A 57671-nucleotide genomic window follows, 5' to 3' on the forward strand; every position below is an offset into this window, starting at 1 on the left:
CAGGAATTAATCCCTAAACTTTGGAAGGATGCTTGTGTTGTTATGGATAATGCCAAAATCCATCAAGGAGAGATGGTAAGAGAATTTATAGAAAAAGCCGGAGCAAAACTCCTATACTTATCTCCTTACTCTCCTGAGTTTTCCCCAATTGAGAATTTTTGGTCAAAAGTCAAATCTATCTTGAGAAAGACAGCAGCAAGAACATATAAAGATTTAATTGATGCCATTGCCAACGCCATGCTTGAGGTGACTCAGGAAAATATCCGTAACTGGTTTACTCATTGTTGTTACTGTACCTCATGAGTGCGAGAATTGCTATAATACGAGATAAGCTTTAAAAACCGATTTTAATTAAGGATTATGCTAATTGTAAAAATAAGCACTTGTCCAGACAAATAAATAACCACCGCGAAGCGTTAAAATGATTTTTTTTAGTTGATATATTTACCCTTCCACTACATATTTACTACTACCTTAAAAATAATCCTCGTTCTTAGTCAGAAACTGGGAACGAAGTTATTAGAGGCGCTACCCCCTTCAATGGCTTAAAAAGTTAAAAATAATTGTAGGTTGGGCGAGGTTCCCAACCTACGCTAACCAGAAATGAAAAATTCTCGTTCCCAGCCAGAGAGGGGGAACAAGAATTTTTCATTTAGCGGATTTCTTGCCACAGAGAAAGGTACTTAAGGGCTGTAGATTGAGAGAGGGGATAGAGAAATTCGCTTTTCTCAAGAACCTGAGTATCTGGCAGTAACACTGAATTTGTCTGTAAAGATTTTGGTAACTCAGATCGATTCATGCCTGTGATAATTGGTGAGGCGGCGCGAGTGAATAAAGAAATTTCCAGGGCTTGTTTTTGCTGCCAACAAAAATCAATCCATTGGTTTTGGAGAGAGGCGATATTTGCCGTATCTTCAGGCTTGGCAGCAGCAGGTCGCACCCACACATCTGCCCAGAGAGCGGTTCCTGACTGAGGAACTACGGCGGCGATGTTGCGATCGCTTTTTAAAACTGACAGCACATCAGTTGACCAACCCACCGCTAGCCAAGTGTCTCCTATAAGTAGGGGTTCCAGATAGGTATCGGAACTGTAAAGCTTAATCTGCCCTTTTAACTTAGCAAGAGCGTCTTTTAAGTCGGGAACTTTATCCAGGTTTTCCGTATTATAAGAATGGCCTAGCCGTTTTAAAGTTAGACCAATAACTTCTCGCGCCTGATCCAAAACAGAAATGCGATCGCGCAGTTCTTCTCGCCACAAATCCTGCCAATCTCTAGGCTCCCATCCCAAGGCCTTGAATTTATCGCGGCGATACACAATAACAGTGCTTCCCCAACGGTAAGGAGCGCCCCAAATCTTTCCCGAAGCGTCCAACTGTCCTTGTGCATTGCGTTTTACTAATTCTTGCCAAGGACGCGGTAACTGCTTCCATCCTGCTGTCTGTGTTGGCTCAATTGGTTGAATTAGCTTTTGTTCTATTGCTTGTGCTAACCAGTAATCTCCTAACGTCACTAAGTCAGCAATCACTGGTGTCTTTGTAATAAAGGGTATCCGCATCCAACCCTTTCCCGTCTCGTTTGGTTTGTGCCAAGTTTCCAGACGGGTAAATAACTCTTTTAATTGTGTTTCTGGCGTAAAATCCAGAGTAGCTGATTGCTTTAGGCTCTGGCGAAATTCATTTAATAGCTGAGCGGGAATGGAATTTTTCAGCAGTTTGACTCTTAAAGCTGGGTTTTGGGAACTCCCACAACTTGCAAGCAGCTGACTCATTGCCAGGGTTCCAGCACCCAGCAGAAAAGACCGTCGATTTATCATAAACTGTCGTGAAAACAGGGGCTAGAAAGGCAAAATGCCTTTTTAATTTTTTCTTTTTAATTTTTTTGTCGGCGCTCTACCCCAAAGCCTACCAATTCAATAACCGTTGGTGGTTCGCCGTTTTGAGGGCGTTCGTAGGTAATAATCGTGCGTAAGCGGATATCATCCTCTACAATCCGCATTTGATCCACTGCTACGGAACGGCGATAGTAAGTTATCATTTCCAGGGTTTGGCGAGTAGGCTGATAGGTAAAGCGCCCCACAATCGCTCCTGGTTCTGAGTATCCCTCATCCCGCAGATAAAAACCCTCAATGACTTCTTCCCCGACGGGAACATCAGCGGCGATGGGTAGAGAAGGCTTTTTGGCTGGCGATTCTTCTGACACCACGTAAGCATCTGGCACAAATAGCGCCTTCAAACTCATCGCTACTTGTTCGCCCTTTTCCGAGATGGTATCAAACGCGATCGCAAACCCTGGACAGACATGATCATCTTCTTTCACCTGATCGGTGTCTACCTTAATTCCATTTAACGAGTAAAACTCGAAAGTTGGCTGCTTTTGTTCCAGCGTCAGGGGTTCTACCCGAAATTCTGTATAAGAGCGTTCCACCTGACCGCTTAAGACAGAATGATACGTTCTTTCGGTTGTCCATACTCCCGTGCAAGCGGTAAAAAACTCTCTTATGCTGAGCATTTTTTCTTCTAAATGGCTAAATTTACGTCAATAAAAAGGATTTTGCTTATTTGATTAAATTAACATAACTTTGTGTTCTTGTGTACAGACGATATTTATAACCTTCAATATTTTTGTGCCGCCGCCGGAACATCATACATAGCCCGCATTTTCATATTTACTGAGTATATTTTCTTACCATGCTTTTAGCTGAGAAATTTTTTAATGTTGAAGACAAAAATCAACCAAGATAGCCGTAAAAGAGCGGAATTTACCATAAAGCTTCCAAATCGCGAGTTTCCCAGTCATAATTTATTAATCGGGCAATCAAGAAATCGCTCAGCCATGTCTATCTAGATGCTGGATACAGCGTCTTACAGACGCTTAAGTCTTGGTAAAAAAATTCATCTTACCCAATAGTTAAATAATTGATAAGTAAAACCCTATTTGAACTGTTATTTCATAACATGAAGATCGGAGAAGTTACACACCTGGAAATTGCATGGATTCACTTCAAAAGCAAATTGTCGTTTTAAGTCATAAAGTTGATGTCGTGTACGAAATGCTCGAACAGATGAATCAGAAAGTCTCTGACTCTCTGTCGCAAACCAAGCAAGCGCCTGTCCAAGTTGGTACACCCCCGCCGATAGGAGCCAATAATAGCCGCTACTCGTATCAAAGCTACAGCAGTATGACTTCAGTGATGGAGCATAAAGATGTATTGGTTGATACCAATGGTTTAGACGGCAACTTCCAGAGTAGTGAAAAGGAATTGTCGCCGGAAATTCAAATACAACGCCTAACCGCACAACTTACAGCCGCTTATAATCGCATCGCCGCCTTGGAAGAACAGTTACTTTCTAAAAGAATCCACTCTTAACAGCAACAGTCAGAAGGATAAAGGTTAAATTTATACTTCATACTGAATACTCAATACTTCAACAACGTTCTATCAACGTTTCAATAGCATAGAGTAATTGCTTTTGGTGCCAGCCTTGGGTTAGTGTAGCTGCGATCGCGCATCCCCCTGCACCCATACCTTCTTTGACATATCCTTGCTCATAAGCCCTCAGTTGAGGGTAACGAGAAGCCGCAAAACTTAGCCCAGTAGCCATTAGGGAAACTGGGTTGATAGTTTTTGCTAATCCAACAGTGTCGCCCGTAGAGTCTTCTGCCACCCAGCGGGTTGTTCCTACCACTACTTGTTCTGGTTGCCAGGACAGGTTACATTGACGTGATATTGCCTGCATCAAGGCATACACAGCCAGCATCTGCGTCCCACCAGCAAGCAAAACACCGCAGCTACGACTAGCAGCGATCGCCATCCCCGCCGCCACAACTTGCATCGGATCTCCAATTGCCGCCACCAGCTGCAAAGGGTCAATTGCTTCGCCGGGACTGGGGACTGGGGAAGAGAAGACAGCAACTTTTTTGTCTTCCCATTCCCCAATCCTCGCCGCTTGTAGCCCAGCTTGTACCACAGCCCACTTTTGGGAATGATTGCAACTGGGGTGGCTGCTGTTGACTTTACCAACAGCAGCGAAACCCAAGCCAGTTAAAACAGCCAAAGCCGTTGTGGTTCCCCCCACCACGCACTCGCCCAGAATTAAATACCCATTGGGAATATTTGCCGCCAGCTTTTCTCCCCACCTCAGCCCCTGCTGGAGCAGATGTTTTACTATTGTTAGTTCCAGGGCATTTCCTTGAGTGAGACACCGGGCTGGAAAGCCCCCTAAATCAATTGTTGGGACACTCGGTGGCTGGGGCAAACCTGCATTAAATAAATAAACTGGAATATTCAGACCCTCGATTGCAGCGCGAGAGATTAGCACTGGTGAAGCTCCCGCTTGCAGGGGAGGTAGAGGATATTGAGGCTGTTGGCGAGGGCCGTGATACAAAAATTCGGCATCTGCGATCGCAGTGTATCGCCGATCTTCTGGCGTTGCACCAGCCGCAGAAATGCCGGGGATCAAGGCGGTGTCAGTAAATCCTAAAATACAAGCAAACACCGCTGGCTGTCCTCGATATCGCTGGAGCCAGCGGTGTCCCTGTTCGTGTTGAGTGTAGACGTTAATGGGGATTGGGGATTGGGGATTGAGGATTGGGGATTGGGGATTGAGGATTGGGGATTGAGGATTGGGAAATCTCCCTTGTCTCTCTTCCCCAGTACCTTGTCCCCAGTCCCCAGTCCCTTGTCTTTCTTCTCCCATCATCCTTTATTCCTCGTAATCTAATAAAACTTGTACCCAGTTTGGCGGACGGGGGATTGGGTTGCCTAAGCGATCCAGTAGCACCAAAGCCACCAGATGCACCACGAATAGATAAATGATATTGCTCAGGATGACCATGCCGAATGCGATCGCTTGAACCACATAAAGACTCGGTTGGGCGAGCAACCCTAGCTTGACAAATATCCACTCTGCCAATTCCGTCACCTGGCTTGTTGTGTAAACCCAGAGGTCTTCGCCCAGTAAAATTGACAGCAGCCAAAACCGAAAAAAGAATCCAAACGTGCCAATAATCCCACCTATACCAATCGAGAACAGCCAGTTACTCCCGCGCCTCCACATAGCCCCCAGCTGGACACCCATCAAAGCATAGGGGATAACAAACAGAATGCTGCGGGTAGGCCCCATCAGCACCGACAACAGCAACCCAGTAACCAACGCCGCCATCCAAGCAGCGCGGTATCCCCAGCGCAAGTATGCCAAAGCAATTGGCACCGGGAAAAACATCCGCAACAGCGGCCCTAGGGGAAAGTAATAATTAATCAGCCAAATCAAGCTAGAGGTACTAGCTAAAAAGGCAGTTTCCACCAATATCAACGGAGACTTCGCACTCACCTTAACTTCAGAAAAATTGTCTGGTGGGGCGCTGGTTGTCCCTGTTGTTTCGCTTCTATCCGCATCCCCAGACATTTGTGGATTAAAGCTTTCAGGGCCAGTTGTACTTTGTCTTGCTGCGTTCGCCAGTCCGGTCGGCTGATTTTCCGTTTCCAGATCGCTGGGGCGATCGCCTTCACCGTCTTTAAAAGGATCGCTCATGCAAATTTTAAAACAGGCAGATTTTAATTTAACCTTTATCTAACTTTGAGGCGGATCGTTCCCTGGCACCATTGATGATTTTGCCGAAAAGCCAGATTTCTTATTGATAAATAGGGGATTGGGAACAAAGTTATGAGTTATAAGTTATTTATTTCCAACTTTTCGCCTCCTCACTCCCCATGCCTAAGTTTGCCTTACACGATTAATCGTTCCAAGGCTCCCATATCGGGAATACACAGGATATCGTGATCGCGCATAATCAGCCCTTTTTTCTCCAACTTTGTCAGTACCCGCGTCACTGTTTCCCGGGCCAGTCCGCTGAGACTACTCAACTCGCGATGAGGCAAATTCGGGATATTAATTCCTTTTTGGGCAGTTTTCCCCTGCCCTTCCGCGAGAAATAACAACGTATCGGCTACACGCGACATACTGTCCGATTCTCGCAACCGGAGACGACGGTTAACTTGACGCAGGCGTTTTGCCATCAGCTGAGCCAACCGCACGCCTGCTAGGGGTTCATTATTAATTAACTGAACGAAATCAGCAGCGGGCATACTGCCAATCGTCGTGGGAGTTAATGTGATCACATCCGTAGAACGAGGCACCTCATCGAGTGCTGCCATTTCGCCAAAGAGTTCTCCTTTCCCAAGAATGTTGAGAGTAACTTCTTTGCCATCAAGGTTGTAGGTACGAATTTTCGCCCAACCCTCCAAAATAAAATATACTGAGCCGCCCCAGTCGTTTTCCAGTAAAATCACCTGATTTGCTGGATGAGTACGAGTAACGACATGAGAAGTCGCCTTCTGCACAACAGTTTCTGGTAAGCCAGTAAACAAAGGAGCGGAGACAATCAACGAATTGAGATTAGAATTTGGGTCGCGGGAGTTGTATCTGTCTTCCATCGGGCCATCGCAAAAGTAAACGCTTTTAAACGGATAATTAGTGGCCCACTTTCATCGGGGCTAGCTGGTAGCGTTTTAACGCAGAGCAATAAGTAAGAGCTGGACTTTTCAGCAATACTGCCAGAATAGTACAGCAGGTGGCGTTGCCCCACTCGAAGACAATTTTGCTGGACAAGAGGCACGAAGGTGCCAATTCATTCCCAAGCAAGAGGCACCTATTTAGAAATGACTCTACCGTTATTATCCTCTCTACGGTAAACTCACTACCAGTTGCCGATCGTTCAAAAGCAAAACTCACATTCTACTCCAAACGCTTTATTTTATGGCGATCGCGTACTTGTTACGCGGTTGGCGGCACTTGAGGGCGATCGCTCCTGAATATATCTACATTTATAATTACCCGTTTTGAAATACTTCACCCGGTAGATGTAGAACTCTGTGAAATTTAGTTGTTGTCGCTCACGCAGTCTAACATTATAGCCAGTAGCAGTATAGTAGCTTTTGATAACTGGGCAATCGTTCTAGGCGGGGGTTCCCTTGTGACTCACGAAACAGATTCAATTTCAACAATCATCGCTGACATTGACAGCATCCTCCAAAAGGCCAGCTCCCGTCGTCCTTGGCTCAGATCGGTCGATGTCCAAGAGCAGCGGCGGCTTTTGGAGCAAGTTCGTAATTATTTAGCCGCACAACAGCAATCCAATGCTGTCGTTGAAGAGCAGCACCTCCAGCGATCGCAGGAAACGGGGCGGCAAATTGTGCAAGCGGTTGAGAAAGAGATGCACTCGTTGCGCTCTGGCTTAATTGGGCCTTTACAGGCGGAAATGGAGCGGCTGCGCCAGCAACGGGAGTCGCTAATTTCAGAAATTCGGCAGATGGAGAGTTCCCGGCTGCACTATCGAACTCTTACGCAGCAACAGGCATCCCAGCAGCAAATGATTTCCGAATTTTTGCAGGCGCTTTCTGGTCGCTTGCAGGAAACTCTGACGCAACAGATGGCTCAAAGCCTGACGAATCTAGAAGCCCAATTTATGAATTTGGCGTATACATCCCAACAAACGCCACCATCCGCCTCTGGCCCCGCTTACGACCGCAGCCAGATAAACAATCCAGCACCGCTACACCCACGCGAGCGCCTGGAACAGCTGCAAATGCTACAGGCACGATCCGATCAACTGTTGATCACGCTGGATTCTACTATTTGTTCCGTCTTCGAGACGCTACAGCGCAATATTCACAGCTATCAAGAGTCTTTGTTCCAAGGACTGGAGAAGATTCACAATTTGGGGCAGCAGAGTGAGGTCAGGTTTACCGAGTTGGTAAATCAGCTTAGCGAGCAGTTACAGCAAGAAGCCTCTACCATAATGCAATCCTCCTCTAGGCGGATTTCTGAATTGCAGTCACCGCCAGACGCGACGACAAGGCCGCAAAACCCAGGCAATCTGGAACCCAGGCAATCTGGAACCCAGCCACCTTGGAGAGAGGCAAATATTGCTCCGTTCTCGCCTTCGCAAAATTACAGAAGCTTCTCGCCTAATGCTGACAACCCTCCCACGCAACTACCGTATCCGGGTATTGAATTGCCAGCTAGATCGGTGGAACTGGTAGAGGAGCCAAGTCCGGAGGCGAATCCGACTATTAGCACTTGGGTTGTACAGGGACAGGAGCGATCGCCATCCGCAGCAGCCAACAGTGATGAAGGACTGATGGGGATGGATATATCCGCTCTAAATCTAGATAGTCTGGATGACGATGATATGACGACCCTCCTACAGCTGAGTGCTGTAAGTCCCGTGCCTCCTGAAACAAGGGAAGACGAAATAGACGATTTTTTTAATAGTTTGTTTGGTGCGGAACCGCTGAGTGAGACTGGGGTGGAAAAGTCACAACATACGGCCCAGGAAGAAGGAGAGAGGGGGAGACTGAGAGCAACAGAAAAATCTCCCGAATCTATTACAGAACCAACAATACAGTCTTTAGAAGATGCTTTGTTTGCCGGACTGATAGATGCGTCTAATGAGCCGACATTTGTACAGCCAGATCAGACAAGACCTTGGGACAATGCTTTGTTTCCGGAAGATTGGGAAGCAACCGTTTTTCAGATAGACACAGAAGCGATCGCACCCATCGCGGCAGATGAGCAAGAGCAACCCTCGAAAATTGCCAGCCGTTTGGGTGAAGAAATCTTTGCCGCCGAAACAAATTTAGCCGCCGATAGCGATGTTGAACCAGGGGATCTGGTCATCTCGTCGCTGGCTGATTTATTTCCGGAGGCGCTGACAGATGAATCCCTGACTTCTGCTATAGAAACTACCCTTCAAGAAACAACTCAAATTCAGGAAATAGAGCCAACCATACCTCAGCAAGCAATAGAGACAGAGACACCTAGCCTGTCTCCACTAGAAGATACCTACATTCCAGCTTCGCCAGACGAGGATCTGCTGGCAATAGATGCTTCTGCTAGCCAAACAGAAGAATTTTGGCTGGATCAAGAAACTTTGCAACTCCTGAGTGAAGACCTTTTTAGCTTCGAGACACCTACTAGCCGCCGAGAGCAACAAACAGAAATTCTGGAGACAGCTCAGCAGATCGGTGAGAATCTGTATAGATTAGAGGCACCTGATAGCGATTTCCTCCAACAAGAGGAGATTTTTGGAACCGAGTTAACCGGGGAATTGATGGCGCAGGAGCCTTTTACTCAAGAGGAACTGGCACTAAACGAAATCCAAAGGAGTGAAAATCAAGAAATTCAGTTATTTGAAGAAACTGTGGCAGACACAGCACTGGATGAAGTGTTGATGGAGGATTGGGACGATCTGAACTTGGATAGTTTTCCAGAAGATGTGTCTGCTGGTGTGCCAAATGAGCAGGCGCAGTCTCAAAGTGAAGCGTTACACCAAGAAGATTCCCCCAAACAGCCGGAGAAAACAGAACCATCTGTGTCTGAATGGGATGCGTCATTATACACTTGGGAACCGCTCTATCCACCTCCAGACACGGTGATTGGTTTGCTTCCTCCAGCTAAGGAATTAACAGTGGAGGAAGAACAGACAGCAGTACCAGAAAATGCGATCGCTGCTTGGGAGTTGTCAGAAACACCTGAATCAAATTCCAGCCAGCAAACATTCAATGAGTGGGATGAAGCGGTGGAATTATCTTTAGAAGAATTGAGTCGGGATCTGGAAACAGAAAACGCGATCGCTTCTGATGATGAATACTTAGCTTCTTGGGAGTTGTCAGAAACACCTGAATCAAATTCCAGCCAGCAAACATTCAATGGGTGGGATGAAGCTGTGGAATTATCTTTAGAAGAATTAAGTCGGGTGGAAACAGAAAACGTAATTCCTTCTGATTCTGATGATGAATACTTAGCCTCCTGGGATTGGGAAGAAACGCCAGAAAGCGATGGGGGAGAAACAACACAATCAGATGATATGGATTGGGAGTTGGAATTGTTACGCTTGGAGGAACTGATCGCACCCGATCAAGCGATCGCATCCCAAGAAGAATCCTTTGACGAAGCCTTTAACGAAGCTTTTGATAATGAGGCAACTCTAACGTCCGACGATTTGAATCTAGATATACCCCCATCGTCAGATTCTGAAAAAAAAAAACAAATAGTGACTCCGAATGAGGAAGCCGTAAGTAGGGAGGATGAAACAGATTTTTCGGTGGAAGCGATATTTGAATCTCAGATTTTTACCGATTTCATTCATCCTTCGTCCTTCAACCCGGTTCCTTTGATATCACCGCTTGCTGAACCAGCATTTCTGAAGAACCTCACTTTGCCAGATAGTGTGCCTCCGCCTCCCGTGGGGACAGACGCAGAGGGGTTCGGGGTAAAGGGTTTTAATGATGGAGAATTAACCGGATTTGATCTTAAAAGTCCTTCATCCTTAATCCTTCATCCTTTAAAAAAAGCCGCCTCGGAGGATGTCAGCAACTATACCTGGTATTTAGGAATTGACTTTGGGACAACTGGTGTTTCCGCAGTTTTGTTAAATTGCTCCACCGGCGAAAGATATCCTATTTATTGGATGAAATCCCAACAGCCAGAGTCAAACGAAACCAGCTTTCGTTTACCATCTGTAACCTACATAGGGCCAGAGGGGAATATTCCGGGATCATCAGTAGCAGCGATCGCTGTTGCTCCAACATCGGTTGCCAATAGTAAAGAAGGGATATTCATCCAAAACTTTAAGCCATACTTGAAAGTTGGAATTCCTTACTATTCTGTCTCCGGCAAAAACTGGGAGCCAATGTTGCAGTGGTCGCTTGACCAGCCAATTTCTTTGTGCTGGATTGGGCGCTCGTTGAAAGCTTTATTAGCTACTCTGACACCCCTACAAGGCGAGGAAAGCCCTCTATCTTCCTCAGAACAAGCTCCTTCATATTTAGTAGGTGCTGCTGGTCTAAAGCCATCTACGCTGAATGCAGCGATGAGCCGCTTAAGCGGTGCGATTGTGGGTTGCCCTGCCCAGTGGGGGGATACCTACCGCTTTAATATTCGGGAAGCCTTGCTGGAGGCGAAGCTGGTGGGGCATCCAGAGCAAATTTTCTTTCTTGAGGATGCGATCGCTACTGTGTTGGCAGGAATTGAAGGTGCGACACTCCCAGAAGTACCCTGGCGAGGCCCCACTTTAGCAATCAATGCTGGTGCCACCACAACAGAACTCGCTTTGGTAAATTTACCGGAAAATCTGGAAGATTTAGCTCATTCCGACTTTGCTTGTCAAAGTTTTGCCTATGCGGGTAATGCGATTGACCAAGACATTATCTGTCAATTGCTTTTGCAGGATGAAGGCAGCAAAATAAAAGATAAATTAGAATCTTCATTTATTCTTCATTCTTCATCCCTCATCTTTCCTAAGGCGGGTGAACCAGATTTGGCGACACGCGATCGCTTATCATCGCTGTTGCAAAGTTCCCCTCTAGGACAAAAACTCCTAGAAGCCGCTAGTTATCTAAAACGGATTCTTCAACACCAAGATAGCTATACCCTGGAACTGGGCGAACATTCCTGCGTGGTGACGCGCCAAGACATAGAAAACCGGGTGTTCAAACCGTTTATTGAACAACTCAATCAGAAGCTAAATTCCCTGCTAATTCAGACAGGAATACGCGAATCAGGGATTAAGCAAATCATCTGTACTGGCGGAACTGCTGCCATCGGTGAAATCGCCCAATGGCTGCGTCAAAAATTACCAAAAGCAATCTTGATTCGGGACACAGATACAACATTTCGCGTCTGGTCAGGGGAACAAGCAACCCGAAGCTGTAGTCCGGTTGCCTACGGTTTGGCTACTTTACCGTTATATCCCCAACTGTTGGAACAACAAACGCAGCAGTACAGCGACTATTTTCTGCTTTTGGAACTTTTACGCGCACTGCCCTCCCAACCGCTTCCGGTTGAGGAAATTTTGCAGATACTAGAGTATCGCGGTATTAATACACGGGTTTGCTTTTCTCGCGTGATGGCACTTTTGGACGGTCAGATGCCTGCTGGTCTGGTGCCGTCACAAACCGCTTCGGGTTTACTGACTCCCGCCTCGGCACAAAATCCTGATTATCAGGCGATCGCTTCCGCACCTCTTTTCGAGAAAGAGGCGACGCAGCTTTATCGCATGAATGGGCAGCAAAGCGAGGCTTGGCGGCGTTACTTAAGTAGCGTTCTGGCTGGTACTCAGCAAAAACTGGACGACCCACTAGCCGTCAATTTGTTAGAACTGGCAATAATTTAGGGATTGGGGGCTGGGGACTAGGGACTAGGGACTGGGCAAGATTCTTACCAAATTCCAATTCCCAATTCCCAATCCCCAATTCCCAATCCCTACTTGCAACCCTAATATCATATCAATGCAGTTTTGTCAACCGCGTAAACACTAAATATATAAAAGCCGAATATCCTTAAAGATTCGGTGAAATAAGTGCTTTGGAGATTCCAAGTGGGAGGGGTGTTGCTTATATTGACATATAGAAAGCCCAAATTATAGAAACCAACTACAGAACTGTGATTACTACTTATCGCTTCCGAGAATCCAAAAAAGTTGCTTCGCCAGAAATGGATGAACTCTACTTAGTTGATTGTGAAAAACAAGCCGAACATCATCCATCGGTTACTAGCAAAGCGAAGCGCCTAATTGATATTTTAGGAGGCATGGTAGGTTTAGGGATTACGGCAGCGATCGCAATTCCAGTAGCGATCGCTATGCAACTCGATAACCCCGGCCCAGTATTTTACAGCCAGATTCGTTGCGGTCTGCACGGTCGCCAATTCCGCATCTGGAAATTTCGTTCTATGGTTGTTGGCGCAGAAAAGCTTCAGCATCTGGTGAAGAACCAGGCAAAAGGGCATATCTTTAAAAATGAAAATGACCCTCGCATTACCCGCGTGGGAAGATTTATGCGCCGAACTAGCTTAGACGAATTTCCTCAGTTTTGGAATGTTCTGATGGGGGATATGAGTCTGGTGGGAACCCGTCCACCTACAGTCAATGAAGTTAAGAACTACGACGGTCATCACTGGGAACGGTTAAATGTTAAGCCGGGAATTACTGGCGAATGGCAAGCTAACGGTCGTTCTACTGTAGAAGACTTTGAAGAAATTGTTCGTATGGACATCGACTACCAACGCAAGTGGTCTGTTATCTACGACATCAGCCTAATTTTCAAGACTGTAATGGCAGTTTTGGATAAGAAAGGCGCTTGCTAAAATTTTTTAGTTATGAATTGTAGAGACGCGATTAATCGCGTCTCTTGTTTTATGATGACGGTAGTAATTAATGGCTACCTCATAACTCATAACTATTGATGAATCTGCCTAACTGGATCACTTTATCTCGTTTGTTATCTCTACCATTTCTGCTCTATTTGCTGCAAAACCCAACAACTGAAACTCGCTGGATCAGTCTGGCAATTTTTCTGGTTGCGGCGGCTACAGATTGGCTGGATGGCTACTTAGCTCGTAAACTAAATCAAATTACAGATTTGGGTAAGTTTCTTGACCCTTTAGTTGATAAATTATTGGTGTTGGCTCCTTTACTGGCGCTGATTGGGTTAAATCAAGTTCCAGCATGGGGTGTATTTTTGATTTTGGGACGAGAGATCGCGATCGCAGGTTGGCGCGTTAACCAAACTACCATCACTGGTGCCAATATTTGGGGGAAGCTGAAAACAGTGAGTCAGATACTAGCGATCGCACTCCTCATCGCACCCCTACCTGACTCATGGCAAATTTACTCTTTGGTTGCCTTCTGGGTTTCTGTTGTCCTTACCTTGATTTCTGGCGCAATTTATGTGTTACCTCAAAAAAGCGCTCAACCGATAGGGTAGGGTTCTCGTTCCCAGGCCACAGCCCAGGAACGAGAATTAAATCAGGCTGCTTTTAAAATCTCATCATCAACTGAGAAATCTACCTCAGCCTTGTCGCGACCAGAGGCGAGATAATCATTTAAGAACGAGTCTTTCAGCCCAGAAATCAAGTCATATTCTGGATGCCAGCCTAGTTCAGTTTTGGCTTTATCAACTGAAGCGAAGAAATGCTGAGTTCTCATAGGAAAAGCCTTGCGCTTCCCAAAATCAAACTTTTTCGCGTCGTAATGGACAATTTGCAAATCTTGGTCTGACTTCCCAGCAGCAATAGCACAAGCACGCGCTAACCCATCAAAGGTGACATAGCGATCGCCTGACACATTATAAATCTGCCCGACTGCCTGAGATTTCCCTAAAATTGCTGCCATCGCCGCCGCTAAGTCTTTCACATGACCAAACTGGGTGATATGCAAGCCATTTCCGGGAATTGGAATCGGGCGATTCCGCACAATCCGATCGAAAAACCAAGCTTCCAAATCGTTGTAGTTCTGAGGCCCGTAAATATAAGTAGGACGAATAGATGTAACAGGTAATCCCTGTTGGGTGAGGTAAGCTTCTGTTTCAAACTTGCCCTTGTGACGACTTTTTGGATCGACAGCATCGCCTTCTACATGAGGCATTTGGTCTGACTTCAGATAAACACCAGCAGAACTCATGTAGACAAAATGCTGCACCCGGTCTTTAAATATTTCTGCTAAAGGTTGGGTGTCGCTTAATTCCCGCCCGTTGTTATCAAAGATAGCGTCAAAATTTTCTGAAGATAACTTTTCTTTTAGTTGCGAGGCATCAGTGCGATCGCCATGAATTTGTTTTAGACCTTCAACTGGTGCAGACTTGTTGCCGCGATTAAAAAGTACGACTTCATGCCCTTGCTCCACCAGCATTTTTGTTAGATAAACCCCAATGAACCGGGTTCCACCCATCATTAAAATTCGCATTCTGCACCATCCTCATTTTTTGCCAATTTGTCTGAAATTTTCCACGAACGTCCTTCACAGTGAACTTCATCGCCAATGATTTGAACGCCACGTCGTGCAATCGCAAATATTTCTTTTCTCTCTGAATCTGTTAAGTAGTCATCACCTTTACGGCCCATTGGACGCTTTCGAGGATCTCCCCCAGCATCTAGATAGCGTTGCCGAGATCGGGCAAAAAGTTCTTTTAATCTTTCGGACTCTTGTTTCTGGACTTCAGTCAGTTCTTTCATAGTTCCGATCTCCATCTCATAGGAACAATATCGCCATTTTGCAGGAGTCGGGCATAAGGTAATACAGAGCTTGGTGTTTCAATTACCCAAATTCCTGTTTCTTCATCATACACCGCATTGCTAAGTAGTTCTAAGGTGTCCAGAGCGTTAAGAATTAGATACTGTAATTCTGATGGTTCCACAAGTTGTTATTCTAAATTTTTGCCAAAACTCATCTTACAGTCTGAGTTGAGTGACAGCAATTTTGCCGGAAAAACAAACATCAACATCACTTCCGGGAGTGCGATCGCGTTTTTGATATTCTCCTACATAGTAAAAATCATCACCTTCAATTCGGTAATTTACTGGCAACGGTCGCTTACAGGGTTCGCAAAACACCACTTCTGGATCGGGATCTCCTGGTTCCAAATGTGGTAAATTGACGTTCCAAAAGCTTCCCGGTTCAATGGTACGAGTCAGTAAGTCTGCTAAAACTCCAGCTGTCCAACGCGCCGCCACATCCCAATCAACATTCCGCTTCCCTTTGCGATAATGAGAAACGGCAATTCCCGGAACTCGGTGCATCGCCGCTTCGCGCACAGCTGCCACGGTGCCTGAGATGTAAGAGTCAACTCCCAAGTTGCCTCCAGCATTGATGCCTGAAAGTACGAATTTGACATTTGGACATAAATGTGACAAGGCAATGCGAACGCAATCAGCGGGAGTGCCTGCGATCGCATATTCAACATTAGAGCGTCGCTTGAGATGAATCGCTCTAGTCGTCGTCACCTGATGACCGCAACCCGATAGATGGTCACAGGGAGCAACAATTACGCCATTGCCATTCATCGCCTTGTACAGCGCTCGGATACCAGGAGCGTCTATTCCGTCGTCGTTGGTGATAATGAACGTCATAGATTTTTGGAGAGTAGTGTTGTAGTGTTCTGCTAAGCCATACTAAAATCAGAACTATAAAAATAATTCAAGCGCTATCAAAGTAATTTATAGTTAAATTTTGTAAGATTATTCTATAGTGATAACACTCACCAGATACTTTTAGTATGCTTAATTCTTTACCCTTTGCTTACTTCCAAAACAAATTTGTGCCTTTTGCTGAGGCAAATATTTCCATCGCTACCCATGCTTTGCATTATGGAACTGGAGCCTTTGGAGGATTGCGCGGCATCCCCGATCCCCAAAATCCTCAACAAATTTTGCTGTTTAGATTAGACCGTCATTGTCAAAGATTGAGTCAGAGTGCTAAGTTTCTTCGCTACGATTTGCCAGCGGATAAAATCGAAAATACTATAGTCGATTTTGTCCGAGTTAATAAGCCAACTACGTCTTTTTATATTCGACCTTTTATCTACACCTCAGATATAGGTATTGCTCCCAGACTTCATAACATTGAAAAACAGTTTTTCGTTTATGGATTAGAGTTAGGAGATTATATGTCTCCTGAAGGAGTAAGCTGTCGCATTAGTTCTTGGTATCGACAAGAAGATCGCAGCTTTCCCCTGAAAGGTAAAATTACAGGAGCTTATATTACTTCTTCTCTGGCCAAAACTGAAGCTGTAGAATCCGGTTTTGACGAAGGGATTTTAATGAACTCTCAAGGCAAAGTCTGTGAAGCTTCGGGGATGAATATTTTTATTGTGAGAAATGGGCAACTAATTACCCCTGGAGTTGAACAAGATATTTTAGAAGGCATCACTAGAGATAGCATTCTCACAATCGCTCAAGATATGGGAATTAAAACTATAGAAAGACCCGTTGATAAATCTGAGCTTTTGATTGCTGACGAAGTGTTTTTAAGTGGAACGGCTGCTAAGATAACCCCAGTAAAAAGAATTGAAAACTACGAGTTATCAACAACTAGACCAATAACTGAAAAGCTTAGGGAGAAACTAACAGCAATTACAGAAAACCGAGACGATAATTACCGAGAATGGGTATACACAATTCCCCTTGAATAAACAATAACTATTCAAATTGGGGAGGGTGTGAATAATCGATATTAAAGATTGGTGGAAATTGCCTGAACGGGACAAGTAGGAATACACTGTTCGCAGACAATGCAGCGCGATCGCATAAACGTTAGCCGGAACGTCTGCGGATCTAAAGTAAGGGCTTCCGTAGGGCAAACACCAGTACAAAGTCCGCAGTCAACGCAGACATCTTCATCAATAACAATCTCCCGACTGGCAAAGGAAACGCTGATATCTTGCGATCGCATCCAATCAATCGCCGCATCCAGCGCATCAATATCGCCCAAAAGTTCCACTACCAGCTTACCAATTTGATTCGGTGCCACCTGAGCGCGAATAATATTCGCCGCCACATTAAAATCTTTAGCCAGTCGATAAGTCACTGGCATTTGTATTGCGCGTTTCGGAAAAGTCAGCGTTACTCGTTTTTTCACAGCAAAGGTAGCTTTGGAGAGAGTTGGTAAACTAAAGGAAGCTTATATACAAATCGTAAACAAAATCTTCAATGGCTGTGAATTCACCTGAAACAACTGTAACTCCCCAAACCCAGTCGCCAGCAGACGGCGGGAAACGCATCAGAAATTTCTTGATTGCAATGGTAGCAATTATCCTCACCGTTGCCCTATTTTTCGGACTGCGAACCGAGACAAGTTCAGTTTCCCTCGACGCACAGGCGCAAACATCCACACCGTTAGAAGTGGCTTTGAGTAATGGTAAGCCGACGCTAATGGAATTTTATGCCAACTGGTGTACTAGCTGTCAGGCGATGGCCAAGGATTTGGGTGAACTCAAACAAGAGTACGCGGACTGTGTGAACTTTGTGATGCTGAACGTGGATAATAACAAGTGGTTGCCAGAGATGCTGCGCTACCGAGTCGATGGCATTCCACATTTCGTGTATTTTGGGAAAAATGGGGAAGCGATCGCTCAAACCCTCGGTGAAATGCCTCGTCCCATCATGCAGGCAAATATTGAAGCCCTAGTTGCTGCCTTACCCCTACCTTATACCCAATCCGGGCAAGTATCCGCCTTTGAAGCGCCCGTCACGCCAGCAAAAGCCACCCCTGACGATCCTCGCAGCCACGGTAGTCAAGTCAAAAATTAAAAATGCAAAATGTTTAATTTTCCTCTAGGAGGATGACTAGGCTTACCGGTTTGGGTTATAAGCTATTTGCTGCATGAAGGATGGCAAATGACGAATCCACCGCCCCCCGATCCAAGATCCTCTCAACTAGGCTTTGATGAGTTGATAGGCATTGTTGTAGCCTTTGCCGCCATTGGCGCGATTTTATTTTGGGTGATAGGTAGAAAAGATGAAGGGTTGAATCTGACAGGCTTGCCGATTCCTAGCGCCACCGCGAGTCCCACGCCAGCAGCTCCACTAGCGCCCGTATTGCCACAGGAGTCGCCCCTTCCCCAAGCCATAGATCCCGCAACGCCAGAAGCCTCGGAAAGCCTCACCCCAGCCGTACCGATACCAGTAGACCCAACCGCGGCTTCGAGAACCATACCCTTAGCTCCCGCCCCAGTGGTTGTAGCTCCCGCCCCAGCGGTCGTAGCTCCTTCTCCAACTGCATCTGCGACTCCCTCCCCAACACCCACAGCTTCACCCCCAGCGAGGGCGCTCAACTTCACCGATATTCCTGCTAATTACTGGGCGCGTCCTTACATACAGGCAATGGCTCAGCGTAACATCGTCGCCGGTTTTACCGATCGCACTTTTCGCCCGGATAGACCGATAACTAGAGCCGAATTTGCTGCCATTTTGCAGAAGGCTTTTAACAAACAATCAGCTCAAAACGCACCTAATTTTAAAGATGTTCCAGCTGGGCTCTGGGCAAACGCAGCGATTAAGCAAGCTGCTACAACGGGTTTTTTAAAAGGGTATCCAAATAATATCTTTCTCCCCAATCAAGAAATTCCCAAAGCGCAAGTCTTCGTTGCCCTTGCCAGTGGCTTAGGGCTGGCACCACCGGCTAATGTTGCCCAAGTTTTACAGACTTATCAGGATGCTCCGCAGATTCCTAATTACGCCAAGCCAGGGGTCGCAGCAGCTACGGCATCGGGTCTTGTGGTAAATTACCCAAAAACCAACTTGCTAAAACCAACTCAGGCGGCTACGAGAGCTGAGGTTGCGGCTGCGATTTATCAAGCCTTAGCGCAAGCTGGAAGAGTGGAAAAGATTCCTTCTCAGTATCAAGTTCAAGTTCAGCCAAAATAATAATGGCTAATTGTTAAAGGAAACATTTCTCGTTTCCAGCCGGAGACTGGGAACGAGGAAAAATGCTGGGAGTTATAGGGTTTAGTTTTTGAAGTTGCGATCGCCTTCATACCCGGATATATCCGCAAGTTTCTGCAAAGCCAGCACACCTGTGTATTGCTTTCCCTGAATTTCCCAGGTGGGATAGCCTTCGATTTGAGCTTTTTTGCAGAGGTCTGGGCGTGGATTTTTACCGCCAGCATCGCACTCAATATAGTTTATTTGCTTCACTGCTTCTTCACCAAACATTTGCTTTTGATCCGTGCAGTGAGGACACCAGTAAGCACCGTAAAATTTCGCTCCAATTTTTTTGAGATGTTTGGCTAAACCCACCTCTGCTGAAATGGGAGGCGCGGCGGGTTGGCTTGGCGTAGTTTGTGATGCTACAGGTGGCTCCAGTAAGTCACACCCAGCCACTAGCGCCAGCAGCGCTATCGTTGTACTGCGGATTATGATTGAGCGAAGGTTGATTCTTTGAGGTTGCATGGCACGAGAGCGTAGGATGCGATATATTACGTCTTTGCTTTTAGTTATGAATAATTGTAGCCAACCCCAACAGCAGACAAAGCATTTTTAGTAAATGCGATCGCTAGAAGTAAAAAGGCGAAAATTAAGAATTTTGGCCTTTTTACTCCCCCTTTTGTAACCCGATTAGGGGGAGCGCATGAGAGCCTTTTTAGCGACCGTTATATGACCAATGTGGAGGATCGTTCAATAGCTTATACACACCATAAGAAGCACCAACATTGTGCAAAATAGTATTGCTGGCACCGTTAGTGGGAGCGCTGATATTAAAGATGGTTCCATCTCGTCTTTTAATTTTTAGGATACCATCCCAGGTAATATTCCAATCAATCGCTAACTTTTCAGTATGAAGAGATTTGAGAGCAACAGGATTACCACCAATCCCATAAGCATCTACCATCAATTCTGCTGCTTTCACCGACACCGCATTTGTGTAATGTACCCATTGAATATCAACTCCCGGAAAGCGCGGTACATCCTCTGCCCTAATACTTCCTCGTGAAATTCTAGCAGCATAGTGCATCAAATAAGCTCGTTGTGGAGGTCGATAAGTGGCGGCGATAATTGTTTGAGCGCCTGCGTCAATCATGGCTTTTTGAAATGCCAGTACCCTTTCGCGGAATGGAGAAGCTAAATCAGAAATAGACTTGCTTGTTGGAAAAAAGTCATACCAATGTTGTCCACTCAAACGAAATCTAATTCTTTTAGCATAGTTGTTGAGAATATCCATTGCTTCAGTAAAGTCTGCTCCCAGTTTCTGCTTAGTAGTTGCAGAAAGCAGCTCCTCTAATTCGCTACGCAAGCGCACATCTCTTTGTAGGTAAGCTTGAGCTAAGCCCTGCGTACTTCTGGCACCAAAGTCTCCGTCTAATCCCAAATCTGGAACCAAGATAGTATTCAAAGACTTTTGTAAATCTTTTACCTCTGCATCTCCAAAGCGCAGGTAAGCTAACAACAATGCCGTCGTAAGATTCGGAACTTTATAAATAAAGCCGTCGCTCAAAGCTTTGGTATAAGTTGTATTATCTACAACTCCAGTGACGGGCAAATTATTTCTTTGTTGATAGCTGCGGGTAGCGGTATCACTTATTTTGCCAAAGTCTCCATCAACAGTCCCAATCGGATATTGAGCTTCTTTCAAATAGCTCTGCCAAGCACTAACAGCTGAACCATTAGAGCCAATTTTGAGCGTAGGCAGTTTTAGAACACTGATATTGAAAGCCATAAATTTTACCTGAGTTGAACAGTAGTAGGATGGGTAATACCTTAACTCCCAATTTATGGGCGGTTGGCGGGACAAAACGTTAGTCGCTTTTTTCTAAGCTACCCCTTGAAAGAAGGGAGGTATTACCCCAGTAAAGTTGTACGCCGCTTTAACCTATTAATTTAACCCAGCCTTGAGGCCCCACAATGCCATCAGCAGTTAAGCCATTTTGTTTTTGAAATCTCTCAACTGCTGCCTCTGTACCAGGGCCAAAAACGCCATCTGTTTCTGCACCTATGCGGTATTGCAGGTATTTTACAGCTGTACCGCCAGCATGGTTTGCTCTTAGTATTGGCTTGGCAAGAATCTGATTAAGTGCAATCCACGTGGTAGGGCCAGCAATTCCATTTTCGGTGATGTCTACAATTGACTGAAACTTTTGGGTAGCTGCTCTAGTTTCATTGTCTATTGTTCCATCTTCTACCAACTTTTTGCCACTGCTATCTGTTATTTTTAACCTATTTAAGGTTTGCTGTAGTTTGATTATCTCGTTATCTTTAGCTGGGTTTGGAGCGGGAGGCGTTGGAGATTGTCCAGTTAATCCGGTAACAATAGCATTCGCCAAAGCTTCTGGATTGTACCGATTCATATCTTCTTGGTTGTCGCAGAAACAACACTCAAGCAGAATGGCGGGCATATTTGTATTTTTGATTACATACAAGTGTGAACCATCTTTAACGCCTCTGTTGAAATATCCCAATTTAACTATATTGTCTAGTATGGGCTGGGCAATCTTTCTGCCTGTATCGCTGGCTGCAAATACTTCCGTTCCCTTAGCTACACGGTTAAAAGCATTAAAGTGAATAGATACAAATAGGTTCACTCTATTAGCATTGGCTATATTGCATCTTTGCAATAAGGAATTGCCTACACTACTCGCGCTTTTAGGCTTGCATTCTACAACTTGATGTCCCTGAGATTTTAACTTAGATATAACTCTAGTTCCCACCTCTATTGTCATCACATCTTCAACTCTAATTCCTCTGGCTCCCGTGTCGGGAGAACAATTATGCCCAATATCAATTCCGTATTCCATTGCAGTTAGCTCCTTTTAGAGATGACAAGTTTTCTGTTGAACTAAGTTTGCGAAAGTTTGGGGCAACTTTTATAGTAAAACCTTTACCTTATTTTCTGTTCATTACTTTAACATAAAAGTCATATTTTGTTACAAAGAAAAGATTCAATTCGTAAAAATAGGTAGGACGAGAGATACGAGCGGTTAATAGGAAACCGCTGTTGGTTCATCAGGAAAAAAACGAATTTAAACTAATATTAAGTTCCGGATTTTATCTCATCGGTTGTGGATCATCCGGTAAGTGATGTTCGCTTTTTTTAATAAGGAGACTTTATGGCAGATGGAAAATCTCGGATGCGCGATCGCACGCCAGACGATGTAATTATTCAGTCAGAGGCGCGAAAACCCATTACAGATCCCAGCCTGGGCATTTCCGTTGAAGTGAATAGACAAGGCACTCCCAAGCATCGGCTGGTCACGATTGGGGACTCTCTCTCTCACGGCTTTCAAAGTGGGGCAATCTTTAATACTAGCCTCTCCTATCCGATGATGATTGCCAAGGAAATGGGCTGGTCTCACCAGATGCGTTATCCCACCTACGACGGGCCAGGAGACGGGTTTCCGCTGAACCTAGAAAATCTGGCTCGACAACTCGATCGGGAGTTTGGTGATATCAACTGGTTGGATTTCGCCCCAGCGCTGTTGTTTATACGCCACTACATGGACGATATAGAGGATTATTGGGAACGTGACGCAGGCTCCCGCTTCCCAATTCAACGTGGGATTAATCACAACCTGGCAGTCTATGGCTGGGATTTGCGGAATACCCTGTCGCGCACTGCGGACATTTGCCTAGACATCATTCGGAAAAATCCGCCCAAAGACGATTATCTCCGGCAGGTTGTTGAGTACCATAACGAACGCGCTGCCATCCGAGTTTTGAATTCGGCACGAGATGCACAAGGCAACGCGCTGACGCCACTGCAAGCGGCGGCAGCACTGGGCGCTGAGGGGACGCAAGAAAGTGGTGGAGACGGCATTGAAACGCTGCTTGTTATCATCGGTGGCAATAATGCGCTGGGTAGTATTCTGACATTCAAAGCGGCTTGGAGCAAAGAAGGCTATGACGATATGGCGGTAAACGATCGCTATACTGTCTGGCGTCCAATTCACTTTAAGGCTGAACTGGACAAGTTGGTTGAGGAAGTTAAGCAAATCCGCGCTCGCCATGTAATCTTGGCAACGGTTCCTCACGTCACCATTGTTCCTTTTGCCCGTGGTATCAATAAAAATGATGAGGGGAATAAAGCGAAACCGGGATCTCGATACTTCCCTTACTACTCCTTGCCTTGGCTTACCGAAGAAGAATTCGATCCCAATAAGCACCCGTACCTGACAGGGGAGGAGGCACGAGCAATTGATAGTGCCATCGACCAGTACAACGACTATATAACCGATGCGGTGCATCAGGCTCGACAGGAAGGCAGAGATTGGTATGTCTTTGAAATGGCTGGCTTGTTGGATCGCTTGGCATCCAGGCGCTATATTCAAGACCCGGAAGCCAGACCGACTTGGTGGGATGAAGTGGGTGGTCAGTACGAGTTGCCACCTGAGCTTCAGGCACTTTCACCCGTACCGGACTCCCGCTTTTTTAAATCTGATGCCACGGGTCGCACCCAAGGCGGCTTATTCTCTCTGGATGGCATTCATCCCACCACTATTGGCTACGGGATCATGGCGCAGGAGTTGATCGAGATTATGCACAAGAAGGCGGGTGTTAAGTTTTATGAAAGCGATGGGAAAATAGAGCGGACTGGTGACATCAAAGTTGATTTTAATCGCTTGATTGCCCTGGATACGCTAATTTCTAACCCGCCGCGATCGCTCTCTAATGCTCAGAGTTTAATCGGTTTGATTGACAAGAACTTTAATATCTTCAGCGGGATGCTCAGGGCTAGTTACTAAAACCAATCCGAGGGTCGGGGTGGGCTTGGGCGTCCCATCCCCAAGGTTCCTGCTTAAGATCGAGAGTAGGAACCTTTTAACTGTACGGCATGAAACGCATTGTTCTAATTGCTGGGTTTGAATCTTTCAACGCTGACCTGTACCGGAAAGGGGCTGATCTGGCACAAGCAAGCTGTCGGGAACTGGATATCCGTGTGTTTAGCGATCGCGCCCTCACGACGGAACCAGAAGCCGTAGAAGCCGCACTCCAGGGGGCAGATGTCTTCTTTGGCAGTCTGCTATTTGATTATGACCAAGTTTTGTGGTTGCGCGATCGCGCACAACACATCCCCATTCGCCTCGTCTTCGAGTCAGCCTTGGAATTGATGAGTCTTACCCAGTTGGGTGCCTTCAAAATTGGCGACAACCCCAAGGGAATGCCCAAACCTGTGAAATTTATTCTCGATAAATTCAGCAACGGGCGAGAAGAAGACAAACTTGCTGGTTATATTAGCTTTTTGAAAGTAGGGCCAAAATTATTAAAATTCGTGCCAGTGCAAAAAGTGCAAGACTTACGCAACTGGCTAATTATCTACGGTTATTGGAACGCTGGAGGAACAGAAAATGTTGCCTCTATGTTCTGGACTATAGCAGAGAAATATTTTGGGCTGAAGGTAGGAGAAATTCCGCCACCAATTGAAACCCCCAACATGGGATTACTGCATCCAGATTATCAAGGATTTTTTGAATCGCCAAAGGCATATTTAGATTGGTATCAACGGGGCTGGGGACTGGGGAAGGGAGATTTCCCAATTCCCAATTCCCAATCCCCAATTCCCAATCCCCAATCCCCAGTTGTTGGAATTCTGCTTTATCGCAAACACGTAATTACAAAACAGCCTTACATTCCCCAGTTAATTCGCCAGTTTGAGAAAGCTGGATTAATACCTTTACCAATTTTTATCAACGGAGTTGAAGGCCATGTGGCGGTGCGAGATTGGATGACAACAAATTACGAAATCGCCCAACGAAAACTCGGTAATATTGAAACTCCTTCACTCTCCGATCAAGCAGTGCCAGTGGATGCAATTGTTTCTACAATTGGTTTTCCCCTCGTAGGTGGCCCTGCGGGGTCGATGGAAGCAGGGCGACAGGTAGAAGTAGCAAAACGCATTCTCACCGCCAAGAATGTACCTTATATCGTTGCCGCACCCCTACTAATTCAAGATATTCATTCTTGGACGCGGCAGGGTGTTGGCGGATTACAAAGTGTCGTTTTGTATGCCTTACCAGAACTCGACGGGGCGATTGATCCAGTTCCTCTCGGTGGTTTGGTTGGAGAAGATATTTACTTAATTCCAGAACGAGTCCAGCGGTTAATCGGAAGGTTGAAAAAATGGATTTCCTTGCGACAAAAGTCTACCGCTGAACGCAAAATTGCCATAATTTTGTATGGATTTCCGCCGGGATATGGTGCAACGGGTACAGCAGCTTTGTTGAATGTACCACGTAGTCTCCTTAAACTTCTCCATGCACTCAAAGACCAAGGTTACAACATTGGGGAATTACCAGAAGACGGCGAAGAATTAATTCGATTAGTGAAAAAAGCGGATGAGAACCCCACCCCAGCCCTCGCCGATGAAGGGGAAAAGGCAAGAAAAGGTTTAGAAGGGGTAAACACCGTCAACACTAAAACCCTAGAAAAATGGCTAGGATACCTACTTACCACCCGTATCGAAAAACAGTGGGAATCCCTCACTGGAACTGGCATCAAAACTTATGGAGATGAATTTCAAATTGGTGGGATACAACTAGGAAATATTTGGATAGGCGTACAGCCACCATTGGGTATTTCTGGCGATCCGATGCGGCTAATGTTTGAGCGAGATTTGACACCACATCCTCAATATGCTGCTTTTTACAAGTGGCTACAAAATGACTTTCAAGCTGATGCCATCGTTCATTTTGGAATGCACGGAACGGTTGAATGGTTGCCGGGATCTCCGCTGGGAAATACTGGTTATTCATGGTCAGATATTTTGTTAGGAAATGTGCCGAATCTATATGTATATGCGGCAAATAATCCTTCCGAATCAATTTTGGCGAAACGTCGCGGCTATGGGGTAATAATTTCTCACAATGTACCGCCTTATGGTCGGGCTGGGTTGTATAAGGAATTGGTGACATTGCGAGAATTAATCGCGGAATATCGAGAAGATACCGATAAAAATTACGTTCTCAAAGAAGCCATCTGCAAAAAGATTTTAGATATAGGTTTGGATGCAGATTGTCCCTTTGAGGATGCGAAACGTTTAGGAATTGCCTTTACTCCTGAAAATGCCAGGATGTTTAGTGCTGATGTCTTTAATAGTTATTTGGTGCGGTTGTACGAGTATCTGCAAGTTCTGGAAAATCGGCTTTTTTCATCTGGGTTGCATACGTTGGGTGAAGCGCCTAATTCAGAGGAGATGGTGTCGTACCTTGAGGCTTATTTTGGCGAGGAGTTATCAGAGGGTATTGTGCGCGGGATTGTAGAAGGAACTGAACCGCCGAGACCCCCAGAACGTAGAGAGAAGGAGGTTATACAGATTCGGGATTTGTTGATGCAAACTGGGGAAGAATTAAGGAATCTTATCAGAGGGCTTAATGGGGAATATATTCCGCCTGCACCGGGGGGAGATTTGTTAAGAGATGGTGCTGGTGTGTTGCCGACTGGTCGCAATATTCATGCTTTAGATCCTTATAGAATGCCTTCACCTGCGGCTTATGAAAGAGGTCGAGAAATTGCTAAAAAAATTATTGATCAACACTTTCAGGAAAATGGTAAATATCCGGAAACTGTGGCGGTGATGTTGTGGGGTTTGGATGCGATTAAAACTAAAGGTGAATCTCTGGGAATTTTGCTGGAATTAGTAGGCGCTGAACCTGTGAAAGAAGGAACTGGGCGAATTGTCCGTTACGAATTAAAGCCTTTATCCCAGTTAAATCATCCTCGTATCGATGTTTTAGGGAATCTTTCTGGCATTTTTCGCGATAGCTTTGTAAATATTATCGAACTACTTGATGATTTATTTCAACGTGCTGCTGATGCTGATGAACCGGAAGATAAAAACTTTGTTCGCAAGCACGTTTTAGCCTTAAAAGCCAAGGGTGTAGAGAATGTAACGGCGAGATTATTTTCTAATCCTGCGGGTGATTTTGGTTCTTTGGTAAACGATCAAGTTGTCGCTTCCAGTTGGGAATCAGGTGATGAGTTGGGCGATACTTGGCAAAGTCGAAATGTTTTTAGTTACGGTAGAAAAGATAAAGGTCAAGCTAGACCAGAGGTTTTGACGCAGTTGTTGGATAAATGCGATCGCATTGTCCAAGAAATCGACTCTGTAGAATATGGTATCACCGATATTCAAGAATATTACGCCAACACTGGCGGCTTGAAAAGGGCAGCAGAAAAACAACAAGGTAAAAAAGTTAACGCCAGTTTTGTCGAAAGTTTCTCGAAAGATACGACACCCCGCAAATTAGAAGATTTGCTGAGAATGGAGTATCGCACCAAGTTACTTAACCCGAAATGGGCGCAAGCAATGGCGAATCAAGGTTCAGGTGGTGCTTACGAAATCTCACAGCGCATGACAGCGTTAATTGGTTGGGGTGCTACTGCTGATTTTACCGATAATTGGGTTTACGACCAAGCAGCAGATACCTATGTTTTAGATGCAGAAATGGCGAATAAATTGCGAGAAGCCAATCCCGAAGCCTTCCGCAATATTGTCGGTAGGATGATAGAAGCAAATGGTCGCGGTTTCTGGCAACCTAATGAGGATAAATTACAGAAGTTACGCGAATTGTATGAATTATCGGAGGCAGAAATCGAAGGCGTGAGGGGTTAATTTTTGTAAACAATAGAATATTTACCAATTGAGTGTTGCTACTTTAGCATCTAGAGCTATAGCGGTTCTGGGTCAGATGAGGTACGCCCTAAAAGGGGAAAAGCTTTATATACGAAGTTCAGCTATACCTCACCAGCATAGGAAACGCTATATTTACTTTGTTGATTGAGGAAATTATTTTAATGAAAAGGTCTATTAGTAATACAGAGTCGTTAGAAGTAATTAGTGTACGTGGTGATAATTATGGCGATAATTACATATCATATGGCGATAATTACATATCAAAACTTGTTAAATATATTCCATCAGAAGTAATTGCACTTTATTTAACGCTAGACTCAATCTTACGTTCAGCTGGCGAATCCAATCAAACGATATAATGGATAATTTTTTTCGGTTTATTTATAGCAACTCCTTTTTATCTTTGGAGAGTTCAGAAAGTTGGGAATATATTGCAGCTTATAATATCTAGTTTAGCATTTACGGTATGGGTTATTACACTAGGCGGTCCTTTTGTTTATCTTGATGAGTATAAGCCACTTTATGGGGCACTATTACTCCCTATTTTCACATTTCTTATCCCAATTTTTGATATAGACTGAGCTGGTCAATAGGACAAAGGTTTAGAAGTAAAACCCTGAACAATAGTTTGCTTAATAACAAATTTCATCTAAATATGAGGTTAAATTTATAATAAATAATACTTCCTTACTTTTCTATAGCAGCGTTTAATTAGTAAGCAACTGCTAAAGATGTTTGTTTAAATCCCACATTTTTACAGATAGCTACTATCTACAGCATCGGCAAGAAATTGAGGTGTATTTGCAACAACGGCAAAAACGCACGCGTAAATGAAATACGCAAGCAAAACGAAGCTAAGTTTGACTCTCAAGGCGTGCGCGATCGCTTGCTGTCTCGCCGCACACAATAATCACTAATTCTTCGATTATTGAAGGGATGGGAGAAAGGCGCGATCGCCTTGAGATAAATTAAATGTCACAATTTAAGCTGTGACCGTTGAATCAGCAGGACACATCCATGAGTAATCCATCCCTTGAGAAGGAAATTATCAATCACCTAAATAAGCTGAATTTGCAGCAACAGCAGCAAGTGCTGGATTTTGCTCGATTTTTAGCAATGACAAAGCCTGCTGGTGTTCTAGGTAAAAAACTTTTACGTTTTGCTGGCGCTATCCCAGCAGATGACCTAAATCTTATGGCACAGGCAATAAAAGAAGGCTGCGAACAGGTAGATTTGAATGAATGGTAGGTTCCTGCTAGATACTAATATTGTCATTGCTCTCTTTGCACAAGACACTTTAGTTCAGCAGCACATAGCTGAGGCTGAGGCTGTATTTGTCGCAAGTATTGTGTTAGGGGAACTTTATTATGGCGCTCGAAAGTCGGCCCGTGTAGCACCTAACTTGGCACGAATAGATGAATTTGCAACTAGCAGTGCTGTACTGGTGTGTGACACAGCAACAGGACAACAGTATGGGCAAATAAAAAATATTTTAAGACAGAAAGGACGACCTATTCCTGAAAATGATATTTGGATTGCTGCTATTGCCCAGGAATACCAATTAACGTTGGTATCGCGTGATGAGCATTTCAGAGAAGTTGATGGGTTGTCAGTAATAAGGTGGTGATATTGGTTAGCTGTTGAAGGAGAAATGAAAGAAAGATGCGGTAGCGAAGCGATAGCGCTCTTAGCGCATCGCATCCTCTTTATCCCTAAGTAAATTTCCCATTCTCGTCATAGGATAACATTTGTTATACTCGCATTCGTTGATTCGGAACGGCGAGTAATTAGCTGTATTCAGGAAAGAGGAAATTCTAGAACTAAACTTATGTCTGACGAACCAAAAGCACAAGGATGGTTTCACACACTTCCGGGCATCATAACTTCAACGGCGGCGATTCTCACTGCTGTAACTGGCTTAGTTGTTGCGCTAAAACCATCTGATACTCCGCAGCCATCGCCAGCAGCGTCAATCTCGCCTTCACCAGCAGCGTCAACCCAAACAGTACAGTCACCAATTCCACAGTCATCAACTGTTGAACAAACTACTGATACACCTTCACAGGGAAAAGGAAAGGCGAAAAAAAAGGATAAAGACAAGTAGTTACAGTTGTTATTTATCGTTAGTCATTAGTTTAAGACTAATGACTAATGACTGGGATTTAGCGATCGCGTAGTTCGGTTTCCATCTTATCTAAATCTTCTCTGAGGAAAACTGTCATTTGACCGTTGTAAGCCTTACCTTCCTTGGTTTTGACAATTTCCATCCAGTAAGCAAATCTCTCTCCTAATCGTAATTGTCCCTGCTGCGCTCTCAAAAGTGGTAGTGCCTGACGACGAGATAAGTCTACACTTAGCGGCGTGGGATATTCATACACAAGCCTCGAACGGTCGTAATCTTGATAGATATCAGGGCCATAAATTACCCGCAAAGATTCCTTCAGGCGTTCGGGAGTAACGCCATTAATTTGGTCATAAAAATTAAAGCGTTCGCTGCGAATTGTGCCACGTTCTCTGATAGAAGTAATTCTGCCCGGCGGGAACACAGTTGCTTGAAAGGTAAATCTTTGGGCGGGCGTATTACTTTTTTGCACGATTAGCCCATCACCAACAGCAGGGCGAAGAGTGGGATTAGAATTAATCCAGGCAGTCACCTCTTCTGTTCTCTGTCCCGGTAAAGCATCGGCACGACTGGCTCCCAATGCTAGTAAAATTCCCAGGGATAAAACTGATAACAATTTGACGCTTTTCATCTAATCCTTCAAACTTTCCAAGAAAAAAAACAATCCATTAGTAGGACAAAGGCGACTTTAGTCGTTAGGCGTTGTTACTACTTCTAAGATGCCACGCTGGGGTCGATGGCGACCTTAATCACCTTACGATTCTTCATATCTTGGAATACTTGCTCTAAATTCTTTAAAGGCTGATGTTCGCTGATTAGCAACTCAAAGGGAATTGTCCGACTCGCCAACAAGGATAAAGCATCTCGGACATACTTTGGCGTGTTGTGAAAAACGCCTTTTAAAGTGAGTTCGCTGTAGTGTAGCTGCTCTGTATTTACAGTGATGGTGGTATCTCGCGGACAACCGCCGAATAAGTTTACGGTAGCACCGGGACGAGCAGATGCGATCGCGCTCTCCCAAACACTCGGCACACCCGTCGCCTCAATGACCACATCCGCACCCATGCCATCCGTTAGCTCTTTTACCACACTTGCTATATCTGCCTGCTTGTGGTAGTTAAACGTTTGAGTTGCCCCCAATTTTTTCCCAATCTGCAACCGCTGGTCATTGCCGCCAAATAGTATGACTTCCGCTGAAGAGTCAGATGCTAATTTGGCTACAAACATCAGCCCAATTGCCCCATCGCCCAACACTACTACCCTATCTCCAGGTTTCACATTAGAACGCGCTACCCCGTGCAGCACGCAAGCTAGAGGTTCAGTCATCGCCGCCAGCGCATCTGGCAAGTTTGCGGGAATCGGCAATAGGTTATGCTGCACAATCTGGGCGGGAATTTTTAGATATTCTGCAAAGGTGCCGTTATTCCAAGTTAAATTAGGGCAGAGAGAATATTCTTGACGTTGACAAAAAAAACAATTTGTGCAGGGAGCCGAGTTATTAGCAACTACGCGAACTCCTACCTGCCAAGCGCTAATACCTTCACCCACTGCCACAATCCGCCCAGCAGCCTCGTGACCAAACAAAGTGGGAGGTTTCAGCATTTTCGCATGACCTCCCCGCCGCCAAACCTTCAAGTCTGTCCCACAAGTTGTTGCCGCTGCTACTTGAATCACCACCTCACCAGCAGCTGGCGTAGGGTCAGCTACCCGTTCCAGGCGTAAATCCTCTTGTCCGTAAAGTACAGCCGCTAGCATTATGCTCTGCCCCTAACCGTGTCCTAGCTGATTTTATCAGGGCAGATTTAAAAAAGGTAAAAGGTAAAAACAAGAAATCATTCAGCATCAAGGATGAAAAGTATTCTGACCGTTATTGTTCATCCGTATACCTTGTGCCTTTTACCTTTTACTTTTTGCCTTACTTTAAGTATTTACAAGTTTTAAAGTCCGCGATAATTGAACGACTTTGACTTCCTTAGAGGGCGTCTTCTCGATAACTACGGGTAGCATTTCTTGACGACATGAGGTACAAAACCAATAAACACCATTTTGCCGCGCATGACGCAGGAGGGGGCTACCGCAACAATGACAAGTATTTAGTCGCATTTTATTAAACTCCCTATTTTAAAAACGTACACCACTGACTCAGTACCAACTCAAGCTAATGTATGATGGGATACCAATCTCAAAATGTTAAATTTATCTTAAGATACCCGACCAGCAAGAGTTTGGTTGACGGTAACATTTTATGGCGAGATACTGATGCCGTTACACAAAAAGTAGGCGGCGAAACTGGTGTCATAAATAAAGATAAAACCAAGCATTAAGTAAGCTCATCTATCCTGGGGATCATTTGGTAATGGTACGTTAGGCACTAAGAATGCAGCAAAACACCGAAAGGTCATCGGGATCAGGAAGTTAAATTAGGGTTGGTGCCAGGAGGATTCTAAACCGCCTGCTGGCGATCGCAAGAGACGAGTCGTACCCGTGGGGCATCCCCACCAGATAAAGGAGGCTTTTAGCAGTGCGAACAAGCGACGAAATCAAAGCAGAAATAGAAGGAAAATTCGGTTTTTTCCCCCCGTTTTTTGAACCTGCACTCGATACACCGCAGATTCTGGAAAATCTTTGGCAACAGACTCTATCGGCTTATGTCAATAATCCGCTGCCATCTTTATTCAAGGAAAAGCTTTTTGCTTACTTGTCGCGCTATTGCTCAGTTCCCTACTGCATCGTTTGCCATAGTTGTGCCTTGCGACCTTTAGGAATGACAGCCAAGGAATTGCTAAAACTACTGGAAACGCCACCACCTACGGGAAATCGGGAATCAGAAATCGAGAAGACAGAAGAATCTACCGCACTCCTCCAATCTGAGCAAAGCCTTTACGACTATGCGATTTTAATTTTCCTGAAGCCTGAGAGTGCAGCAGCTTATCGGAAGCAGTTGCGTCAGTTGCTAGGATTAACTAATTACGCTCACTTGGTGGCGTTTCTGGGTTACATCAAAATGTGCCACCAGTGGGTAGAAAGTTATCCAGAGCTGTCATATAAAGCTGACCTACGCGCTGAGTCTCATCTAACCGCCTTGTTGGAAGAGGAACCTGACTTGGCGGATTTCTTTGCTGACTACAACGAAAAAATTCAGCAGGAAAAACACAGACGAGAAAATTTACTAGCAGCTCAAATTTTAGAGTTGCAACAGGTGCAGGAGGCACTTTTCGAGAGCGAACAGCGCTTTCGGGCTACCTTTGAGCAAGCTGCTGTTGGCATTTCCCATGTGGGGATAGATGGTCGCTGGCTACGAGTTAACCAAAAGCTTTGCGAAATTGTGGGTTATACCCGCGAGGAACTGCTAAAGCTAACTTTTCAGGATATTACTCACCCGGAGGACTTGGAAGCAGACTTGGTATTAGCTAATCAATTGCTGGCTGGTGAAATAAAAACTTACTCAATGGAGAAGCGTTATCTTCGTAAAGATGGCTCAATCGTCTGGATTAATTTAACTGGGTCAATAGTAAGGGAACTGGGGGCTGGGGAACTGGGGACTGGGGACAAGGGACTGGGGACAAGGGACTGGGGACAAGGGACTGGGGACAAGGGACTGGGTAAGAGTCCTTCCAATCACCAATCACCAATCCCCAATTCCCAATCCCCAATCCCCAATTCCCAATCCCCAATCCCCAATTCCCAATCCCCAATCCCCAATTCCCAATCCCCAATTCCCAATCCCCAATCCCCAATTCCCAATTTCCCAACACCAAAATATTTCATTGGTGTGATTGAAGACATCAGCGATCGCGTCCAAGCCGAGCAGGAGCTGCGAGAATCGAAAGGAGAACTCCAGGCAATTTATGATGGCATGGTGGATGGACTGCTAATTACCGAGCGAGAGACAACAAAGTTTCTTCGTGCCAATGCCGCAATCTGTAATATGTTGGGATATTCAGAAAGCGAATTATTATCAATGTCTGTAAAGGATATTCATCCACCAGATCAGTTAGATTGTATCTGGGAAAAGTTTCAGGAAAAAGAAAAAGAAACGATTAGACATTGCAAAAATATTCCTTGCTTACGAAAAGACGGTAGTATGTTTTTTGCAGATATTGGCTCTAAAGTCATTATTTATAATCAGATTCCCTGCAATATCGCATTTTTTAGAGATATTACTGACCGCAAAGCCGCTGAAGAACAGTTAACGCAACGAGCCGAAGAGTTAGCGATCGCTAATACCCACTTGGAACAGTTTGCTTATATTGCTTCTCACGATTTGCAGGAACCTTTGCGAATGGTTGCCAGCTACACGCAGCTTTTGGCAAGACGCTATAAGGGCAAGCTGGATGATGATGCTGATGATTTCATTAGTTATGCGGTTGAAGGTGCTAACCGGATGCAACAGCTGATTAAAGACTTGCTGGCGTTTTACCAGGTGGGGCATCGGGCCGAAACATTTGAGGCGGTGAACTGCGAGAAAGTTTTGCTGTTAGCGATCGCAAATCTAACTGCTGCGATCGCCGAAAGTGGTGCAGTCGTGACTCACAATCCCCTGCCAGTGCTGCTAGGTAACGCTACTGGGCTGACGCAACTGTTGCAAAATTTAATTAGCAATGCTATCAAGTTCTCCCAGCAAAGCCCTCGGATTCATATCGAAGCTCGTTTGGGTGACAAGGAATGGGTGTTTTCTGTTAGGGATAATGGTATTGGCATCGATCCGCAGTACGCCGCGCGCATCTTTGTTATCTTTGGGCGCTTGCACACAAAATCTGACTATCCGGGAAATGGCATAGGACTGGCAATTTGCCAGAAAATTGTCAACAGGCATCAAGGTAAAATTTGGGTAGAGTCTGAGTTAGGCAAAGGTTCTACTTTCTATTTCACTCTTCCTATAATAAATTAGGGGTAAAAAATTGAAAAAAGGGAGAGTAACACCTCAAATAAATTTCGTTGCTAATGCTTTCCCCATTATTGACACGCCCAAGTATTTAAAATACATAGAATCACCATGCGACATGTTACATTACCATCTTGAATATTGTGTAATTAATCTAAAATTCATAACTGATAATTGGAATGCTGCTTAAAGAATATCTGACCATACCCAGGCTAAAACCCCTAGCAAAACAAGCGAAGTAAAGCCCATGCAGATCAAAGAACCCATCACCGTTTTGTTGGTGGAGGATAACGTTGGCGATGCCCGTTTGGTTCGGGAAATGTTGCGGGAAATGAATGCTACGCAGATAAAGCTGCTCCATGTAGTCAACCTGGAAGAGTGCCAGGTTTGCCTCGCCAAGCAGCGTAACCGTTCTGACCAAGAGAAGACAACGCCTTGTGTAGGGGTAATTTTGTTGGATTTGTCGTTACCGGATGGCAACGGGTTAGAAACGGTGATGCGAGTCCGCAGCGCGGCACCAGACATCCCGATTGTAGTCATGTCAGGACTAACTGATGAAGCGATCGCCCTCAAAGCTTTGCAAGAAGGAGCGCAAGATTATCTCGTAAAAGGTTATACAGACGGTCATGGGTTGATCCGTGCCGTAAGCTATGCCATTGAAAGACAGCGGATGCAACTACGACTCCAACAAACTCAGCAAGCGTTGCAACAGCAGCTGGAACGGGAAGCCTTAATAAACCGCATTACCACCGCCCTGAATTCCAATCTCGATCCTCAATTTGTCGTGCAGGAAATTGTCCGGCAAACTCTCGAACCGATGGGCGGCGATTTCTGCATGGTAGCCCGCGACTTGCCTGAATCAAAACAATTTTTAATTGAAGCCGAATATTGGTCTGATTTGTCAGAGGGCGACCAAAGGCGAAATTTCCTAGCTTGGCAGGGAAAAACGCTGCTCTTTGAAGGTTGGCAAACGGTGAGAGACGAGTTACTACAAAATCGTCCTGTGACAATTCAAAATGAAAAAATAAAAATAAAAAATGCGGAAATTTTGAATGGTGAATCTTCAGTTTTGAATATTCCAGCTGTCCTGATGGCTCCTATTTTTGTTAGGAACCAATACTACGGCAATCTAGTTGTCGGGTATATTCAGGGGGAAAATTCATTTAGTAACTCACAAATCCAGCTGCTGCAACAACTGGCACAGCAGACAGCGATCGCTCTTTACAATGCGCGAGAGCTAGAACAGTTAGAACACCTGGTGGAGGAGCGCACCCAGCAGCTAGGACGGGAAAAAGCCCTGGTAGAGGCAATCCTCAATTCAATTCAAGAGGGGATTGTTGTCAGTAAACCTGATGGTCAGGTGGTGATGTTGAATCCGGCAGGGTTACAAATATATGGTTTTGTAGGAGAAGTTGAAAAACCTAAACCTAAGACCGAATTAGCGCCTCACCTGGCTGAATATTTAGCTAAATTACAAATTCGCAATCCCGATGGTTCCTGCCCAACTCTTGAGGAACTACCTATCAGTAGAACAATTCGAGGAGAAATTTTTACCAATCACGAGCTAATTGTAGATTGTCCGAATGGGGAACAGAAGTGGGTGAGTCTTTCTGGATCGGCTGTCGTTGATGAAGCTGGGGAAGTTTTGCTGGCGGTGAATACAACGCGAGACATCACCAAAGGCAAACAGGCGGAGAAAGCACTGCGAGAATCAGAAACCAAATTTCGCACACTTTATGAATCAACCAGCGCCGCAGTCATGCTGCTGGATGAAAAAGGATTTTTCGATTGCAACAGCGCGACGCTAGAGTTATTAGGTTGCTCTGACTCAGAGGAGTTTTGCGGCAAACATCCCAGCGAATTTTCGCCACCGACTCAACCTAATGGTAACGACTCTTTTAGCCTTGCTTGTGATCGCATAGCCACTGCTTTAAGAGAAGGCAACTGTCGTTTTGATTGGATTCATCGGCGTAAAGATGGCACAGATTTCCCTACAGAAGTAATGCTAAGTGCAATCGAGTTGGGAAACCGGAAAGTGATACAAGCGGTAGTGTATGACATAAGCGATCGCATCCAGACAGAAATCGAATTGCGTCAAGCGTATGATGCAGCTGAAGCTGGAAGCCGCGCAAAAAGTGAATTTTTGGCAACGATCAGCCACGAACTGCGGACACCCCTCAACTCCATCTTGGGACTGTCTAACCTCCTGCTACAAGAAATATTTGGCACTCTCAATCAAAAACAAAAAGAATACGCTGCCTGCATTCATACCAGCGGCGAACATCTCTTGGCGCTGATTAACGATATCCTTGACCTTTCTAAAGTCGAAGCGGGCAAAGAACAACTCACTTTAACCCCTGTGAACGTCGAGAATTTGTGCGAATACGCACTAACAATTATGCGAGAGCAAGCCTTAGAAAGAGGACTGCAACTCACCTGCGAAATTGAGCCAAATGTTAATATCTGCCTAGCCGATGAGCGGCGTTTGAAGCAGATGTTGCTGAATTTGCTGTCTAATGCGATTAAGTTCACACCAGCAGGATCAGTAAACTTAATTGTACAAAAGCAGCCTGAAGGCATTGCATTTACCGTAGCAGATACGGGCATCGGCATTGCCCCAGAAAAGCTGCCGTTACTGTTTCAGCCATTTCGTCAATTGGACAGCGGACTAAACCGACAGTTTACAGGCACGGGTTTGGGGTTGTCTCTGACTCGCGGTTTAGCCCGACTTCATGGCGGAGATGTGAGAGTTTCTTCAACCCTAGGAAAAGGCAGTACATTTACCATTGATATACCGGATTTGAGCAGTGGTTCTTCATCTGTCATAAATTATCAATCATCAATCATCAATCAAGAATCATCAAGTAATGGACAAAAGCTTAAAAGTAATGAGCAAGGAAAAATTTTGATTGTAGAAGATGATAAAAACAGCGGGATGCTGTTGAATGATTATCTAAAATCTATTGGTTATACAGTAGAAATTTTAATAGATGGTGCAAATTTTATAAGCAGGGTGCAAACATTCAAGCCTCATCTAATTTTGTTGGATTTCAATTTACCAAATGGTATTACTGGATTGGATCTGCTGACACAATTGCGGCAGGAACCGGATATAGCAGAACTGCCTGTGGTGATAGTGACAGCGATGGCGATGGCAGATGATAAAGAGCGTTGTCTAAATGCTGGTGCCGACGATTATCTCAGCAAGCCAGTTGGTGTTCAACAACTGGAGTTAGTTTTAATGCGTTATTTCTAAAAAAGTAAAAGAAAAAAAAATATATGTTTTTTCCTTTTACTTTCTAATTTCCTGAACAATGTACCAAGCTTTTAAAAAATTGCCCTGCATGAGCGCTGCAACGCCGTTTAAGGCTTTAATTTCGAGTAGGTTAGGGTTGAGTGCCACAGCTGGCTTCAGCACGTTTTGAGCCTTTTTGGGATGCCATTCGTACAGATGGACAAAGGCAAGATAAGCATAAGCGTAGGGATTTTCAGAGTCTAACCGCACCACTCGTTCAAGGGATGCGATCGCGTCTTTAGCTTGTCGCTTCAAAACCCTTGACAAAGCCAGCGCATATGCCAAATCTCGGTTTGGTTCCCGTTGCAGCCGATACTCCAAAGCCAACTGCGCTTGCACCAGATAGTCTTGAATCGGGTCATACTGATTAATCCGCCCAGTTTCCGCAAAAATCTGCTCTAGGGCGGCTGTCCCTTGGGGTAAAGTAGCCGCTAAAGTCCGCAACTGAGTCCCCAAATCCAACTCAGGCGCAGGTGTAGCAGCAGCCGCAGCGTCAATCTTGAGAGTAACTGGCGGCACTTGTATGGGGTAAGTTTCACCAGTTTTTCGGTTCAGGTATGCCGCCTCCAGGGTGTAAATCCCAGCCGATGTATCAGCTTTTGGCAGCATTGCAGTCTGTTCCACTACTCGAAAACCTTTAGCTAATAATTTATCCGGCAGAATTTCTGGATATAAATTTCCCATCCCGATAGCGCGATCGTGTAACCATTGAGATTTTGGATTTTCCCTATTCTCTTCGCTTCGCCAAGTTAGCAAAACGATACCAGATTGCAACTGTTCCCAGGAACCAGTCCACTCGTAGGTTACAGGGACAGGCACCCCAGGAGGGGCAATTTCTGGCACTTTTACATTTACTAACTTGACTTTATTTTGTGGTTCCGATAGCGGTTGTACCTGTACGGGTGGCGATTTTTGATGATAAAGTTTCAGACTACTGTTTTCGGATAAATTCCAAGTTTTATGCAGCTGAAAATCTGAACCTTGCTCGACAGTTTGGACAATGGTAGCTTGAGCATCGGGAACAGATCCTTGCTTGCCCGTTTTAGTTAGGAACCAGGAAAGCGATCGCGCATCTTGAGCCACTTGCTTCTTTCTCGTCCCCACCTGTCGCCCGTAAACCTGAAAATTTTGCAGCGCACCGTAATAATTAAAATTGTGCTGATTAATATTGGCAGTCGATGGCAATACTCCCAACGTCGAACGCAAATAAGGCTCGGTTTGAATAATTTCTTTAATTACCTGTGGGTGAGGTAATTCTTTTTCTAAAAAAACTGGATGCTGAGCATAAGGGCTGAGGGCTTGCGTGAAATTTTTTCCTATCGTACCTTCCAGGGGAAACCAGTTAACAAACATCAGCAGCACTGCCAGACTAATCGTTACCCAACGGATGTAATTCCAACGACCAACCCATCGGGTCAAACCATAAGCCAGAAATAGCGCAACTACTGGCAAATAAGGCAACACATAGCGAGAATCTTTATTAATGTTTAGCGAACATAGCAAATAAGCTCCCACCCAAAAAACTACCAGCCAACCGATTTTGGATTTATTCTCGTTACCAAGCTGAGCCTTCTGATTGCTAAGTGCTGCGCGGCCCCAATAAATCAACAATCCTACAATCGGGACGAGCAACAAAGGCCAGGAAACATGATAAGGCAGAATTTTCCAATAATAAGTCCAAGCTTCTAGCGTATTCAGCGCCGGATCTCCTTCTGCGATCGCTGAATCCACCGTCGCCCGCTTCCCCGATGTCAGCATCAGCAACCAATTAGCGCGATACCAGGGAGCAAACACCAACACCGACAGCAACAACGAGAAAACCAGTTGAGCTAATCGTCCCCATGCTCGGTGCCGAATTACACCAACGCCCACCCACAGCAGCGGAGTCAACAGAAAAAACAGCGCCGTCTGCTTCACCATCAACGCCAGCCCCAAAGAAAGCCCAAAGACCGCCGCCCAAAACCACTCTCTTCTCTGCGTCCTCTGCGCCTCTGCGGTTCCAATACACCGCCACACCGTCAGACAGTAAAAACTCAACGCCACAACAGCCGTCAACGGAAAATCCAGCAGAAAATCCAGACGATACCGATAAAGGCCCGGTAACAACTGGCACAACCCAGCCGCCCATAAACCAACTTCAACGCTAAACAGCTGCACACCCAAACCATATACAGAAGCCAGCAGAATCGCACTAAATAGCAGATTCACCAACGTGGCACTATCTGGCCCCGTCCCAAAGAGATTCTGAACTATAGCCGTAGCAATATAGGTTAAAGGCGGCACTTTTGAGGAAAGTTGCCAAAAACTCTCCCACCATTCCCCAGAAAACCACTGGGGATGTTGTAGAGCTTTCCAATAATTTAAAGAGCCTGTCAAGTAATCTGCCTGATCCCAGGATGGCACCGAACGGTCAAGGGCAAACCAAATGCGATCGCATACCGCCCCAACCAGCCAAATTATCCCCAAAAGCAGTAGGGGCGACTCTTGTAGTCCCTTGTAAAACGGATTGCGTTTATCTTTATCAGCCACAAAACCTAGGTGGATTAGTCTAACATCTTCCTCATATTTACAATAAAAGCCAACTGTTTATAAAGCTCTGTTACTATTTTTCAAGCTTCCAAAGCGAATATTGACCTTCTTCTAGCAAATTTATTTTATAATTTTGCTCTTTCTCAAGTTTGCTTCGCCATTCTTTAGAAGGATCAAGGAGGAACACATCGCTAAAACCATCGGCCATCTTAGGTAGATTGGGTTCAGTTACTAATTGAAGTTTTACTTTTGGTTCTAGTAGATAGCTATACGATAGTATTTCACTTATATTATAGGAACGATTGGTGCTAATCAAAAGCGGTTTATTAGCTTTGTTAATTATCGGAGCTAGCTGGGGACTGTTAGTTGCCTTATGCCACGAAGTTTCAGTTATTGGCATAGATGCACACGACACGACTCCAGCTAAAAACAACCCAGTTGTTATCCCCTTCCATAACTGTTGCTGCGAACCCGAAAATATCTTGGTAGCAAGCAGATAAGCAACAGCTAGTTGAATGCCTAAATAGCAAGGGGTTAGATATCGAGCAATAGCCGAACGCTGTCCCCCAAAAATTAAATCTGGTAGAATTAAAGTTAAACCTGTAACGCCTATCAGCGTGAAAATAAATAACCAAACTCGGATTTGAGTTTGACGACATACAAAATATAAGGAATATATTGCCAAACTTAATAAAGCAATACTAAGTGGCCTTCCCAAATAACTTTCAAATTCAGCAATATTAAAATGCAAATCCAAGAACACGCTCTTGAAACCCCCAACCCACGCTCTAACTAAAGATAGAAAGGGCATTTCTTTAGCTGTCCAACTGGCGGCATCAACTTCGTGGATTTGAACTAGCCAAGGGATAAAACTTATCGAAGCTACAAGAGATGAAACTAGATATGCGATCGCGGTTTTATTCAAGCGAAAACGTTCAACCGCAATTACATATATCCCATGTCCAATCGCAATTAAAATAGAAAGCAAATACGTATAAAATCCTAATATCAAAGTTGCTGCATAAATCCCCCAACTAGATTTTGTTTTTAACCGCATTGCTCGCAGCAGTGCCGCACTGGATAATAAAATTGTCATCGTCCACATACTGTATTCTCGCGCTTCCTGTGCATAGAGTACGTGAAATGGTGAAACTGCTATCAGCGCCACAGCAATCCATCCTACCAGCGACGAATCAAATAGTTCTAAGCATAGCCAATAAATACAAGGCAACACCAACAAACTCATCACCGCAGATAAACTCCGGGTCGCCGCTACTGAATTACCAAATAAATGTACCCAAAATCTTCCCAGTATTACATAGAGTGGCGGATGTTGGGGGTCTTCTTTTATCAAAGATTGAATGCTATCTCCTAAACCTTTTTCAGGATTAATCTGTACATACTTTTGTAAATCTTCAATACCAATTACATTACCAGTGAAGGCTTCCCGAACTACTTCTTCCTTGGTGTAACCAGAAATTTGTAGTGAAGTCATGGCTTCATCTCGCCAGTAAACTTTTTTATCAAGATTAGAGAAGCGAAAGAATACGCCTAAAATTAATAAGATAATAATTAAAAACCTTAATCCTTTCGGTGGTAGCGCCCAATGCCTCAATCTATCTTTTTCATGAGATTTTCCTGCAACCTGCTTAACGCTTGTTTCGTTGATACCTGGTTGATAAACCATAAATGGAATCTCTTCAAAAAATATTTGAAATCTTCCGAAAGTTATTAGTTGTAACTCAATTCAAGCATCTAAATATAGATATTCATCGAACTTTAGATAGATGGTATTTTAAATAAAATTGTGCTTTCGGTAGATGAATTAACGGGACTCAGACAAAAACCGATAAAAAAACGGCTTCAAACCTAGATAGAGAAAGAGTTATAGCTCGAATGAGCATAAATTCAGTATTCATAAGGGCTTCAGGTATTTTTTAGTTATCGACCTCTTTTTCTTGCTCAGAGAGGTTTTCAGCTCTTAAAGGGACTAGAAAATGTGTAAGTCCCGCTAATTAAATTTAGATAATAAAAAAGAGCTGAGATTAAAGCAATCTCAGCTCTGACAAAGCTTGTAAGCTTAAGAAAATTTCAAAGGATTTTTTTTCTAAGCTACACAATATTAGCCTTAATCTACACCTTCAATTGGCGCAAAACCTTGGCGTTGGATATTTTCAGTGATTACGCGAGGTTCGAGGAATTGCAGCAAGTAGTCGGGGCCGCCAGCCTTGGAACCAACACCGGAAAGCTTGAAGCCGCCGAAGGGTTGCCTTGAGACAATCGCGCCAGTGATGCCACGATTAATGTAAAGGTTGCCGACTTCAAACTCAGCTTGCGCTTGTTCAATGTGGGAAGGTGTGCGGGAATACAAGCCGCCAGTCAGGGCAAAGTTGGTGTTATTGGCAACTGCGATCGCTTCCTCAAAATTCTTCACCCGCATTACTGCCACAACTGGCCCAAAAATTTCTTCTTGGACAATTGTCGCCTCTGGCGGTACTTCCGTAAAAATCGTAGGGCCGACAAAATAGCCGTTATCGGGGGAAGGCATTTCTAAAGCAAGTTTGGCTTCGGCGCGGCCTTTCTCGATATAGTCACGAATCCGGGCTTGAGCTGTCGCATCAATCACCGGGCCTACTTGCGTACTTGGCAAGTGGGCTTCCCCAACGTTGAGACTTCGCGTTGCTTCCACCAAACGCGCCACAAAAGCCTCATAAACTGGTTCCAGCACAATTACCCGCGAACAAGCTGAACACTTCTGTCCGCTGTAACCAAAAGCTGAATACACCACACCCGCAACAGCTTGGTCTAAATCGGCACTTTCATCTACGATGATGCCATTCTTGCCGCCCATCTCGGCAATTACCCGCTTCAAGTGTTTCTGTCCTGGTTGTAAAATCGCAGCATCGGCGTAGATCCGACAACCAACTTCTTGAGATCCGGTAAAGGCAATCAGGTGAACGTCGGGATGCTTCACCATGTAAGCACCAGCTTGGGAACCTCTCCCCGGTACGTATTGAAACACACCCTTCGGTATTCCCGCCTCAACCAAGATTTCCGTAATTTTGGCAGCAATTACAGAAGATGTTTCCGCAGGCTTGAGTAAAGTACAATTTCCCGTAACAAGCGCCGCCACGGCCATCCCTGTCGCGATCGCTATCGGGAAATTCCAAGGCGAAATCACCACCGTCACGCCTCGCGGCTGATAAATATAACGGTTGGTTTCCCCAGCAATATCGTAGTTATACCCTTCATCTAGCCGTTCCATTTCGTCGGCGTAGTAGCGACAAAAGTCAATCGCCTCCGAAACTTCCCCATCAGCTTCTCTTACCGCCTTGCCAACTTCCAACACCACCCAAGCTGATAATTCGGCGCGACGGAGTTCCATCAAATCTGCTGCTTTCCGCAACACTCCAGCCCGCTGCCTGACTGGTGTCTTCCGCCAACCGGGGAATGCTGCTTTTGCCGCTTGAATCGCTTGTTCTGCCTGTTCGATGCTAATCAGGCCGACTTTGCCAATAATTTCGCTGGGATTTGACGGGTTGACAGAATCAACTGTTTCTGATGTGTTTACATATTCGCCATTAATTAGCGGCAAATAAGTTTTACCCAGTTGTGGGCGCACAGTAGCATAAGCTTGTTGCGATCGCGCTCTCGCCTCAATTTCAGCATAATCTGTATCAGCCGCATTCGGGAACGCTCCGTTTGTCCCTACTCCCCCGTTGACGGTAGAGTTAGAGGGGGTAGGGGGTGCTAACAATTCTTCTACTGGGCGTTCTTCCAGATTTTGCCGTAAAAATGAACTATTAGCCGTATTTTCCAGCAAACGGCGAATTAAATAAGCCATTCCCGGTAGCAAGTCGCCATAAGGACAATAAACTCGCACTCGATAGCCTTTATCAACTAAAGATTTTGCAAGTTTATCGCCCATACCGTAGAGGACTTGCATTTCAAAGCGACGGCGGGGAACTTTCAGAGTTTCGGCGATCGCGATCGCCCGTGCTTGCGATCGCACGTTATGGCTGCCAATTGCCGAATAAAGATACTCGTGATTTTCCAGCAGCAGTTGGGTAATCTTCTCAAAATTGGCATCAGTTGCCGCTTTGTCGCTGTAAACTGGCACCGGCCAGTCCTTCTGCATCGATTTGATTGTCTCCTGATCCCAGTACGCGCCCTTCACCAAGCGCACCGTCAGGGGATAACCGCGTTCTTTTAGCCAGGGAATCAAATCTTTTACATCTTGTTCGCTGTCCCGCAGATACGCCTGAATTGTCATCCCGACATCGGTACGACTACGAAACTCATCTTCCAGCAACAGTTTTTTCAGGATAGACAGAGTAATGTCTTTGTAAGCATACTGTTCCATATCGAAGTGAACAGCAGCACCTAACTGTGCGGCGCGACGTAATAGGAGGCGGATGCGATCGCTTACTCGCTCCTCACTTCCTTTAGCATCTAACGGGTCAAACTGCGAGTAAAATGCGGTTAACTTAACAGATACTTGAACCTTGGGTAAATCTTCCCCATCTGCCCTGTCAATTGCCTCCACAGTTGACCAGGATTTAGCCGCATCCGTCAACTGCTCCATCAATTCCAAATAACGGTCAAGATAAGACTGCGCCTCAGCTTCGGTAATCACAGCCTCACCCAAAAGGTCAATGGTGAAAGCCATTTTTTGCTTCCGCAAACTCTCAACCGTCTTAATTACCTGCTTAATATTTTCCCCAGCAATGTACTTATGCGCCAAAGTTTCAACCGCTGTATTCACAGTTGTCGCCGCAACAGTACCAGGCATAGAATCTGGAGAAGCAAAGTTGAGCATCCCCTTGAGAGCAGTTGGTAGTTCAACCGACTCATCCCCTAGATATTCCTGCAAGTGACGCGCAACTTCTGGTTTGCTACGTAGTGCTGGCAAAGTATCAATAAAGCGAAACAACTGCACCCGCAAACCGGGGCTAGCCATCGCCCAAGCGAGTAATTTATCATCCCAGCGCATTTGGTCGCGCATTTGGGCAAAAAAGGATTTATTTTCTCTAGTTGCTGCCAACAGCTGTTTGGCAATTTCTTGGGTTTTTAATTCGTAACTGCTATCAGAAGATATTTGTACAACCACAGCTGGCAGACTCCTAATTCAAGATATAGCTTCACCTTGGGAAGCCTCTATCTTTTATTTTCTCGGTTTATTGCGTCATTGGCAGCAAATTTAGTTAGTTGTCAGTTGTCGATTGTCAATGACTCATAACTAATGACGCTTAACTGATGAAATATAGATCTCAATTGGGTGGAATATATTGCGGTTATAAAATTGCCGCCACCTTGGTTGGGACAATGCCATGCCCCAACAGATGTATCCCAGCCAACCCTTGATTGCTACAACAGACTACTCTAGCGGGTTTACCATACGACCCACGAATAGAATGCTCTCAGAGCGATTATCTCGAATCAAAAACAGAAACGGATGATCTGCCCGAAACTGCCCAGATCCGCCCCTGGCCATTAAAACACCTGTAGTCGCAGCTGCCTCAGTCCCCAACTCATCCACATCCACAAAAGTTTTGTGAATTACTTTCGAGATCGAGAGTCCTTTCTTGGGGCTGATACCAGAGAAATCGGCTGTTTTACTGAAAGCGATCGCCATTCCCATGCTTGAGAGTACATCGCTCAGCTCAATCCCTGAATCTACCTTGAACTTGGGTAGCCAAATCTTAACATTACCCCCATCTCGAACCGACGATAACCACTTCTGGAGGTTTTCTGGCGTTAGCTGCTGCTCTAGTTGTGCCACCCCATTAACTTTTTTCGGCAAGAGAATTACCATAGATATATCCGAATCAGCATAGGGCAGCTCCAAGAGTTGCAGCTCCTCTAAATCTGCAAAGGGAACCGCCGCTTCTTGGTACATCATCGGCACCTTGACTTGCTGAGTTTCCGTGACACTGAATGCTTCCTGTTTGGTATCTTTCGGGTTAAACTGACTTGCCCAAGCGCCCTTAAAGTAGATGGCGTTTGTCAATACCAGCTTCGTATTCGAGGAGAGAATGCCCTGTTCAATCAGGTTTTCAATCTTGTCTTGGGTCTTTTTTGCCACCCAGCTATTGATAGTGCGACGAGCCTGTTCAGTTGCACCAGCGAAGTCTACCTGCTCTAGCCCCGCCCCATAGTTATTCTGGCTAGTTTTGAGGAAGGCATCGCTGAACCCGTATCCCTTCTGACCCCAAAGCCGATTAGCAATGCTTAGTTGATACCCCTGGGGGTTACTAGAGATCAGTCTAGCTATGAGCGTGGCAAAACTCGAATGCAGGTTTTCTGGTTTCTCAGTGAAGTGGAGAACCTTAGCCATCTCCGTTGCCGTAGGGCCCCTAGCTCCGGCGTAGGTCATAGCTAGCGCTGTTGAGATGCTGTAGGGAGAGAAAAATAAATTCCCTTGTTGATTACGCAGCTTGTTATATAAGTCGAAGGCGAAGGCGTTGTTACCCTCTACCACAGTATTTACCTCAGCAGACAGCTCTTTTGTAGCTTGTCCACTTTCCGATGGGTTTTGGCTGATTATTATGGGAGTCCGAGGCTGAGGGCGAAGCTTTAAGGGCAGGGTAGCGGTAGCATCTGCATTGCCAGAGGAGGTTTTATTCCTCAGAGGGATACCAGGCTCACAAGCCAAAGCGGAACCAGCCAAAGCGGTCGTCAAACCTACTAAAGCGGCGGTGAAACCCGCGATGATCTGTTTCATGCTGCTTTCATGCAAAATGCCATATCAGTGCTTTGGAGAATGTAGCAGATGCTTATAGTTAACCTAGCCTAACCTATCTTTCATCCCACTAAACATCTGCCACAGAGGTTTGAAACCCCTGCTGCAAGCTGTTTGTACACCTTTGTTGGTTCTGATTGATTTAAAATATATAACTCAAAACTTAAAACGGATATTTCCTTTCTAAGGCGAGTAGGCTTGAGCAACAAGGAGCGGTTTTTGATGCCAGGGTAGGCTGGAGATGAGCCTTTGCTTGCGAACCGGAGGTAGATGCTATTCCCAAGATATGGCTCAAGTCTTAGAATTTAACAACCCACCATAGAAATAGTGGGAAATGATTGAAAAGCGAGCGATCGCATTTCCAAATCATCGCAAACCTTACTCAGAGCAGTGAGTCATCGAATTGATGATAGCTGACTCAAGTGGCGTATCCTTATAGCAATTAAACCCTGATTTTACTTCCTTGGAAGCCGCCGATATTCTCAATGTATCACGCCTATTTCCGATCGAGTTGCATACGTACAGAACTTTATTCTACCTTTATTTTAGCCCTGGTTTCTGTGAAAATTGCTTAATTTCTCTCTTGGCTGAGTTTGGTGCTTTCCCTAAACCACAAAAATAGATTCAATTTAAACTAAAAAATAAGGTTGCAAAAAACGGGTTTTTCTACTTCATTTTTATGCTTGCTGTAAAAGTCAAGCAGGCTTATTAACCGCCTGAATATTCTACACCTTGAACGAATCTCCAGCTTTTTTAGCTGCTCTAACAAAAAAAAGGCTTGCTGGCGGCAAGCCTTTTTTACTTCTTCCTTCGCGCTATAGAGCGCGATCGCTAATGTGTCTTTGCGGTGTTCCTAAAGTTGCTTCACCTCAGCAACCAGCTTCGCAACCACATCCCGCGCACTACCAAAAAGCATCATGGTTTTGTCTTTGTAGAAAAGCTCATTATCCACACCAGCAAAACCCGCACTCATCCCCCGCTTAATCACAATCGTGTGCTTCGCCTTATCTACTTCCAAAATCGGCATTCCGTAGATAGGACTTCCAGAATCGTGACGAGCAGATGGATTCACCACATCATTTGCCCCAATAACTAAGGCAACATCAGTCTGCTCAAACTGGGGATTAATATCATCCATGTCGTACAGCTGCGGATAAGGCACATTTGCCTCTGCCAATAGTACGTTCATGTGTCCAGGCATCCGCCCAGCAACTGGGTGAATCGCATACTTCACCTCAACGCCCAGCTTTTCCAAGCCGTCAGCTAACTCGCGGACAGCGTGCTGAGCTTGCGCCACCGCCATACCGTAGCCGGGAACAATCACGACAGAACGAGCATAGCCCAACATCATCGCCCCTTCTTCTGGATCGACGGTGCGGACAGATTTGTCGCCCCCTGCTGCTGCACCAGTACCGCCAGACGCGCCAGCTTTGCCAAAGGCACCGAATAGTACGCTTGGTAAAGAGCGGTTCATCGCCTTACACATAATCTCGGTAAGGATTAATCCAGATGCGCCCACCAAGGCACCAGCGATGATCAGCATATTGTTCATCACCACAAAACCTGCGGCTGCTGCTGCTACTCCGGATAGGGAGTTTAACAGGGAGATTACTACTGGCATATCGCCGCCGCCGATAGGAATGACGAACAGCACGCCCAATAGTAAGGAGATACCAACCATGCCCACGAATACGGGCAGGTTTTGCGGATCGATTAGCAGATAGGCAGTGGCAACAAAAAAGCCTGCCAAAAGGAGAGCATTAATTGGTTGCTGCAAGGGAAATGTAATTGGGCTACCGCTGATGAGTCCTTGCAATTTGGCAAAGGCAACCATACTGCCAGTGAAGGTGACACCGCCGATAAACACACTACTGATGATCGAGATGTTTGCATCAATGGGTATGGCTTGATGTCCCACTAACCGCCCAAATTCTGCCACGGCAACGAGGGCAGATGCAGCACCTCCTAATCCGTTGAGTAAACCGACCATTTGGGGCATATCGGTCATTTCTACTTTATAGGCTGCGATCGCTCCCAACACGGAACCAATCAGCAAACCCACCAAAATCATCTGGTAGTTCAACACTTGCCGATCCAGCAGCGTTGCCACCACCGCCAGCAGCATCCCTACAGCTGCCCATAAGTTGCCTTGACGAGCTGTTGCTGGCGAACCCAGTTTTTTCAAGCCCAAAATGAATAAAGATGCTGCGACTAAATAAGTCAGTTGTATTCCAGTTGGCAGAAAATCGGTCATATCAGTTGTTAGTTCTTACTTGAAGGATTGCTAATTGCTAATTGCTAATTGTTTTTTCCATTAGCTAGCCGCTTTTTTCTTAAACATTTGCAACATCCGATCTGTCACCAAGAAACCACCTACAACGTTAATGCTTGCCAGCACCACGGCTATCAAGCCCAAAATGACGCTTAGATTTGTGTCCCCCTCTCCAGAGACAAGCAGCGCCCCAATCACGGCAATTCCAGAAATCGCATTTGCCCCAGACATGAGGGGAGTATGGAGCGTTGGCGGCACTTTGTTGATAATTTCAAATCCAGTAAAAGATGCCAACACAAACACGAACAAAGCGGCAATCAATGCTTCTGTCATCAGTTCCCAAATCCTTTGATTAAACTCACATCTTGCACCAATCTGGATAAGAGGCTCTAGCCTCTATATTCTGGTTCCCAGCCTGGGACTGGGAACCAGAAATTCCTTGTTCCCAGTCCCCATTACTATGCGTTGACTGTTATTTGAGCGATCGCATCTTTTACCCGTTGATTGCGAATCTCTCCAGCATGGGCGACACAAGTGCTGTTGGTGATGTCATCTTCAAAATTCAACTGCAATGTACCGTCTTTAATCAGGTATTGCACCAAAGTCAAAACGTTTTTGGAATACATTTGACTGGCGTTAACTGGCAGAGATGAAGGTAAATTAATCGGCCCAATAATCGTCACGCCGTTCCGCTGGACATCTTTCCCTGCTTGGGTACAAGCGCAGTTTCCGCCTTGGTCGGCTGCCAAATCTACAATTACCGAACCAGGCTTCATTCGAGCTACCATTTCCTCAGTCACAAGTATGGGTGCTTTTCTACCCGGTACTTGGGCGGTGGTGATTACCACATCCGACTGGGCGACGTGTTCGGCTACGACTTCCTGAGTCCGCTGCTTGGATGCTTCAGAAACTTCTTTAGCATAGCCTCCAGCCGCCACAGTCTCTTCTTCCAGTTTGACTTCGACGAATTTGGCTCCCAAGCTTTGTACTTCTTCCTTCACCGCTGGGCGAATATCAAAAGCTTCTACTACAGCCCCAAGTCTTCTAGCGGTTGCGATCGCTTGCAGTCCTGCCACACCTGCGCCCATCACAAACACCTTTGCTGGTGCGATTGTACCTGCTGCTGTCGTCAACATCGGGAAAAACTTCGGCAAAGCCGCCGCCGCAATCAATACCGCCTTATAACCTGCCACCCCCGCCTGAGACGACAAAGCGTCCATGCTTTGCGCCCTACTGGTGCGGGGAATCATCTCCATACTGAAAGCTGTTACTTTCTGCTCGGCTAAACGTTGCATTAAGGTTGGGTTCCCTAGAGGATTGAGAAACCCAACCAAGGCGCTTCCTTCCTTCAGCTGGTGAACTTCATGCAATGCAGGCGGATTAACTTTTAGTAGGACATCTGCCTCACCCCACAAAGCCCCTGTATCGCCGACAATCTTTGCTCCGGCTGCTTCATAGGCTTCATTAGAGAAAAATGCCTGCTCGCCAGCACCCGCCTCTACCCATACTTCTAAACCCTGTTTTACCAACTTGCCTACAGTGTCAGGCACCAGAGCAACGCGATGTTCACCAACTTCAACTTCTTTAGCAACCGATATTCTCATGAATTCTCCCAATCAATTTTTCCAGCCCTTTGGAATCCTATGTTAATTCTTAAATCCCAATCCGTATCTTTAATTTTGTCTTATGAATTTGGATTGAGCGCGATCGCACATTCTTTGTAATATCCACACACTTCTAGACAATTTTAAAAAACTTTCATCTTAATGATGGAAAAGCTTGCCCTAAAAATTTTCGGTGGCTATTAGCTTCTGTGCCGTCAGTTAAGATTAATTGAAACCTCTGGTTGCTGTTGATTTTGTCAAATTTATTCAAAAAATTAAATAAAAAACTATACAATGGTATACATTAGTCAATAAAAAGATGGCTGTTAAGCGAGATCGGTGATGCAGCAGCTCTCTTCGCCATAGATGCTCATGCGCTTGGCCACCAAACAAAAATCTCCCACGTCCCCGCGTCCCCAACGGGAGGCACTTTTTATAAGCTTTCCGCGTCACAAGCACCGATTCATCAGGTATTGTGAAATACCTGATACAGTCAAAAACAGTAAAGTTTAGTAACGCCCAGCCCACTATCTCACTACCTACAGTTGAGGGAATCAGCCTATGTTGTCCATAAAATCCTCTACACGACGCCTCCTGACTGCTCTGGCGGCGACTGGTTGCTTGCTTGCGGGGTTTTCCACCCTGACTCAGGCGCAGAATCTGCCTGGATTAACCATCTTTAGTGGTGTAGAGCGGCAAAATCAATTGTCCTACTTTTTGGATTTCGGCGGTCAATCGGATAATTGGGATCGCTATCGGCTGAAGATTCCCGGCAAGAAAATGGAATTAGGCGCTGCCCAGTTTATCGTTTCTTATCCGGACTACTACAAAGGGAAGTTTGACACTAAAAGCATGGAGGTGCGTGTCAAAGGTAAAAAGTTTCCCATTCGGGAGGTTAACTGGGACAAAGAGAATCACAAGGTTCTAATTTATATGGAGGAGCCAGTTCCGGCTGGGAACAATGTAGAATTGGTGTTCTCTAACGTGAAGAACCCGCCTTTTGGGGGAGTTTATTATTTCAACGCTGCCATCCTCACTCCGGGTGATGTACCGTTGCCGCGTTACCTCGGCACCTGGATTTTGAGTATTAATTAACAACGGAAAAGCAACTTCTCTCACGTCCTTGGCGCAGGCAAGAGGACTGAGAGAGCAAATTATTGCAGGCATTTTGCCTGTATGGAGACAGCCTTCCAGCCATTGGGTAAAAGTCCCTCGCAGCGATTTGGTGCTAAGCTAGAGAATTGTGACTTTTTTTTACAGCATCAATTGCTATAGGAGTAATCACCGATGACTCAGCGGACTCTCGGCGGCACTAACCGCAAACAAAAAAGAACATCCGGTTTTCGGGCGCGGATGCGTACCACAAACGGTCAGAACGTTATCAAAGCCCGGAGAAAAAAAGGACGTTATCGCCTTAGCGTTTAGGAAGATGGAGGATGAAGGATGAATTAATTTCGCCTTCAACCTTCTCCAAGCCACCGAGGTAAGGAAGTTTCCAGTGGCATTATCGAAAGCAAATCGACTCCGGCATCGGCGAGATTTTACAGCCGTGTATCAGAGTGGAATGCGGCGCAATACCACTCACTTAACTTTACGAGCGCTAAGGTCGCCGCTTGGGGGCGCAACTGGTGTGGGAACTGGTAAGGTGCCGGCACGGATAGGAATATCTATCAGCTTAAAAGTCAGCAAACGAGCAGTAATCCGGAACCGCATCAAGCGACGAATTCGAGCAGCTTTTCGCTGTCTGTTGCCCCGACTATCGCCAGGCTGGAGGTTAGTAGTGGTGGTGCGACCGACAGCAGTTGAGTGCGATTATGGTCAAATTTTGCGAGAATTAGAGCAGTTGTTGGCACAAGCAGAGGTACTAGATGGCGATTAAAGAGGAAACCTTTTATGAAGGTGGGCCGCATATTGGCGATTTGATTATAAATATTCTGTTGGGATTCACAGTAATCTGTTTGCCGCTGACAGTAGGAGCGATTGTGCGATCGCTGTGGTTGCGCTACCGGATTACCGATCGCCGGATATCGGTGACGGGTGGTTGGATGGGGCGCGATCGCACCGACATCATCTACTCAGAAATCGTCAAGGCAGTTAAAGTTCCCAGAGGACTTGGACTCTGGGGTGACATGGTGCTAACCCTCAGAGATGGTAGCCGTCTAGAACTCAGATCCCTGCCTAGATTCCGGGAAATTTATGATTACATCACCGAGAATGTAGATGCCAGAACCGGGAAACCGGGTGGTTCCTCCAAGTCGTTAGGGTAGCATTCTTCCTTGCTGAAGAATTTTAGATGGAACATTTAAAATCTAAAATCAGCGCCAGGGAAGCTTTTGTAATGCTATACAACCCCCAAAACGAGAAACATTAGATAAATTTAGATTAGATTCACTTCAAGTTACTAGCGCCCTCTTTGACTCAGAACGAATGGACTTTGGTATCGGGTTTCTCTCCAATAATGTCATGCTGCCAATCCTGGATTTCTTCTACGGGATTGTGCCAAGCTATGGTCTCGCCATCGTGGCGCTGACACTTGTGATTCGCTTTGCACTCTATCCACTGAGTGCAGGCTCCATTCGCAATATGCGGCGGATGAAAGTTACTCAACCGCTGATGAAAAAGCGGCAAGAAGAGATTCAGAAACTCTACAAAGACGATCCGGCAAAACAGCAGGAAGAAATGAGCAAGCTGTTCAAAGAGTTTGGCAACCCTTTGGCAGGATGCTTCCCTGTGTTGGTGCAAATGCCAGTTCTGTTTGCCTTGTTCGCCACCTTGCGGGGTTCGCCGTTTTCTGATGTAAACTACTCCGTCAACCTGGAAATATTTCCTCAAGAACAAATTGAACGCATCCAACCGCAAGCTTTTGTAACCAAACCGCAAAACATTTACTTTACCGATGGCGTTCATGCTCCGATTGCAGCTTTGCTGCCTGGGGGCAATCGCCTTGCGATTGGGGAAAAAACCAAAGTAGAATTTCAAAGTGTTGAGGGAAAACCCCTGTCCCAACTACTCACCGACTATCCCGAAACCAAGCTGGTGCCTCATTGGAAGGTGACAAAAGGCGAGGATCGGGTGCGGTTGAATGAAGATGGCACCCTGGAAGCTTTACAGCCTGGGGAAGCAACTATTCAAGGAATAGTTCCGGGACTGGCGGCAGATAAGGGATTCCTATTTATTGATGCGCTTGGTCGTGTGGGCGCTTTTGATGACGACGGAACTATCCACTGGGATATCATCGGAATGGTGCTGTTTTTTGGCATCAGTTTGTATATCAACCAGGTTCTCTCTGGACAGAACAGCGGTTCAGGCGACGCAAACGCACAGCAAGCTACGGTAAACAAAATTACCCCAGTCCTGTTTTCGGGGATGTTTTTGTTCTTCCCCCTGCCAGCTGGAGTGCTGATGTACATGGTCATTGCCAACATTTTTCAGACCGCTCAGACATTTATTCTGTCGCGGGAACCACTGCCAGAAAATATCCAAAAAATGGTAGAGGTGCAAGAAAAAGAAACAGAAAAAGAAACAAAATCAAAGGAAAGAGAGGCACTTCCCTTTGAACCCGGTCGATCTAAGAAAAAAGCTTCGAGTTAGCCATGAGCGATCGCATAATGCAGCGGGGTCAACAGTGGCTGGAAGAACTTCTGCGGTTAGGGAAATTTCCCACAGGCGTTACAGTCGAAAAGCAAGCGATCGCGCCAGCAATTGACTCGCCAACAGAAGAATCAGGAGTAAGCTACTGGTTGACTATCGACGAAACAAAACTAACACCAGCACAAATTCAAGCCTTAATTGGCACTGAAGGTACAGCTCTTGATGCCATCCAGTATCTTGCTAATTCGATTTTGAACCTTGGGCAAGATCGGGAAAATCAAACAGCTTACACCATTGAACTCGACGGCTATCGGCAAAAGCGGCAAGCAGAACTACTGGAAATGGCTGAATATGCCGCAGGGCAGGTGCGCCAAACTGGTCAAGAATATGAAATGAAATCATTGTCTTCAGCCGAACGTCGTCAAGTTCATACCTATTTTCAAGAGAGCGAAGATTTAGAAACCTACAGTCGAGGCCAGGAGCCAGATCGAAGGTTGGTTGTGCGGCTGAGGAGTTAAAAATTAAAAATGAAAAATTAAAAACCTAAGTTTTTAATTTTTCATTTTTAATTTTGTAAGAAGGATGGCTGAATCACTATGAAGACGATTTATATTCCGGGATTGACAAAAGCGCCAGAGCGCACCGAAGTAATAGAAATTGATGAGTTTTTACCGGAACTGGAAACCTTAACCCCAGTGCGCGGCCAGATAAAAGTTACCCATCAAGGAAATTACCTTGAGGTTTCTGCTGTTGCAGAAGCAATTACCACGCTTACCTGCCACCGCTGCTTGCAACAGTATAACCACCGCCTAGCCCTTAATACCTCAGAAATGATTTGGCTAGATGAAGCGGCAGAAAAACCGGATAGCGGGCCTTTGGAAAGGGAGACACCGCTAGAAGATTTGGTGGAAATGCTGTCGCCATACGGTGATTTTCACCCCGACGTTTGGTTGTACGAACAGCTGTGTCTGGCAATTCCTCCCAGAAATCTCTGTGACAAAAACTGTTCGGGAATTCAAGCAGGCGATAAAAATGCCTCCGAAACGGCCTCAGATCGACGTTGGGAGGCTTTAGAAGCGCTCAAGAGACAACTGCCCAAATAGTCATTAGTCATTAGTTATTGGCTAATGGCTAATGGATTTAGAACAAGCGAGCAAATAGCCATTAGCCATTAGCATTGTTAACAACAATATGAGCTTCAGTGACGAGTTTGAACTGCTCCTACGCGCCCGTTATCCGGCAATTTATATTCCGACTCCCGAAGAGGAGCGAGTAGAAGCGGTGATCGCACAGTGCGCTCAACGAACGGGCGATCGCGCAGTCTATATCTGGGATTTTGTTGATGGCTACCAAGGCAACCCCAACGATGCTGGGTTCGGTCGTCGTAATCCCCTACAAGCATTAGAATTTGTAGAAAAATTACCCGCCTCCTCCCCTGCCATCTTCGTTTTGAGAGATTTTCACCGCTTTTTAGAAGATATTTCCGTCTCCAGAAAACTTCGGAATTTATCGCGGCGGCTGAAATCCCAGCCAAAAAACATTGTTATTGTGTCGCCGCAAGTTAATATTCCCTCAGACTTGGGTGAAGTTTTGACAGTCATAGAATTTCCCCTGCCAGCACCAGCAGAAATTAAGAACGAAGTAGAACGTCTGCTAGGTGCGACAGGTAAATCTCTCGGCGGCAAAGTCTTGGATGAACTGGTGCGTTCCTGCCAAGGTTTGTCAATGGATCGGATTCGACGGGTTTTGGCACGGGCGATCGCAACCCACGGCGAACTGCGTCCCGAAGACGTGGAACTGGTGCTAGAAGAAAAGCGTCAGAGCATTCGTCAGACGCAGATATTAGAGTTTTATCCGACAACCGAGAAAATTTCTGATATTGGCGGTTTAGATAACCTGAAAGACTGGCTGCTGCGGCGAGGCGGTGGCTTCTCAGAACGAGCTAGGCAATATGGTTTGCCTTATCCTAGAGGTTTACTGCTGGTGGGAATTCAGGGAACTGGGAAATCTCTAACAGCAAAAGCGATCGCCCATCACTGGCACCTACCCCTATTGCGCCTAGACGTTGGGCGACTCTTTGGGGGATTGGTGGGAGAATCAGAATCTCGCACCAGACAGATGATTCAACTCGCAGAAGCCTTGGCTCCCTGTGTACTATGGATAGATGAAATTGACAAAGCCTTCTCTGGAATGGATGGTAAAGGAGATGCCGGAACCAGCAACCGCGTTTTTGGCACCTTTATTACCTGGCTAGCAGAAAAAACCTCACCAGTTTTCGTAGTTGCCACCGCTAACAATATTCAGGCTTTACCGCCGGAAATGCTCCGGAAAGGCAGATTTGATGAAATCTTTTTTGTCGGTTTGCCAGAAACAGAGGAACGTCGCGCCATTTTTGCGGTACACTTATCCCGACTGCGGCCTCACAACTTGAATAGCTACGATTTAGATCGGCTGGCATACGAGACACCGGACTTTTCCGGGGCAGAAATTGAGCAAACGCTTATAGAAGCAATGCACATTGGATTTAGCCAGAACCGAGACTTCACCGTAGATGATATTCTAGAAGCCGCCAGCCAGATTGTGCCTCTGGCGCGGACTGCAAGCGAGCAAATCCAGTTTCTGCAAGATTGGGCAGCCGCAGGTAAAGCCCGTATGGCTTCGAGACACTGTAGTTTGAGTAGTCGCTTTCATAAGTTGCAACAACCGGATTCACCCTCATGAGTTTTTCGGGGTTAGT

Annotated in this window: 46 protein-coding genes (1 of these 46 running past the window's edge); 24 read left to right on the forward strand and 22 right to left on the reverse strand. The window is 45.5% G+C overall.

What is annotated here, in order from left to right:
* A partial coding sequence (locus NDI42_RS08745) for a transposase (RefSeq protein ID WP_190457669.1) occupies positions 1-303 on the forward strand: 303 nt, incomplete at its 5' end.
* 349 nt (positions 304-652) lie between these two features.
* Here NDI42_RS08745 and NDI42_RS08750 read toward each other — a convergent pair.
* Together NDI42_RS08750 and NDI42_RS08755 are read right to left on the reverse strand one after the other, a co-directional pair.
* A complete protein-coding gene (locus NDI42_RS08750; RefSeq protein WP_199311303.1) occupies positions 653-1813 on the reverse strand; it encodes an extracellular solute-binding protein in 1161 nt (386 codons plus the stop codon).
* A 56-nt stretch (positions 1814-1869) separates the two neighbouring features.
* A complete protein-coding gene (locus NDI42_RS08755) occupies positions 1870-2508 on the reverse strand; it encodes a phycobiliprotein lyase (protein ID WP_190441249.1) in 639 nt (212 codons plus the stop codon).
* Between the two features lie 481 nt (positions 2509-2989).
* Between NDI42_RS08755 and NDI42_RS08760 the strand changes: the two genes are divergently transcribed.
* Positions 2990-3367 carry a hypothetical protein gene (locus NDI42_RS08760; protein ID WP_190457671.1) on the forward strand — a complete coding sequence of 126 codons (378 nt, stop codon included), beginning with the start codon at positions 2990-2992 and terminating at the stop codon, positions 3365-3367.
* A 58-nt stretch (positions 3368-3425) separates the two neighbouring features.
* Here the strand turns inward: NDI42_RS08760 and cobT are convergent, their stop codons facing one another.
* The 3 genes from cobT to NDI42_RS08775 form a co-directional block, all read right to left on the reverse strand.
* Positions 3426-4700 (reverse strand): nicotinate mononucleotide-dependent phosphoribosyltransferase CobT, encoded by a 1275-nt coding sequence (gene cobT, locus NDI42_RS08765; protein ID WP_242017740.1) that lies wholly within the window; start codon positions 4698-4700, stop codon positions 3426-3428.
* A 3-nt stretch (positions 4701-4703) separates the two neighbouring features.
* A complete protein-coding gene (locus NDI42_RS08770; RefSeq protein ID WP_242017741.1) occupies positions 4704-5531 on the reverse strand; it encodes a DUF2232 domain-containing protein in 828 nt (275 codons plus the stop codon).
* 194 nt (positions 5532-5725) lie between these two features.
* Positions 5726-6433 carry a Crp/Fnr family transcriptional regulator gene (locus NDI42_RS08775; protein ID WP_190426744.1) on the reverse strand — a complete coding sequence of 236 codons (708 nt, stop codon included), beginning with the start codon at positions 6431-6433 and terminating at the stop codon, positions 5726-5728.
* A gap of 539 nt (positions 6434-6972) precedes the next feature.
* Between NDI42_RS08775 and NDI42_RS08780 the strand changes: the two genes are divergently transcribed.
* The 3 genes from NDI42_RS08780 to pgsA all read left to right on the forward strand — a co-directional run bounded on the left by NDI42_RS08780 (position 6973) and on the right by pgsA (position 13765).
* The gene (locus NDI42_RS08780) at positions 6973-12174 is read left to right on the forward strand and encodes a hypothetical protein (RefSeq protein WP_190457674.1); all 5202 of its coding nucleotides are present in this window, start codon (positions 6973-6975) and stop codon (positions 12172-12174) included.
* 320 nt (positions 12175-12494) lie between these two features.
* The gene (locus tag NDI42_RS08785) at positions 12495-13145 is read left to right on the forward strand and encodes a sugar transferase (RefSeq protein WP_190426816.1); all 651 of its coding nucleotides are present in this window, start codon (positions 12495-12497) and stop codon (positions 13143-13145) included.
* Between the two features lie 98 nt (positions 13146-13243).
* Complete coding sequence (gene pgsA / locus NDI42_RS08790; RefSeq protein ID WP_190457675.1) at positions 13244-13765, forward strand: CDP-diacylglycerol--glycerol-3-phosphate 3-phosphatidyltransferase; 522 nt, start codon at positions 13244-13246, stop codon at positions 13763-13765.
* 41 nt (positions 13766-13806) lie between these two features.
* Here the strand turns inward: pgsA and NDI42_RS08795 are convergent, their stop codons facing one another.
* From NDI42_RS08795 to surE, 4 genes are read right to left on the reverse strand one after another with little or no spacing between them, the layout of a single operon-like run.
* Positions 13807-14742: an NAD-dependent epimerase/dehydratase family protein gene (locus NDI42_RS08795; RefSeq protein ID WP_190457677.1), complete on the reverse strand. Its 936-nt coding sequence runs from the start codon at positions 14740-14742 to the stop codon at positions 13807-13809.
* A complete protein-coding gene (locus NDI42_RS08800) occupies positions 14730-15011 on the reverse strand; it encodes a hypothetical protein (protein ID WP_190457679.1) in 282 nt (93 codons plus the stop codon). The genes NDI42_RS08795 and NDI42_RS08800 overlap by 13 nt, the downstream gene beginning before the upstream one ends.
* Entirely contained in the window at positions 15008-15193 is a 186-nt protein-coding gene (locus NDI42_RS08805; protein ID WP_190436680.1) for a hypothetical protein, read from the reverse strand. The genes NDI42_RS08800 and NDI42_RS08805 overlap by 4 nt, the downstream gene beginning before the upstream one ends.
* Before the next feature lie 34 nt (positions 15194-15227).
* Positions 15228-15905: a 5'/3'-nucleotidase SurE gene (gene surE, locus NDI42_RS08810; RefSeq protein ID WP_190426733.1), complete on the reverse strand. Its 678-nt coding sequence runs from the start codon at positions 15903-15905 to the stop codon at positions 15228-15230.
* Positions 15906-16051: 146 nt separating this feature from the next.
* On the opposite strand from surE, the gene NDI42_RS08815 reads away from it, so the two are divergent.
* Positions 16052-16966 (forward strand): branched-chain amino acid transaminase, encoded by a 915-nt coding sequence (locus NDI42_RS08815; RefSeq protein WP_190457681.1) that lies wholly within the window; start codon positions 16052-16054, stop codon positions 16964-16966.
* Between the two features lie 41 nt (positions 16967-17007).
* Here NDI42_RS08815 and NDI42_RS08820 read toward each other — a convergent pair whose 3' ends face one another.
* Positions 17008-17412, reverse strand: a complete 405-nt coding sequence (locus NDI42_RS08820) for an NIL domain-containing protein (RefSeq protein ID WP_190426728.1) — start codon at positions 17410-17412, stop codon at positions 17008-17010.
* Positions 17413-17483: 71 nt separating this feature from the next.
* Between NDI42_RS08820 and NDI42_RS08825 the strand changes: the two genes are divergently transcribed.
* Positions 17484-18083, forward strand: a complete 600-nt coding sequence (locus NDI42_RS08825) for a thioredoxin family protein (RefSeq protein WP_190457683.1) — start codon at positions 17484-17486, stop codon at positions 18081-18083.
* An 87-nt stretch (positions 18084-18170) separates the two neighbouring features.
* Positions 18171-19199 (forward strand): S-layer homology domain-containing protein, encoded by a 1029-nt coding sequence (locus NDI42_RS08830; protein WP_190457685.1) that lies wholly within the window; start codon positions 18171-18173, stop codon positions 19197-19199.
* A gap of 81 nt (positions 19200-19280) precedes the next feature.
* On the opposite strand, the gene NDI42_RS08835 is transcribed toward NDI42_RS08830, so the two are convergent.
* From NDI42_RS08835 to NDI42_RS08845, 3 genes are all read right to left on the reverse strand, one after another.
* Complete coding sequence (locus tag NDI42_RS08835; protein WP_190457687.1) at positions 19281-19724, reverse strand: hypothetical protein; 444 nt, start codon at positions 19722-19724, stop codon at positions 19281-19283.
* Between the two features lie 190 nt (positions 19725-19914).
* A complete protein-coding gene (locus tag NDI42_RS08840; RefSeq protein WP_190457689.1) occupies positions 19915-20988 on the reverse strand; it encodes a peptidoglycan-binding domain-containing protein in 1074 nt (357 codons plus the stop codon).
* A 148-nt stretch (positions 20989-21136) separates the two neighbouring features.
* On the reverse strand, positions 21137-22063 hold the full coding sequence (locus tag NDI42_RS08845; RefSeq protein ID WP_190457691.1) for an N-acetylmuramoyl-L-alanine amidase: 927 nt from the start codon (positions 22061-22063) through the stop codon (positions 21137-21139).
* Positions 22064-22375: 312 nt separating this feature from the next.
* Here NDI42_RS08845 and NDI42_RS08850 point away from each other — a divergent pair, with 312 nt between their 5' ends.
* The 5 genes from NDI42_RS08850 to NDI42_RS08870 all read left to right on the forward strand — a co-directional run bounded on the left by NDI42_RS08850 (position 22376) and on the right by NDI42_RS08870 (position 29998).
* Entirely contained in the window at positions 22376-24007 is a 1632-nt protein-coding gene (locus NDI42_RS08850; protein ID WP_190457693.1) for a hypothetical protein, read from the forward strand.
* An 89-nt stretch (positions 24008-24096) separates the two neighbouring features.
* On the forward strand, positions 24097-27873 hold the full coding sequence (gene bchH / locus NDI42_RS08855) for a magnesium chelatase subunit H (protein ID WP_190457695.1): 3777 nt from the start codon (positions 24097-24099) through the stop codon (positions 27871-27873).
* Between the two features lie 1038 nt (positions 27874-28911).
* Positions 28912-29142: a hypothetical protein gene (locus NDI42_RS08860; protein ID WP_242017743.1), complete on the forward strand. Its 231-nt coding sequence runs from the start codon at positions 28912-28914 to the stop codon at positions 29140-29142.
* On the forward strand, positions 29132-29521 hold the full coding sequence (locus tag NDI42_RS08865) for a type II toxin-antitoxin system VapC family toxin (RefSeq protein ID WP_190457696.1): 390 nt from the start codon (positions 29132-29134) through the stop codon (positions 29519-29521). Before NDI42_RS08860 ends, NDI42_RS08865 begins: the two co-directional genes overlap by 11 nt.
* Positions 29522-29722: 201 nt before the next feature.
* Positions 29723-29998: a hypothetical protein gene (locus NDI42_RS08870; protein ID WP_190457698.1), complete on the forward strand. Its 276-nt coding sequence runs from the start codon at positions 29723-29725 to the stop codon at positions 29996-29998.
* A gap of 58 nt (positions 29999-30056) precedes the next feature.
* Here NDI42_RS08870 and NDI42_RS08875 read toward each other — a convergent pair whose 3' ends face one another.
* Positions 30057-30647, reverse strand: a complete 591-nt coding sequence (locus NDI42_RS08875; protein WP_190457699.1) for a hypothetical protein — start codon at positions 30645-30647, stop codon at positions 30057-30059.
* A gap of 83 nt (positions 30648-30730) precedes the next feature.
* Positions 30731-31771, reverse strand: a complete 1041-nt coding sequence (locus NDI42_RS08880) for a zinc-dependent alcohol dehydrogenase (RefSeq protein WP_190457702.1) — start codon at positions 31769-31771, stop codon at positions 30731-30733.
* A 766-nt stretch (positions 31772-32537) separates the two neighbouring features.
* Between NDI42_RS08880 and NDI42_RS08885 the strand changes: the two genes are divergently transcribed.
* Together NDI42_RS08885 and NDI42_RS08890 are read left to right on the forward strand one after the other, a co-directional pair.
* A complete protein-coding gene (locus NDI42_RS08885; protein ID WP_190457703.1) occupies positions 32538-34907 on the forward strand; it encodes a PAS domain-containing sensor histidine kinase in 2370 nt (789 codons plus the stop codon).
* A 241-nt stretch (positions 34908-35148) separates the two neighbouring features.
* Complete coding sequence (locus tag NDI42_RS08890) at positions 35149-38157, forward strand: response regulator (protein WP_190457705.1); 3009 nt, start codon at positions 35149-35151, stop codon at positions 38155-38157.
* A 36-nt stretch (positions 38158-38193) separates the two neighbouring features.
* Here NDI42_RS08890 and NDI42_RS08895 read toward each other — a convergent pair whose 3' ends face one another.
* From NDI42_RS08895 to NDI42_RS08925, 7 genes are all read right to left on the reverse strand, one after another.
* On the reverse strand, positions 38194-40725 hold the full coding sequence (locus tag NDI42_RS08895; RefSeq protein ID WP_190457707.1) for a phospholipid carrier-dependent glycosyltransferase: 2532 nt from the start codon (positions 40723-40725) through the stop codon (positions 38194-38196).
* A 73-nt stretch (positions 40726-40798) separates the two neighbouring features.
* A complete protein-coding gene (locus NDI42_RS08900; protein ID WP_190457709.1) occupies positions 40799-42412 on the reverse strand; it encodes a glycosyltransferase family 39 protein in 1614 nt (537 codons plus the stop codon).
* 441 nt (positions 42413-42853) lie between these two features.
* Positions 42854-45835, reverse strand: coding sequence for an L-glutamate gamma-semialdehyde dehydrogenase (gene pruA / locus NDI42_RS08905; protein WP_190457711.1), 2982 nt, complete (start codon positions 45833-45835; stop codon positions 42854-42856).
* A 267-nt stretch (positions 45836-46102) separates the two neighbouring features.
* Positions 46103-47449 (reverse strand): serpin family protein, encoded by a 1347-nt coding sequence (locus NDI42_RS08910; RefSeq protein WP_190457713.1) that lies wholly within the window; start codon positions 47447-47449, stop codon positions 46103-46105.
* Positions 47450-48320: 871 nt separating this feature from the next.
* Entirely contained in the window at positions 48321-49721 is a 1401-nt protein-coding gene (locus NDI42_RS08915; RefSeq protein ID WP_190457715.1) for an NAD(P)(+) transhydrogenase (Re/Si-specific) subunit beta, read from the reverse strand.
* Between the two features lie 60 nt (positions 49722-49781).
* A complete protein-coding gene (locus NDI42_RS08920; protein ID WP_190457717.1) occupies positions 49782-50072 on the reverse strand; it encodes an NAD(P) transhydrogenase subunit alpha part 2 in 291 nt (96 codons plus the stop codon).
* A gap of 125 nt (positions 50073-50197) precedes the next feature.
* Entirely contained in the window at positions 50198-51343 is a 1146-nt protein-coding gene (locus tag NDI42_RS08925) for a Re/Si-specific NAD(P)(+) transhydrogenase subunit alpha (RefSeq protein WP_190457718.1), read from the reverse strand.
* Positions 51344-51904: 561 nt separating this feature from the next.
* Between NDI42_RS08925 and NDI42_RS08930 the strand changes: the two genes are divergently transcribed.
* From NDI42_RS08930 to NDI42_RS08970, 9 genes are all read left to right on the forward strand, one after another.
* Positions 51905-52438, forward strand: coding sequence for a DUF2808 domain-containing protein (locus tag NDI42_RS08930; protein ID WP_190436742.1), 534 nt, complete (start codon positions 51905-51907; stop codon positions 52436-52438).
* A 192-nt stretch (positions 52439-52630) separates the two neighbouring features.
* Positions 52631-52768, forward strand: coding sequence for a 50S ribosomal protein L34 (gene rpmH / locus NDI42_RS08935; protein ID WP_190426639.1), 138 nt, complete (start codon positions 52631-52633; stop codon positions 52766-52768).
* Positions 52769-52841: 73 nt separating this feature from the next.
* A complete protein-coding gene (rnpA, locus tag NDI42_RS08940) occupies positions 52842-53222 on the forward strand; it encodes a ribonuclease P protein component (protein WP_190436746.1) in 381 nt (126 codons plus the stop codon).
* Positions 53212-53610: a PH domain-containing protein gene (locus NDI42_RS08945; protein ID WP_190436749.1), complete on the forward strand. Its 399-nt coding sequence runs from the start codon at positions 53212-53214 to the stop codon at positions 53608-53610. The genes rnpA and NDI42_RS08945 overlap by 11 nt, the downstream gene beginning before the upstream one ends.
* 160 nt (positions 53611-53770) lie before the next feature.
* Positions 53771-54934 carry a membrane protein insertase YidC gene (gene yidC, locus NDI42_RS08950; RefSeq protein WP_190436752.1) on the forward strand — a complete coding sequence of 388 codons (1164 nt, stop codon included), beginning with the start codon at positions 53771-53773 and terminating at the stop codon, positions 54932-54934.
* A 2-nt stretch (positions 54935-54936) separates the two neighbouring features.
* Positions 54937-55452, forward strand: a complete 516-nt coding sequence (locus tag NDI42_RS08955; protein ID WP_190457720.1) for a Jag family protein — start codon at positions 54937-54939, stop codon at positions 55450-55452.
* A 78-nt stretch (positions 55453-55530) separates the two neighbouring features.
* Positions 55531-56037: a YceD family protein gene (locus tag NDI42_RS08960; RefSeq protein ID WP_190457722.1), complete on the forward strand. Its 507-nt coding sequence runs from the start codon at positions 55531-55533 to the stop codon at positions 56035-56037.
* An 88-nt stretch (positions 56038-56125) separates the two neighbouring features.
* Positions 56126-57655, forward strand: a complete 1530-nt coding sequence (locus NDI42_RS08965; protein ID WP_190457724.1) for an AAA family ATPase — start codon at positions 56126-56128, stop codon at positions 57653-57655.
* On the forward strand, positions 57652-57671 hold the start of the coding sequence (locus NDI42_RS08970; RefSeq protein ID WP_190457726.1) for an SH3 domain-containing protein. 445 nt of this gene lie beyond the right edge of the window; the window shows 20 of its 465 coding nt (coding positions 1-20); the start codon lies at positions 57652-57654; the stop codon falls past the right edge of the window. The genes NDI42_RS08965 and NDI42_RS08970 overlap by 4 nt, the downstream gene beginning before the upstream one ends.

Origin of the sequence: Funiculus sociatus GB2-C1 (assembly GCF_039962115.1) — a bacterium.
GTDB classification, from domain to species: domain Bacteria; phylum Cyanobacteriota; class Cyanobacteriia; order Cyanobacteriales; family FACHB-T130; genus Funiculus; species Funiculus sociatus.

Bases quoted from the DNA above. Each gene is read 5' to 3' on its own strand.
- NDI42_RS08920 (WP_190457717.1), bottom strand. From the start codon at position 50,072: ATGACAGAAGCATTGATTGCCGCTTTGTTCGTGTTTGTGTTGGCATCT.
- NDI42_RS08890 (WP_190457705.1), top strand. From the start codon at position 35,149: ATGCAGATCAAAGAACCCATCACCGTTTTGTTGGTGGAGGATAACGTT.
- NDI42_RS08870 (WP_190457698.1), top strand. From the start codon at position 29,723: ATGTCTGACGAACCAAAAGCACAAGGATGGTTTCACACACTTCCGGGC.
- NDI42_RS08850 (WP_190457693.1), top strand. From the start codon at position 22,376: ATGGCAGATGGAAAATCTCGGATGCGCGATCGCACGCCAGACGATGTA.
- bchH (WP_190457695.1), top strand. From the start codon at position 24,097: ATGAAACGCATTGTTCTAATTGCTGGGTTTGAATCTTTCAACGCTGAC.
- NDI42_RS08845 (WP_190457691.1), bottom strand. From the start codon at position 22,063: ATGGAATACGGAATTGATATTGGGCATAATTGTTCTCCCGACACGGGA.
- NDI42_RS08815 (WP_190457681.1), top strand. From the start codon at position 16,052: ATGCTTAATTCTTTACCCTTTGCTTACTTCCAAAACAAATTTGTGCCT.
- NDI42_RS08925 (WP_190457718.1), bottom strand. From the start codon at position 51,343: ATGAGAATATCGGTTGCTAAAGAAGTTGAAGTTGGTGAACATCGCGTT.
- pgsA (WP_190457675.1), top strand. From the start codon at position 13,244: ATGAATCTGCCTAACTGGATCACTTTATCTCGTTTGTTATCTCTACCA.
- NDI42_RS08910 (WP_190457713.1), bottom strand. From the start codon at position 47,449: ATGAAACAGATCATCGCGGGTTTCACCGCCGCTTTAGTAGGTTTGACG.
- NDI42_RS08800 (WP_190457679.1), bottom strand. From the start codon at position 15,011: ATGAAAGAACTGACTGAAGTCCAGAAACAAGAGTCCGAAAGATTAAAA.
- cobT (WP_242017740.1), bottom strand. From the start codon at position 4,700: ATGATGGGAGAAGAAAGACAAGGGACTGGGGACTGGGGACAAGGTACT.
- rpmH (WP_190426639.1), top strand. From the start codon at position 52,631: ATGACTCAGCGGACTCTCGGCGGCACTAACCGCAAACAAAAAAGAACA.
- NDI42_RS08760 (WP_190457671.1), top strand. From the start codon at position 2,990: ATGGATTCACTTCAAAAGCAAATTGTCGTTTTAAGTCATAAAGTTGAT.
- NDI42_RS08865 (WP_190457696.1), top strand. From the start codon at position 29,132: ATGAATGGTAGGTTCCTGCTAGATACTAATATTGTCATTGCTCTCTTT.
- NDI42_RS08860 (WP_242017743.1), top strand. From the start codon at position 28,912: ATGAGTAATCCATCCCTTGAGAAGGAAATTATCAATCACCTAAATAAG.
- NDI42_RS08915 (WP_190457715.1), bottom strand. From the start codon at position 49,721: ATGACCGATTTTCTGCCAACTGGAATACAACTGACTTATTTAGTCGCA.
- NDI42_RS08835 (WP_190457687.1), bottom strand. From the start codon at position 19,724: ATGCAACCTCAAAGAATCAACCTTCGCTCAATCATAATCCGCAGTACA.
- NDI42_RS08750 (WP_199311303.1), bottom strand. From the start codon at position 1,813: ATGATAAATCGACGGTCTTTTCTGCTGGGTGCTGGAACCCTGGCAATG.
- NDI42_RS08900 (WP_190457709.1), bottom strand. From the start codon at position 42,412: ATGGTTTATCAACCAGGTATCAACGAAACAAGCGTTAAGCAGGTTGCA.
- NDI42_RS08770 (WP_242017741.1), bottom strand. From the start codon at position 5,531: ATGAGCGATCCTTTTAAAGACGGTGAAGGCGATCGCCCCAGCGATCTG.
- NDI42_RS08930 (WP_190436742.1), top strand. From the start codon at position 51,905: ATGTTGTCCATAAAATCCTCTACACGACGCCTCCTGACTGCTCTGGCG.
- NDI42_RS08965 (WP_190457724.1), top strand. From the start codon at position 56,126: ATGAGCTTCAGTGACGAGTTTGAACTGCTCCTACGCGCCCGTTATCCG.
- NDI42_RS08775 (WP_190426744.1), bottom strand. From the start codon at position 6,433: ATGGAAGACAGATACAACTCCCGCGACCCAAATTCTAATCTCAATTCG.
- NDI42_RS08880 (WP_190457702.1), bottom strand. From the start codon at position 31,771: ATGCTAGCGGCTGTACTTTACGGACAAGAGGATTTACGCCTGGAACGG.
- NDI42_RS08875 (WP_190457699.1), bottom strand. From the start codon at position 30,647: ATGAAAAGCGTCAAATTGTTATCAGTTTTATCCCTGGGAATTTTACTA.
- NDI42_RS08955 (WP_190457720.1), top strand. From the start codon at position 54,937: ATGAGCGATCGCATAATGCAGCGGGGTCAACAGTGGCTGGAAGAACTT.
- NDI42_RS08840 (WP_190457689.1), bottom strand. From the start codon at position 20,988: ATGGCTTTCAATATCAGTGTTCTAAAACTGCCTACGCTCAAAATTGGC.
- NDI42_RS08755 (WP_190441249.1), bottom strand. From the start codon at position 2,508: ATGCTCAGCATAAGAGAGTTTTTTACCGCTTGCACGGGAGTATGGACA.
- NDI42_RS08945 (WP_190436749.1), top strand. From the start codon at position 53,212: ATGGCGATTAAAGAGGAAACCTTTTATGAAGGTGGGCCGCATATTGGC.
- NDI42_RS08960 (WP_190457722.1), top strand. From the start codon at position 55,531: ATGAAGACGATTTATATTCCGGGATTGACAAAAGCGCCAGAGCGCACC.
- NDI42_RS08830 (WP_190457685.1), top strand. From the start codon at position 18,171: ATGACGAATCCACCGCCCCCCGATCCAAGATCCTCTCAACTAGGCTTT.
- surE (WP_190426733.1), bottom strand. From the start codon at position 15,905: ATGACGTTCATTATCACCAACGACGACGGAATAGACGCTCCTGGTATC.
- yidC (WP_190436752.1), top strand. From the start codon at position 53,771: ATGGACTTTGGTATCGGGTTTCTCTCCAATAATGTCATGCTGCCAATC.
- NDI42_RS08825 (WP_190457683.1), top strand. From the start codon at position 17,484: ATGGCTGTGAATTCACCTGAAACAACTGTAACTCCCCAAACCCAGTCG.
- NDI42_RS08785 (WP_190426816.1), top strand. From the start codon at position 12,495: ATGGATGAACTCTACTTAGTTGATTGTGAAAAACAAGCCGAACATCAT.
- NDI42_RS08795 (WP_190457677.1), bottom strand. From the start codon at position 14,742: ATGCGAATTTTAATGATGGGTGGAACCCGGTTCATTGGGGTTTATCTA.